The sequence below is a fragment of the Chryseobacterium mucoviscidosis genome (genome assembly GCF_002177115.1).
In the GTDB taxonomy this organism is placed as follows: Bacteria; Bacteroidota; Bacteroidia; order Flavobacteriales; family Weeksellaceae; genus Chryseobacterium; species Chryseobacterium mucoviscidosis.
This window is the reverse complement of sequence record NZ_MVAG01000117.1, coordinates 57,672-108,008: the sequence shown is the minus strand read 5'-3', so window position 1 is coordinate 108,008 and position 50,337 is coordinate 57,672. Positions and strand designations below refer to the sequence as shown.

50 protein-coding genes, 1 pseudogene and 1 riboswitch (1 of these 52 cut by a window edge) are annotated in these 50,337 nt (G+C 35.6%); of the genes and pseudogenes, 29 read left to right on the top strand and 22 right to left on the bottom strand.

The features are described 5' to 3' along the window. Positions 1 to 95: 95 nt before the first annotated feature. Both B0E34_RS11380 and B0E34_RS11375 read right to left on the bottom strand, forming a co-directional pair. Complete coding sequence (locus B0E34_RS11380; RefSeq protein WP_087709561.1) at positions 96 to 1,475, bottom strand: OmpP1/FadL family transporter; 1,380 nt, start codon at positions 1,473 to 1,475, stop codon at positions 96 to 98. Between the two features lie 54 nt (positions 1,476 to 1,529). Beyond that, positions 1,530 to 2,621, bottom strand: a complete 1,092-nt coding sequence (locus B0E34_RS11375) for a prolyl-tRNA synthetase (protein ID WP_087709554.1) — start codon at positions 2,619 to 2,621, stop codon at positions 1,530 to 1,532. A 144-nt stretch (positions 2,622 to 2,765) separates the two neighbouring features. Between B0E34_RS11375 and proS the strand changes: the two genes are divergently transcribed. The 6 genes from proS to B0E34_RS11345 all read left to right on the top strand — a co-directional run bounded on the left by proS (position 2,766) and on the right by B0E34_RS11345 (position 9,896). Beyond that, entirely contained in the window at positions 2,766 to 4,241 is a 1,476-nt protein-coding gene (gene proS, locus B0E34_RS11370) for a proline--tRNA ligase (RefSeq protein WP_087709552.1), read from the top strand. A 127-nt stretch (positions 4,242 to 4,368) separates the two neighbouring features. Then, positions 4,369 to 5,676: an OmpA family protein gene (locus B0E34_RS11365; protein ID WP_087709550.1), complete on the top strand. Its 1,308-nt coding sequence runs from the start codon at positions 4,369 to 4,371 to the stop codon at positions 5,674 to 5,676. A 110-nt stretch (positions 5,677 to 5,786) separates the two neighbouring features. Then, complete coding sequence (locus B0E34_RS11360; RefSeq protein ID WP_087709548.1) at positions 5,787 to 7,121, top strand: Nramp family divalent metal transporter; 1,335 nt, start codon at positions 5,787 to 5,789, stop codon at positions 7,119 to 7,121. 596 nt (positions 7,122 to 7,717) lie between these two features. Continuing rightward, on the top strand, positions 7,718 to 8,254 hold the full coding sequence (locus B0E34_RS11355; RefSeq protein WP_076392462.1) for a nucleotide exchange factor GrpE: 537 nt from the start codon (positions 7,718 to 7,720) through the stop codon (positions 8,252 to 8,254). A gap of 74 nt (positions 8,255 to 8,328) precedes the next feature. Beyond that, positions 8,329 to 9,447 (top strand): molecular chaperone DnaJ, encoded by a 1,119-nt coding sequence (gene dnaJ / locus B0E34_RS11350; protein WP_087709546.1) that lies wholly within the window; start codon positions 8,329 to 8,331, stop codon positions 9,445 to 9,447. A 98-nt stretch (positions 9,448 to 9,545) separates the two neighbouring features. Continuing rightward, a complete protein-coding gene (locus B0E34_RS11345) occupies positions 9,546 to 9,896 on the top strand; it encodes a prevent-host-death protein (protein ID WP_087709544.1) in 351 nt (116 codons plus the stop codon). Between the two features lie 77 nt (positions 9,897 to 9,973). Here B0E34_RS11345 and B0E34_RS11340 read toward each other — a convergent pair whose 3' ends face one another. Next, positions 9,974 to 10,873, bottom strand: a complete 900-nt coding sequence (locus B0E34_RS11340) for a DUF808 domain-containing protein (RefSeq protein WP_087709542.1) — start codon at positions 10,871 to 10,873, stop codon at positions 9,974 to 9,976. Between the two features lie 243 nt (positions 10,874 to 11,116). Here B0E34_RS11340 and B0E34_RS11335 point away from each other — a divergent pair, with 243 nt between their 5' ends. Then, entirely contained in the window at positions 11,117 to 11,554 is a 438-nt protein-coding gene (locus tag B0E34_RS11335) for a chorismate mutase family protein (protein ID WP_087709540.1), read from the top strand. 63 nt (positions 11,555 to 11,617) lie between these two features. Next, positions 11,618 to 12,490: an alpha/beta hydrolase gene (locus tag B0E34_RS11330; RefSeq protein ID WP_087709538.1), complete on the top strand. Its 873-nt coding sequence runs from the start codon at positions 11,618 to 11,620 to the stop codon at positions 12,488 to 12,490. Positions 12,491 to 12,625: 135 nt separating this feature from the next. Here the strand turns inward: B0E34_RS11330 and B0E34_RS11325 are convergent, their stop codons facing one another. Together B0E34_RS11325 and prfB are read right to left on the bottom strand one after the other, a co-directional pair. After that, complete coding sequence (locus B0E34_RS11325) at positions 12,626 to 13,333, bottom strand: DedA family protein (protein ID WP_076392450.1); 708 nt, start codon at positions 13,331 to 13,333, stop codon at positions 12,626 to 12,628. 84 nt (positions 13,334 to 13,417) lie between these two features. Further along, entirely contained in the window at positions 13,418 to 14,530 is a 1,113-nt protein-coding gene (gene prfB, locus B0E34_RS11320; protein ID WP_087709536.1) for a peptide chain release factor 2, read from the bottom strand. A 462-nt stretch (positions 14,531 to 14,992) separates the two neighbouring features. On the opposite strand from prfB, the gene B0E34_RS11315 reads away from it, so the two are divergent. After that, positions 14,993 to 15,403, top strand: coding sequence for a glyoxalase (locus tag B0E34_RS11315; RefSeq protein ID WP_087709534.1), 411 nt, complete (start codon positions 14,993 to 14,995; stop codon positions 15,401 to 15,403). A gap of 115 nt (positions 15,404 to 15,518) precedes the next feature. Continuing rightward, positions 15,519 to 16,028 (top strand): hypothetical protein, encoded by a 510-nt coding sequence (locus B0E34_RS11310; RefSeq protein ID WP_087709532.1) that lies wholly within the window; start codon positions 15,519 to 15,521, stop codon positions 16,026 to 16,028. A gap of 177 nt (positions 16,029 to 16,205) precedes the next feature. On the opposite strand, the gene B0E34_RS11305 is transcribed toward B0E34_RS11310, so the two are convergent. Next, the gene (locus B0E34_RS11305) at positions 16,206 to 16,757 is read right to left on the bottom strand and encodes a DNA-3-methyladenine glycosylase I (protein ID WP_087709530.1); all 552 of its coding nucleotides are present in this window, start codon (positions 16,755 to 16,757) and stop codon (positions 16,206 to 16,208) included. A gap of 1,160 nt (positions 16,758 to 17,917) precedes the next feature. On the opposite strand from B0E34_RS11305, the gene B0E34_RS11300 reads away from it, so the two are divergent. Beyond that, complete coding sequence (locus B0E34_RS11300; protein WP_087709528.1) at positions 17,918 to 18,763, top strand: prephenate dehydrogenase; 846 nt, start codon at positions 17,918 to 17,920, stop codon at positions 18,761 to 18,763. A gap of 58 nt (positions 18,764 to 18,821) precedes the next feature. On the opposite strand, the gene B0E34_RS11295 is transcribed toward B0E34_RS11300, so the two are convergent. The 10 genes from B0E34_RS11295 to B0E34_RS11250 all read right to left on the bottom strand — a co-directional run bounded on the left by B0E34_RS11295 (position 18,822) and on the right by B0E34_RS11250 (position 28,761). Beyond that, complete coding sequence (locus B0E34_RS11295; RefSeq protein WP_087709526.1) at positions 18,822 to 19,877, bottom strand: diphosphomevalonate decarboxylase; 1,056 nt, start codon at positions 19,875 to 19,877, stop codon at positions 18,822 to 18,824. A 77-nt stretch (positions 19,878 to 19,954) separates the two neighbouring features. Beyond that, positions 19,955 to 21,724: an AMP-dependent synthetase/ligase gene (locus B0E34_RS11290; RefSeq protein WP_087709524.1), complete on the bottom strand. Its 1,770-nt coding sequence runs from the start codon at positions 21,722 to 21,724 to the stop codon at positions 19,955 to 19,957. Continuing rightward, on the bottom strand, positions 21,721 to 22,734 hold the full coding sequence (locus tag B0E34_RS11285) for an NAD-dependent epimerase/dehydratase family protein (RefSeq protein ID WP_087709522.1): 1,014 nt from the start codon (positions 22,732 to 22,734) through the stop codon (positions 21,721 to 21,723). The genes B0E34_RS11290 and B0E34_RS11285 overlap by 4 nt, the downstream gene beginning before the upstream one ends. 470 nt (positions 22,735 to 23,204) lie before the next feature. After that, complete coding sequence (locus B0E34_RS11280; RefSeq protein ID WP_087709520.1) at positions 23,205 to 24,209, bottom strand: MvdD family ATP-grasp ribosomal peptide maturase; 1,005 nt, start codon at positions 24,207 to 24,209, stop codon at positions 23,205 to 23,207. Further along, a complete protein-coding gene (locus B0E34_RS11275) occupies positions 24,202 to 25,158 on the bottom strand; it encodes an MvdC/MvdD family ATP grasp protein (RefSeq protein ID WP_087709519.1) in 957 nt (318 codons plus the stop codon). Before B0E34_RS11275 ends, B0E34_RS11280 begins: the two co-directional genes overlap by 8 nt. Before the next feature lie 84 nt (positions 25,159 to 25,242). Then, the gene (locus B0E34_RS11270) at positions 25,243 to 25,461 is read right to left on the bottom strand and encodes a microviridin/marinostatin family tricyclic proteinase inhibitor (RefSeq protein ID WP_087709517.1); all 219 of its coding nucleotides are present in this window, start codon (positions 25,459 to 25,461) and stop codon (positions 25,243 to 25,245) included. 27 nt (positions 25,462 to 25,488) lie between these two features. Next, on the bottom strand, positions 25,489 to 25,707 hold the full coding sequence (locus B0E34_RS11265) for a microviridin/marinostatin family tricyclic proteinase inhibitor (protein ID WP_087709515.1): 219 nt from the start codon (positions 25,705 to 25,707) through the stop codon (positions 25,489 to 25,491). Between the two features lie 116 nt (positions 25,708 to 25,823). After that, positions 25,824 to 26,603: an alpha/beta fold hydrolase gene (locus B0E34_RS11260; protein WP_087709513.1), complete on the bottom strand. Its 780-nt coding sequence runs from the start codon at positions 26,601 to 26,603 to the stop codon at positions 25,824 to 25,826. Between the two features lie 92 nt (positions 26,604 to 26,695). After that, positions 26,696 to 27,415: a pyridoxine 5'-phosphate synthase gene (locus B0E34_RS11255; protein ID WP_087709511.1), complete on the bottom strand. Its 720-nt coding sequence runs from the start codon at positions 27,413 to 27,415 to the stop codon at positions 26,696 to 26,698. A gap of 77 nt (positions 27,416 to 27,492) precedes the next feature. Beyond that, on the bottom strand, positions 27,493 to 28,761 hold the full coding sequence (locus B0E34_RS11250) for a mechanosensitive ion channel family protein (protein WP_087709509.1): 1,269 nt from the start codon (positions 28,759 to 28,761) through the stop codon (positions 27,493 to 27,495). 166 nt (positions 28,762 to 28,927) lie between these two features. Between B0E34_RS11250 and B0E34_RS11245 the strand changes: the two genes are divergently transcribed. The 3 genes from B0E34_RS11245 (at position 28,928) to B0E34_RS11235 (ending at position 31,166) form a co-directional block, all read left to right on the top strand. Further along, on the top strand, positions 28,928 to 30,103 hold the full coding sequence (locus B0E34_RS11245; protein WP_087709507.1) for a carboxypeptidase-like regulatory domain-containing protein: 1,176 nt from the start codon (positions 28,928 to 28,930) through the stop codon (positions 30,101 to 30,103). Between the two features lie 72 nt (positions 30,104 to 30,175). Next, positions 30,176 to 30,667 (top strand): DUF456 domain-containing protein, encoded by a 492-nt coding sequence (locus B0E34_RS11240; RefSeq protein ID WP_076392366.1) that lies wholly within the window; start codon positions 30,176 to 30,178, stop codon positions 30,665 to 30,667. A 7-nt stretch (positions 30,668 to 30,674) separates the two neighbouring features. After that, entirely contained in the window at positions 30,675 to 31,166 is a 492-nt protein-coding gene (locus tag B0E34_RS11235) for a hypothetical protein (protein WP_087709505.1), read from the top strand. On the opposite strand, the gene B0E34_RS11230 is transcribed toward B0E34_RS11235, so the two are convergent. Next, positions 31,153 to 31,794 (bottom strand): uracil-DNA glycosylase, encoded by a 642-nt coding sequence (locus B0E34_RS11230; protein WP_087709503.1) that lies wholly within the window; start codon positions 31,792 to 31,794, stop codon positions 31,153 to 31,155. The two genes, B0E34_RS11235 and B0E34_RS11230, sit on opposite strands and share 14 nt — an antisense overlap. Positions 31,795 to 31,950: 156 nt before the next feature. After that, positions 31,951 to 32,454, bottom strand: coding sequence for a GNAT family N-acetyltransferase (locus tag B0E34_RS11225; protein WP_087709501.1), 504 nt, complete (start codon positions 32,452 to 32,454; stop codon positions 31,951 to 31,953). Between the two features lie 505 nt (positions 32,455 to 32,959). On the opposite strand from B0E34_RS11225, the gene B0E34_RS11220 reads away from it, so the two are divergent. The 4 genes from B0E34_RS11220 (at position 32,960) to B0E34_RS11200 (ending at position 37,370) form a co-directional block, all read left to right on the top strand. Then, positions 32,960 to 35,107: an endonuclease MutS2 gene (locus B0E34_RS11220; RefSeq protein ID WP_087709499.1), complete on the top strand. Its 2,148-nt coding sequence runs from the start codon at positions 32,960 to 32,962 to the stop codon at positions 35,105 to 35,107. Beyond that, the gene (locus tag B0E34_RS11215; protein WP_087709497.1) at positions 35,108 to 35,599 is read left to right on the top strand and encodes a YcxB family protein; all 492 of its coding nucleotides are present in this window, start codon (positions 35,108 to 35,110) and stop codon (positions 35,597 to 35,599) included. 85 nt (positions 35,600 to 35,684) lie between these two features. Beyond that, positions 35,685 to 36,296, top strand: coding sequence for a hypothetical protein (locus tag B0E34_RS11210; RefSeq protein WP_087709495.1), 612 nt, complete (start codon positions 35,685 to 35,687; stop codon positions 36,294 to 36,296). Positions 36,297 to 36,701: 405 nt separating this feature from the next. After that, a complete protein-coding gene (locus B0E34_RS11200; protein WP_087709491.1) occupies positions 36,702 to 37,370 on the top strand; it encodes an ATP-binding cassette domain-containing protein in 669 nt (222 codons plus the stop codon). Position 37,371: 1 nt separating this feature from the next. On the opposite strand, the gene B0E34_RS11195 is transcribed toward B0E34_RS11200, so the two are convergent. From B0E34_RS11195 to B0E34_RS11185, 3 genes are read right to left on the bottom strand one after another with little or no spacing between them, the layout of a single operon-like run. Continuing rightward, entirely contained in the window at positions 37,372 to 37,698 is a 327-nt protein-coding gene (locus B0E34_RS11195; protein ID WP_087709489.1) for a transposase, read from the bottom strand. Further along, a complete protein-coding gene (locus tag B0E34_RS11190; RefSeq protein WP_087709487.1) occupies positions 37,674 to 38,102 on the bottom strand; it encodes a transposase in 429 nt (142 codons plus the stop codon). The genes B0E34_RS11195 and B0E34_RS11190 overlap by 25 nt, the downstream gene beginning before the upstream one ends. Before the next feature lie 25 nt (positions 38,103 to 38,127). Further along, positions 38,128 to 39,513 (bottom strand): phage tail-like protein, encoded by a 1,386-nt coding sequence (locus tag B0E34_RS11185; protein WP_087709485.1) that lies wholly within the window; start codon positions 39,511 to 39,513, stop codon positions 38,128 to 38,130. 229 nt (positions 39,514 to 39,742) lie between these two features. On the opposite strand from B0E34_RS11185, the gene B0E34_RS11180 reads away from it, so the two are divergent. The 3 genes from B0E34_RS11180 to B0E34_RS11170 all read left to right on the top strand — a co-directional run bounded on the left by B0E34_RS11180 (position 39,743) and on the right by B0E34_RS11170 (position 42,333). Beyond that, positions 39,743 to 40,705 carry a helix-turn-helix domain-containing protein gene (locus tag B0E34_RS11180; protein WP_087709483.1) on the top strand — a complete coding sequence of 321 codons (963 nt, stop codon included), beginning with the start codon at positions 39,743 to 39,745 and terminating at the stop codon, positions 40,703 to 40,705. Between the two features lie 100 nt (positions 40,706 to 40,805). Continuing rightward, complete coding sequence (locus B0E34_RS11175; RefSeq protein ID WP_228423062.1) at positions 40,806 to 41,600, top strand: hypothetical protein; 795 nt, start codon at positions 40,806 to 40,808, stop codon at positions 41,598 to 41,600. A gap of 60 nt (positions 41,601 to 41,660) precedes the next feature. Continuing rightward, positions 41,661 to 41,840, top strand: a riboswitch (cobalamin riboswitch). A 109-nt stretch (positions 41,841 to 41,949) separates the two neighbouring features. Further along, the gene (locus B0E34_RS11170) at positions 41,950 to 42,333 is read left to right on the top strand and encodes an acyl-CoA thioesterase (protein WP_076392338.1); all 384 of its coding nucleotides are present in this window, start codon (positions 41,950 to 41,952) and stop codon (positions 42,331 to 42,333) included. A gap of 89 nt (positions 42,334 to 42,422) precedes the next feature. Here B0E34_RS11170 and B0E34_RS11165 read toward each other — a convergent pair whose 3' ends face one another. Further along, a complete protein-coding gene (locus tag B0E34_RS11165; RefSeq protein WP_087709479.1) occupies positions 42,423 to 43,013 on the bottom strand; it encodes an HD domain-containing protein in 591 nt (196 codons plus the stop codon). Between the two features lie 303 nt (positions 43,014 to 43,316). Between B0E34_RS11165 and B0E34_RS11160 the strand changes: the two genes are divergently transcribed. The 8 genes and pseudogenes from B0E34_RS11160 to B0E34_RS11125 all read left to right on the top strand — a co-directional run. Further along, positions 43,317 to 44,657 (top strand): cytochrome P450, encoded by a 1,341-nt coding sequence (locus tag B0E34_RS11160; RefSeq protein WP_087709477.1) that lies wholly within the window; start codon positions 43,317 to 43,319, stop codon positions 44,655 to 44,657. 213 nt (positions 44,658 to 44,870) lie between these two features. Beyond that, the gene (locus B0E34_RS11155; RefSeq protein ID WP_072952756.1) at positions 44,871 to 45,200 is read left to right on the top strand and encodes a PadR family transcriptional regulator; all 330 of its coding nucleotides are present in this window, start codon (positions 44,871 to 44,873) and stop codon (positions 45,198 to 45,200) included. A 10-nt stretch (positions 45,201 to 45,210) separates the two neighbouring features. Next, positions 45,211 to 46,932 (top strand): PspC domain-containing protein, encoded by a 1,722-nt coding sequence (locus tag B0E34_RS11150; protein ID WP_087709475.1) that lies wholly within the window; start codon positions 45,211 to 45,213, stop codon positions 46,930 to 46,932. 317 nt (positions 46,933 to 47,249) lie between these two features. Beyond that, entirely contained in the window at positions 47,250 to 47,846 is a 597-nt protein-coding gene (locus B0E34_RS11145) for a 1-acyl-sn-glycerol-3-phosphate acyltransferase (RefSeq protein ID WP_087709473.1), read from the top strand. Between the two features lie 80 nt (positions 47,847 to 47,926). Further along, positions 47,927 to 48,361 carry a PaaI family thioesterase gene (locus B0E34_RS11140; protein ID WP_076392328.1) on the top strand — a complete coding sequence of 145 codons (435 nt, stop codon included), beginning with the start codon at positions 47,927 to 47,929 and terminating at the stop codon, positions 48,359 to 48,361. A 237-nt stretch (positions 48,362 to 48,598) separates the two neighbouring features. After that, complete coding sequence (locus B0E34_RS11135; protein WP_087709471.1) at positions 48,599 to 49,714, top strand: RNA polymerase sigma factor; 1,116 nt, start codon at positions 48,599 to 48,601, stop codon at positions 49,712 to 49,714. 15 nt (positions 49,715 to 49,729) lie between these two features. Continuing rightward, positions 49,730 to 50,140, top strand: coding sequence for a hypothetical protein (locus B0E34_RS11130; RefSeq protein WP_087709469.1), 411 nt, complete (start codon positions 49,730 to 49,732; stop codon positions 50,138 to 50,140). A 27-nt stretch (positions 50,141 to 50,167) separates the two neighbouring features. Beyond that, a pseudogene (locus tag B0E34_RS11125) lies at positions 50,168 to 50,337 on the top strand (hypothetical protein) (its annotated part continues 286 nt past the right edge of the window); the annotation flags it as partial.

Here is a 50,337-nt window from a genome sequence, read left to right as displayed (position 1 = left end):
TAAAACTAAATATATTCATCTTAAACAATTGACTATACGCAAATTTACTAAATTTAGGTGAAATTACGGATATTCAAAAAGTTTTATTACTCAGATTAGAATTTCCATCCAAGTGTAATAAAGAAATTATTTCTGACGTTTTTAACATCCGACACCGCAAAGGCATCACTCGAAATTAAACGGCTTGGCGAATAATATCCTGCTTCGTAATTACCATCAGCAACACCGTACAAAAACGGGTTGGTATATTTTGAAGTGATGTTCTGATAAGAAGCATCAATATAGAATGATTTGAAATCATATCCCAAACCTACTGATAAAGCATTTCTGTCATTTAGAATTAGATTGCTGTACGATTGATTTTCATCCACTCCTCCGCTGTTGGAATATCTGTTCACCGTTAAAGCATCAAACGGGCTTGAAGCGTAAGAATACCCTCCTCTCAGTCTGAATTGCTTAACTCTGTACTCTGCACCGATCTTTACTTCAGATAAATTTTTGTAATTTTCTTTAAAGAAGTCGTTCAGCTCAGTTTCAGCGTCTCCGTACACCTTGTATTTAGGCTTTGTTAAACCTAAAGTATAATCTACATTCAGAGCAAAACTTTTACTCGCAATAAACGCAGCACTTACTGTCGCTTTTAAAGGAGTGGTTAGTTTTCTGTTTTCAATAGCAGTATCATCTCCGTAAATAGGATCATTGTAGAAATTGTAGCTTCTGTCGATATCCCAGAAAGTCGGAGTTTCTAAAGCGGCTCCCAATCTGAAATTAGGACTTAATTTTCCAATTACCCCCAATGAAGCTGAAAAACCGTTTCCTTTTTCGTAGAAAGGAGTATTCTGCTTACTGAAATATTCAGAGCTTCCATCAGCCAGAGAATTAAACATTGCTGTATCCGACTGATCTATTGACGAATTGAAAAAATTCAATCCTGCTCCTAAATACAAATTATTATTATAGTTAGCTCCTACTCCAATGCTTGTTTTAGATAAATATCCGTATCTGTCATAGGCATGTCTTCCAAATGAAGAACTTTTTCCATCGGGAAAATCATACACTAAATTACTGTTTCCCGGAGTTTCAATATAATTCTCAATTGACTGGTTAGAATAGTTTACCCCGATATTGATGAATTTCCATGCACTTTCACTTAACAACTGAAACGTCATTACAGCTCCTAAGTTTCCAAGATCACCTTTATTGATGCTGTATCCGTAAGAAGAACCTGCATAAGTAGAGGTATTCTTATTATTTGTAATAGATAATGTTCCGGAAATTTCCCCCGAAATTGCCACCCCTAACCCCGCAGGATTGGTAAGCAGCGAATTCGCATCACCTCCTAAAGCACCATTGGAACCTCCCATCGCATTAAACTTAGCGGAACCTATATTTGGAGCATTAGAATAAACATCCACCGTATTTCTAATCACAGAAACATCTTGAGCCTGCGCAAAAAATGCAGCAGAAATGCTCATTATTGCTAAAGATTTTTTTAACATTATTTTTTGAATAGTTATTACTTTTTAAAATTATCTGCCACCACGGAAACCGCCTCCGCCGCCACCGCCGGATCTGAATCCACCGCCGCCGCTGCTTCCTCCGCTAAAGCCACCGCCTCCTGATCTGAAGCCGCCACCGCTGTTGGAATTATTAAAGCCTCCGTTATTTCTGAAGCCTCCGTCATTATATCTTGGCTGAGATTGTTGTGGGTAATTGTAGCTTTGTCTAGGCTGGCTCTGATTTGGATTTCTAAAGCCTCCCTGAGGTCTTGTTCCGCTCTGGTTTGGATTTCTGAAACCTCCATTCGTATTTCCCTGTCTGAAACCTCCTGCGTTACCAGAATTTCTAAATCCTCCATTATTTAAACCTGAATCTCTGAATCCGCCCACGCTGCTGTTGCTTCTTCTGAATCCACCGGAATTTACGCCGTACTTGCTGGCAAATCCTCCGTTATAGGTATTGAAACCTCTTCCGTTAGAGCCACTTCTTCTGTACATTGGTGCGTAATATCCGCCACCCCAATATCCTCCGTAGCCCCAATAAGGATTGCCGTAATATCCGCCCCAACCCCAATATGGATTGTAGCCCCAGTATGGAGAATATCCCCATCCCATGTTCCAGCCGGAGCCCCATCCCCATGAGCCTCCCCATCCCCAGGAAAGTCCAAGATTCCAGCCGCCGTAGCCGCCCCAACCCCAATAAGGATTGTAGCCGCCATACCATCCTCCCCAACCCCAAGGAGAACCCCATCCCCATGAATTGTCGTAATAGTTGGTCTGGCTTCCTGCGTAGCTTCCCCAGTCTGAATCTGTAGCTGTAGTATTCCAGTTATAGTTATTCCAATCGCTGTATCTTCCTTCTTTAGCATTGGCCTCAGCATTTTGAATCACATTGGAATCATCCTGATAATAGTTGTAATCTTCTCCGACTCTGTTTCCTCTGTCGTTGATGATTACGCCTTCAGGTAGTGTATCTTTATTCGGGTCGTAATAAACGCCATCTGTCTCGCTGTAGCCACCCATCTGAGCGCCGCAAGACACAAGTAATAATCCGCCTGATATTGCTAGAATCCCTTTGGATTTTAACATTCCGAGCAAATTTTTATGTATATTTCTTTTCATGATAACGTAAAAATTTTTAAATTAAATTATATTTGCAATCTGTACTAAAAATGTACCAAAATACGGTTACAAAAATCTATCAAAAATAGATTTTTATTTTTAGATAACAATAACATAAAAAAGTTAAAAAAATTTTAAAAAATAATGGCAAAATTAACCTCAAGAAGCGAAGATTACAGCAAATGGTATAATGAGTTGGTGGTAAAAGCCGACTTAGCTGAAAACTCAGGAGTACGAGGATGCATGGTGATTAAACCATACGGCTATGCGATCTGGGAAAAAATGCGTGACGAAATGGACAAAAAATTCAAAGAGACAGGTCACGTTAATGCTTATTTCCCGCTTTTTGTGCCCAAAAGCTTATTTGAGGCTGAAGAAAAAAACGCAGAAGGTTTTGCTAAAGAATGTGCAGTTGTAACTCATTACAGATTGAAAACAGATCCGGACAATCCTTCAAAACTTATTGTAGATCCGGATGCTAAACTGGAAGAAGAACTTATCGTACGTCCTACTTCAGAAGCAATTATCTGGAATACTTATAAAAACTGGATTCAGTCTTACAGAGATCTACCTATATTAATTAACCAATGGGCGAATGTTGTCCGTTGGGAAATGAGAACACGTCTTTTCCTGAGAACGGCAGAATTTTTATGGCAGGAAGGGCATACTGCTCATGCTACAAAAGATGAAGCCATTGAAGAGGCCGAAAAAATGAATAAAGTGTATGCTGATTTTGCAGAAAACTTCATGGCAATCCCTGTAATTCAGGGTTTAAAGACACCTTCTGAAAGATTTGCAGGAGCAGACGAAACCTACTGTATTGAAGCATTGATGCAGGACGGAAAAGCTTTACAGGCAGGAACATCTCACTTTTTAGGACAGAATTTTGCGAAAGCATTTGATGTAAAATTCACGAATAAAGAAGGTAAAATCGAGCACGCATGGGCAACATCATGGGGAACTTCAACGCGTTTGATGGGCGCTCTGATTATGACGCACTCCGATGATTTCGGATTGGTACTTCCTCCTACTCTGGCTCCGATTCAGGTGGTGATTGTTCCGATCTTTAAAGGTGAAGAGCAATTGGCGCAGATCAGCGAAGTGGCTTTAGATATTCAGGCAAAACTTAAAGCTAAAGGAATTTCTGTGAAATTTGATAATGATACACAGAATAAACCGGGGTGGAAATTCGCAGAATATGAACTAAAAGGGGTTCCTGTAAGAATTGCAATGGGACCAAGAGATCTTGAAAACAGATCTGTGGAAATTGCCAGAAGAGACAACTTAACGAAAGAAGTCCGTTCTATTGATGGTTTAGATTCTTATATTGAAGAATTACTGAAAACCATTCAGCAGGATATTTATAATAAAGCATTTGAATTCAGAAAAAATAACATCACGAAAGTGGATACTTATGAAGAATTCAAGAAGGTTTTGGAAGAAAAAGGAGGATTCATTTATGCGCATTGGGACGGAACTGCCGAAGAAGAAGAGCAGATTAAGGACGAAACTAAGGCAACGATAAGATGTATTCCTCTGGATGATGATATTGAAGAAGGAATTTCGTTAATTTCCGGTAAACCATCAAAAAGAAGAGTTTTATTTGCAAAAGCTTATTAGAACTTAACATAAAATTATTAAATCTGCAAAAATTCCTGAAATTTTTGCAGATTTTTTTTAAAAATCAACATTTGGACTATTTTTTGTTTAAATTTATCTTAACATTAATCTTTAAAATAAATTTATTATGTCTTTAAATGTTATTGATTTAATTAAAGGACAATTAGGTCCGGCTTTAGTATCTCAGGCTGCATCACAGTTTGGGGAAAGCGAGTCCGCTATTTCAAAAGCAATCGGAGGTTTATTACCTGCTGTTGTGGGAGGTTTAGCAAACAATTCTGACAATCCTGCCGTTTTAGATGCAATTTCAGGAGCTTCTTCCAATGGAATTTTGGGCAATCTGATGGGAGGTTCTTCCAACAATTCTATCATTTCCAGTCTTTTATCATTAATTTTTGGTGATAAATTAGGTGGAATCGTAAACGGAATCGCAACCTATGCAGGAATCAGCAACAATTCGTCAAGTTCATTACTAAATCTGGTTACTGGTGCAACCATCGGTTCTGTAGGAAAATATGCTGCCGATAATAATCTTGACAGAAGTGGAATCTCAAGTTTACTTAGTGATCAGAAAGGTATTATTTCAACACTTTTACCAGCAGGACTTTCTCTGGCATCTTTAAATATGGGAGATTGGGACTGGGCTAAAGGATACAAATTCGACAATGATAAGGATACTATTAAAAATCCGGTTTCCGAAGAGCCGAAAATTGAGGTAATAAGAAGTACAGCGCCTAACGGAACTTTTCCGGAAAGAAATAATAATGACGAAGGCGGATCTATCTGGAAATGGCTGCTTCCATTATTGCTTTTAATAGCAGCAGCTTATTTCATCTGGAAACAATGCGAGAAAAAAGAAACGACTACAACGACTACTATGACGGACTCGGGTAAAGTAGTTACAGACACCGTAAATGCTAAAACATCAGATACAGCTTCAATGAAGTCTGCAAGCGCTAAAGTTGATGAGAATATCGACTTAAACGGTGTTACTTTAAAAGGATACAAAGGAGGAATGGAAGACAATATGATTGCATTCTTAAAATCCGGAGGGTATCAAAATGCTAAAGATGATGCTGCTTTAAAGAAAACGTGGTATAATTTTGACCATGTAAACTTTAAATTGGGAAGTGCTACAGAACTTGAAGCAGGATCTGAAGGACAGCTTCAGAATTTAGTGGCTATTTTAAAAGCGTATCCTGAAGCTAAAATAAAAATTGGCGGTTATACAGATAAAACCGGAGACGAAGCTAAAAACCTTAAGCTTTCTGCAGACAGAGCCAACTATATTAAGACATGGCTTGAAAAACAGGGAGTTGGACCACAGGTAACGGGAGCAGACGGATATGGAAGCGAGTTTGCAACAGTACCTGCATCTGCATCTAATGAAGAAAGAGCGGTTGACAGAAAAATGTCAGTACGATTTACAAAATAATATTTTAAAGCATAAATCATAATCCCGAAATTATTTTTCGGGATTTTTTGTTTTCTAATATTCTCCGTTTTCATTTATTTAATTATATTTGTTAGTCATTCCTAACATTTATGAATCTGAAATTAAAAGCCGCGTGGCGAAAAGATAAAACATCTCATTCACTATCCGAAGTATATTCTTCGGTAAAAGTTCCTAAAAATGCAAGTTTCTGGAGAAAATATCTTGCGTTTGCAGGTCCCGGATTAATGGTTGCCGTAGGGTATATGGATCCCGGAAACTGGGCTACAGACATTGCAGGAGGTGCACAATTTGGCTATACTCTGCTTTCTGTCATTTTAATTTCAAATATTTTCGCAATGGTTTTGCAGCATCTGTCTGTGAAATTAGGAGTGGTTGCCGAAAGAGATTTGGCACAGGCTTGCAGAGATCATTTTAGCCCAACCACAAATTTTATTCTGTGGATATTCTGTGAAATTGCCATTGCGGCGTGCGATCTTGCGGAAGTAATAGGTTCGGCGATTGCATTAAATTTACTTTTTCATATTCCTCTTACCTGGGGAATTGTCATTACGACTATTGATGTTCTTTTCATTCTTCTCCTTCAGTCGAAAGGTTTCCGATGGATCGAAAGTATTGTCGGCGGACTGATCTTTATTATTCTCGCATGTTTTGTGTATGAATTGGTTATTTCTAAACCCGCTATTAATGAACTTTTAGGTGGTCTGATTCCTCAAAAGGAAATCATTCAGAATCCTGCAATGCTCTATATTGCAATCGGAATTTTAGGCGCTACCGTGATGCCCCACAATCTGTACTTGCACAGCAGCATTGTGCAGACACGGGATTACGAGCGTACACGAGAAGGTAAAAAAGAGGCAATAAAATTTGCGACTTTAGACAGTACGGTTTCTTTAATGCTTGCGTTTTTTATTAATGCTGCAATTCTTATTCTGGCAGCAGCAACTTTCCATATTACGGGAAATAAAGGTGTTGCTGATATCCATGATGCGTATAAGATGCTGACTCCGATTTTAGGAGCTTCGATGGCAAGTATTGCCTTTGCGATTGCCTTGCTTGCTTCCGGACAAAATTCTACGCTTACCGGAACGCTTGCCGGACAGATTGTAATGGAAGGTTTTCTGAACATCAGATTAAAACCGTGGTTGAGACGATTAATCACGAGACTAATTGCTGTAATTCCCGCTCTTATTGTGGCTATTCTTTATGGCGAAGAAGGAACTACCGATCTATTGGTTTTAAGTCAGGTTATCCTTTCGATGCAGTTGAGTTTTGCAGTGGTTCCGCTTGTTATGTTTACGAGTGATAAAGGTAAAATGGGCGAATTTGTCAACAAACCTTTCATGAAAATCTGTGTCTGGATTATTTCGTTTATTATTATTATTCTGAATGTTTATCTTCTGTATCAGACTTTTTTCGGGAAATAGTTTAGGAACAAAATAATTTTCTTTTTAGATTGACATCAGTTTTGGTCAATATATTTAATTAATCATTGTGCTTAATTTTTAACGCAGAGTCTGCAAAGATTTTTAAAAACTCATATCCATTTTTAAGTTTACTAAGCCATTCTACTTAGCAAAAACTCAAAGCTTTTCAATGATGACAAATTTTGGACTATTATTATTTTTTTCAAATCTGATGTTTTTAATGATGTTAAATTTTTCAAATAACAGATTTCCCAATAATTAAAACACGACTTCAATTCTAGCCCCGATTGGAGCTTTGTCTGAGTTCATTTTCTGTATTTTGGCTGCGGCAGCTTCGCTGCCGCAGCCAAAATACAGAAAATAGCGAGTGCGGAAAGCGGGAAAAAGCTTCTTAAAAACAAGAAAAGCAACTGTACTTTAAGTAATACTTAGAGCCATCATGTAAAAAAATTTTACAAAATTTTGCCGAATCTAAAAAGAAGGGAATTTTCTTGCACTCCATATTAAATTGCAAAAAAACTCAAAATCTGACGAAATGTCACGCTTTTTTCTTTGGCAGAATGTTTGTGAATAAAAAGGAAAATAAAGATTGAATTATGGTAAATCAGGATATTAACGAAGAAAGCATCAATAATCAAGAAGATACGAATATTCAGAACGAAGCGGCAACTGAGGAAAATGTGACAGCAAAACCCACGGCAGAGGAACTTTTGGCAGAAGAAAAGGATCGTTACATCAGACTGTACGCAGAATTCGAAAATTATAAAAAAAGAACGAGCAAAGAGAAAATGGAGTTTTTCCAGTATGCGAATCAGGATATGATGATTTCTATGCTTGGCGTATTGGATGATTTTGAAAGAGCAATTAAAGAAATTGCGAAGAACGGAAATCCTGCTGATCTGCAAGGTGTTGAATTAATTTACAACAAATTCAAAAATAAACTGACAGAAAAAGGACTGAAAGCAATGGAAGTAAAAGCGGGAGACAGCTTTAATGTGGATTTCCACGAAGCGATCACTCAGATTCCTGCTCCTTCAGAAGATTTAAAAGGAAAAATCGTGGATGTTATTGAAACAGGATACACTTTAGGAGAAAAAGTGATCCGTTTTGCAAAAGTAGTTACAGGAAATTAACATAAGCAATAAGTGATGGGTAATAAGCAATTTTTGATATTACTCATTATTCATTACTAATTACTCATATAAAGATGTCAAAAAGAGATTATTACGAGGTTCTTGAGATCAGCAAATCTGCATCAGCCGACGAAATAAAGAAAGCATACCGTAAAATGGCCATAAAATATCACCCTGATAAAAATCCGGGCGATAAAGAAGCCGAAGAAAAATTTAAAGAAGCAGCAGAAGCATACGAAGTTCTGAGCGACGAACAGAAACGTGCACGATACGACCAGTTCGGACACGCAGGAATGGGCGGAAACGGAGGCTTCGGAGGAGGCGGTTTCGGTGGCGGAATGAACATGGAAGATATTTTCAGCCAGTTTGGAGATATTTTCGGTGGCGGTTTCGGAGGATTTGGCGGTGGCGGCGGTGGTCGTCAACAGGTAAAAGGTTCTAATTTAAGAATCAGAATTAAGCTGAATCTTGATGAAATGGTGAACGGAACGCAGAAAACCATTAAAGTAAAGAAAATGAAGATGGCAGAAGGTGCCACTTCAAAAACCTGCCCTACCTGTAACGGTTCCGGTGTACAGCTTAAGGTAATGAATACGATGTTCGGACAGATGCAGACCCAGACAACCTGCGGAACGTGTCAGGGAATCGGAAAAGTGGCAGATAAAATTCCTGCGGGAGCCAATGCTCAAGGATTGATTAAAGATGAAGAGGAAGTAACGATTAATATTCCGGCGGGAGCAAGAGACGGTATTCAGCTTAACGTAAGAGGAAAAGGTAATGATGCTCCTTTTGGTGGAATTCCGGGAGATTTACTGGTGATTATCGAAGAGGAAGTTGATAAAGTAATTAAAAGAGAAGGCGATAATCTTCATCAGGAATTGTATATTTCATTTGCTGAAGCGGCTTTGGGAACGAAAAAAGAGGTTCCTACCGTTGGCGGAAAAGTTAAAATTACGGTGGATGCAGGAACGCAATCGGGAAAAATTCTGAGATTAGCAGGAAAAGGTCTTCCAAGTATCGACAGTTACGGAAAAGGAGATATGTTTATCCACATCAATGTATGGACTCCGCAAAAGCTGACAAAAGATCAAAAAGACTTCTTCGAAAAACAAATGAACAGCGGAGAAATGGTAGCAGAACCATCCGGTAAAGAAAAAACTTTCTTTGATAAAGTAAAAGATCTTTTTAATTAACTATATTTATAGAGGCTTTTTTAAAGTCTCTTTTTTGAATTTTAAACTACTTTAAATTAAAAAACCTGTACATATTGTACTTATTGTAAAAATTTCTCATGAACTACAAGCTTCAACTCCATACACCAGAATCTACGGCGAATCTTATTTTCAATACGATTACTTTTGATGCATTCAAAATTAATATTGTTGAGAGATATTTCGGACCTGCTAAAAAATCATGCGAGGTTTTATTTAAAGTAAGAACGCTGGATGACAAACTCGTAGAAAGAAGAGACGGAAATATGAGGGTAAAGATCAAAAACGACGATCTGGAGACTTACAGACAACTTCTTTCCGTATTAAAATCCTATGAGTATAAAAATCATCTGATCAACAGAAAAAATGCAGATCAGGATTATGTACATTTTATCCTGCGACTGGTGATCATGAATTATGATCTGAACTAGGTAATTAAATTATCTTCGAAATAAAAAATTCGCGGCTTCTACGAAGCCGCGAATTTTTACTATTATTGATCAATTTTCTATGCGCGTTTTACTAAAGAAAACAAAGCTTTTCCAATGGTGAAAACAGCCACGGCGAGCAATCCTCCTCCAAGTCCCAGAATCAATTCTTTAAGAACCGTAAGCATTTTATCTGAAGACCATGATGGTAGAATATGGTGGAAATATTCTATTCGGTGTGCAAAAATTCCGCCTGCTACCATAATCAGGGCAATCGTTCCGATCACTCCCAAAGCTTTAATAACTATTGGTAAAGCTTTTACAAGAAAATGTCCCAGTTTTCCGATAATTCCTTTATCGTTACTTTTTCTGATCAGTTTAAAGCCTGCATCATCCATTCTTACAATTAAAGCTACAATTCCGTAAACACCTACTGTTGCAATAAAAGCAACCAACGAAGTTACCAGAATCTGGGTAATAAAAGGATGACTTTCCTCCAAAACCGTTCCCAAAGCAATAATTACAATTTCAATAGACAGAATAAAATCCGTAGTAATTGCAGACTTGATCTTTGCTTTTTCCGTTTCTTCAGAATTGATATTCTTCTCCTCCACTTCTTCTACGACTTCATGCCCTTTTTTATCCCTGTGAAAAAGAAATTCTATAATCTTTTCCACGCCTTCAAAAGCAAGATATAGACCTCCTAAAATTAAAACATAATTAATCGCAGGTGGATACAGCCAGTTCAGCAGGAAAACAATTGGAAGAATAATGAGCTTATTAATGAATGATCCTTTTGTGATTGCCCAAAGTACAGGAAGCTCTCGTGATGAAAGAAAACCAGTCGCTTTTTCAGCATTTACAGCGAGATCATCTCCTAAGATTCCAGCTGTTTTCTGAGTTGCTATTTTACTTGTAACCGCCACATCATCCATTAATGCAGCAATATCATCCAAGATCGCAAAAAAACCAGATGCCATAAAATTTTAATATTTTTTTAATGTTTGTTAAAGGGCAAAAATAATTATTTAATTCGGTTTTTCACATGACTGACCGAGCTTTATTTAAACTTATTTATCGCTTAATTAATCAAGATTAATTATTTTAAAATCTGTATATCAAATTGTATTCCTCATAATTTGTATATTCGTAATAATCATCAAAAAACACCATGAAACTTACAAGGCGAATTCTAATTTTGCCTTTTAAATCTAAACATTACCATGTTATATTATACTTTCGATGTAAAAAATAACAGCAATGAAGTTGTTTCAAAAGTGAAGATTGAAACTGAAAAGCTGATAGAAGTTTATAATGACGAAATGGAAATCTATCATAAGTATGGCAAAAAACTACCTAAAGATGCCCCAAGACATATTGAATATCAAAATATCACCCGTTTACGGAAATTACTTTCGGAAGCAAAAACAGATATTGATTTTGCAGAAAAAAATCAATATGTACAATCTTTTTCAATTAAAGTAATGATTCGTAAAGATTTTCATTCAATTTTTTGTAAAATATGCAGCAAAGAATATTCTCCCGAAGAAATCATTTACGAAAAATGGTTTCAGGGAGAAAGTTTATTTGCTTCGGGAGGAAAAACTTTATTGTGTGAAAACAACCATTTTCTTTTCGGGTATATGGAATGGAACTCATGATAAAAAAATAAAAATTTCTGCCATTATTAATTTTTAAATTCTAATTTTCTGTACATTTATTCCATGAAAAAGCTGATTCTTCGTTATCATTTCTTTGTTTTAGGGTTAATTGGCTTTATTCTGACTTCATGCAATACGAGAAAATTTAAAGTCTGGGTGGGAACGAATAACGAACAGAAAATTTACAATCTGAAATATGGCGAACATAAAAGGCAGAAAGCAGACATTTTTCTTCCTTCAGATTATCCTGAAAATTCTCCGGTTGTTTTATTAATTCATGGCGGAGCATGGACTTTGGGCAAAAAAGAACACATGATCCAGATTCAGAAAATGCTTTTTAAAAATAATATTCCGAGTATTAATATGAATTACCGGCTGGTTTCAAAATCAAAAAAAATCACGTACAGGGAACAGCTTGAAGATATCAACTCGGTGATTGCCAAATTCAACGAACTGGCGCAGAAAGCGGAGCTTCAACCCAACAATTATATCCTTTTGGGAGAAAGTGCGGGAGGTCATCTTGCTTTGCTGTATGGCTATCAAAATCCTGATAAAATTAAAAAAATCATCTCCTTAAGCGGACCGACAGATTTTTATTCTCCGGAATATCTCAATTCATTTTACTCCAAATATTCTTCACCAACCATCCAAAAAGTGGTGGGAACAAAATTCACTCGTGGAAATTTGTCTGAAGAATTTAAAAAAGCAAGTCCGATTGCCCATATTTCGAATGTTCCGACCCTTCATTTTCAGGGAAATCAGGATTTTTTAGTGAGCCCGAAACAGGGTATTGCTTTAGATTCTGCTTTAACGGCTCAAAATGTCCCTCATAAGTTTATTTTTATGGAAAATACAGGTCATGTACCGAGATTTTTTAGCAGAAAGAAAAGAGACAGCATTATTTATCCTAATATCTTAGAATGGATTAAGGATTAGTTTCTGAAATCAGAATTTGTATTTTGAGGTTGGCTTTTCGCGCTTCTGTATTTGCCAAGCAGAATGAATCTTAAACATATCGCAAAAAACAACCCGCTCAAACGAACGGGTTAGATCTATTTTAAAAGTACTTTTTTATTTTTCGTCTTCATCAAAATTATGATTCTCATACTTGGAAAAATCCTGTTTCTTTCCGAATAAAAATTTGATAATAACCGGTACTGTTGTTATTAGAACAATCACAATGATAATCAGTTCCAATTTTTTCTTAAGATCAATTCCGAACTGATCGATGAATAATTTATCCAGATAATGTCCTGCAAAAATCAATAAAAACGACCAGAGAACCGCTCCGATAACATTATCTCTTAAAAATGCCTTTTTATCCATCTTTACGATTCCTGCAACAATCGGGGTGAATGTTCTTACCACCGGTAAAAATCTTGCCATGATAATTGCCAAAGCTCCGTTTTTCTCAAAAAAATCGTGCGCCTGATAAAGGTATTTCTTTTTAAACAACCATGTATCCTGCTTTTTATACAGAGCAGAGCCTGTTTTTCTTCCGAAATAATAGCCTACTTCATTTCCAACAATTGCCGCTAAAGCTACAGAAGCCGCTAAAATAAATGTATCGAAAAAATCGCTCCCTGTGGAGCCGAAAGTCTCTCTGATGATATCAATTGAATAAATTCCCGAAACGAAAAGCAATGAATCGCCCGGTAAAAAAAATCCTACAAAAAGACCTGTTTCGGCGAAAATGATAAACAGAATGAGCCAAAATCCCCCAAGCTTGATATAAAACTCCGGATTTAATAAATCTTTCCAGCTATTGAAATCTTCCATACATTTTGATAAGTAGCAAAAATAGGATTAATAAACGTCAATCGGAAATTTATTATAAGATTTTAACGAAATTTAAACATCCTGTTACAATTCCATATCATCGTCTGAAACCGCCGTTCCATCCGCCATAAGGAAAGCTTTCAGGAACGGAGTGATGTTTCCGTTCATCACAGAATCCACATCTGAAGTTTCGTATCCGGAACGCACATCTTTTACCAGTTTATAAGGATGCATAACGTAGTTTCGGATCTGGCTTCCCCACTCGATCTTCATTTTATTGGCTTCGATCTCGTTACGGGCTTTCATACGCTCTTCCAGTTCCATTTCGTATAATCGGGAACGAAGCAACTGCATTGCTTTTTCCTTATTCTGAAGCTGGGAACGCGATTCTGAGTTTTCAATGATGATTCCTGTAGGTGCGTGACGAAGACGAACCGCAGTTTCTACCTTGTTTACGTTCTGACCTCCCGCTCCGGAAGATCTCATGGTTTCGAATGAAATATCGGCAGGATTGATGTTGATTTCAATGGTATCATCCACCAAAGGATACACATACACCGAAACGAAACTCGTATGACGCTTCGCATTGGAATCGAAAGGCGAAATTCTTACCAGTCGATGAACTCCGTTTTCTCCTCTTAAATAGCCGAATGCAAATTCTCCTTCAATTTCCAGCGTTACGGTTTTTACTCCGGCAACATCCCCTTCCTGAAAATTCAGTTCACGGATCTTATAGCCCTGTTTTTCCGACCACATCGTGTACATTCTCATCAACATCGAAGCCCAGTCGCAGCTTTCTGTTCCTCCTGCTCCGGCTGTAATCTGTAAAACGGCAGAAAGCTCATCCCCTTCATTGGAAAGCATATTTTTGAACTCAAGGTCTTCGATTTTTTCTACCAGTTGAGGGAAGGTTTCGTCCAGTTCTTTCTCAGAATCCGGATCTTCTTTGGCAAATTCTGCCAAAACCTGTAAATCTTCAAACTGGGTATTGATTTCGTCATACGCTTCCACCCACTTCTTTTTGGAACGGAGCTGTTTCAGAAATCCTTCAGCTTCTTTAGGATTGTCCCAAAACTCAGGAGCTGCTGTTTTTTCATCATCATTAGAAATTTCTATCTTCTTTTTATCGATCTGAAGATATTTATGTAAATCATCAATTCTTGACTGAATTTCTTTTATCTGGTCGCTGTTAATCACGATTGTTTATTTTTTGCAAAAATACGGATAAAATTATGAGTGCAAATTTTTGTCCCGCAGATTTCGCGAATTAGTAAAGATTCTTGTTGAAATATACTTTCAGTTTATATATTTGTATTCTTAGTTAATTTCAAATTTAAACACATAGGTCTACTAAGATTTAAAATCTTTTAGTTATGTAAAAAGGTACTTTGTTAATACGCAAACTATTTTTAATGGTTTGAGCTTTTTTGAGAAAGTAATTGTTTATGCTATTCATACGGATGAAATATTGTTTGTATTTTTATATTCTTCATAATTGATAATTTAGAAGGAGAAGCCCATGAGATATTACTGGAAAATAATGATTCCTATTTTATTTTTATCCCGAGACAAGCATTGAGAAATTCTTTAGATTAAAAGTTTAAACAATTTCACATTAAACATTCTTGGGATGTTTGAATAAACTAAGTTTTTTCAAAAATGATTATTAAATTGCGTTTCGCTAAAGAAATGAATATGCCCACCAAAAAAGACCTTCGGGAAAACCTTTCCCTTCAGACATTTGAAAACAGCAGTGAAACAGAACTATTTCAGAATAATGTGCTTCGTCCTGTTTTAAAATTACAAAATGATATTTTCATCCAGATATTCAGAGACTATGCAATGAGAAAAATGTCAGATTTTACTTCTCTGAAAAACGAGCAGAAAATAAATTTCACAGAACAAAGCCTGCAAAAAGATAGTGCCCTGAAAAACACCTACATCGGAATGACGGTCGGAATGCTCACTCCGGAAGAAATAACGGTTTATCTTTCCGACAGCAAGTCTTTTAATAAAAGAATCATCAATATGCTTTTTGAGAGAATTAAAAGTCAGATTGATGTTGTATAAAAAACAAAAGGCTTTTCCTGATCGTAATTAACAATCTCATACAATACTCTGAAAGATAGAAATTTATTCTTATGATTTCGTAACTTTAGTACTGCAAACACCAAAATATCAATTCATGAAAAAATCAACCTTTTTATGTTTACTTCTCGTAATCATCTCTTTCTATAGTACTGCCAAAGCGCAGAAAATAACGGACGGACAAACCATTGATCTCAACGGAATGAGTGTAACCTTTAATATTCTGAATAAAGAAACAATACAAAACGGAGGAAAATCTTTTGACCGCTATAAAGTTGCCGCATCTGTAAAAAACACTTCGGATAAATCCTACAACATCCGACTTTCTTCCTATCCGCAAATCGTAAGCAACACCGCAATCGTAGAACTGAACTGCATTAATGCAACCGGAGCCAAGCTTACTTCAAAAAAAATTGAACTTAAAATGAAAGCCCAGATCATTAATGTAACCTACTCTGCTTATGACAAATCCGGAAAATTTGTGAACAGTATTCTTCCTGTAATTGGAAGCTATTATTTTGATTCCGGAGATACGATAAATGATGATGCCATTTTCATTGTTCCGCAAGGCGAAAAACCAGACGTTACCGTAAGAAGCCTCCGATAAAATACTATCAGAAAAGGCTGACTCAAATCAGATAGCTACATTTTAGCCCTTTCAAGGCAGTGAAGAGTCTTTAAAACATTGAAAAGATTCTTCACTGCTTTTTTTATACAGAATGATCGATTCAAATCGATCGTTTACAATATTTGTTTCAGAGTTTTGTTGATTCTGATGATGCCATTAAATCTTATTCCACATCGGATCATGTTTTAAAACCTCATCATACACAGGACAGTTTTCAGCATGAGAACCTTTGAGGTAACCAATGCTCATCAGAAATTCATTCACGATTTCTCCGCCTGTAAATTTGAAGGTCTTCTTGAAAAGCTTCATCCATTCCGGCAATGTTTTGGGATGATGATGTTCCAGCCATTTTTCAAAAGAACCGAATTCTTTCTGCAGTTCTACAATGGTTTTTGCATTTTCTATAGCAGCATTTACTTTCAGCTTATTTCTGATGATTGCAGGATCGTTCAGCAGTCTTTCCCGGTCAGATTCAGCGTAAGAAGCCACTTTCTGAATATCAAAATCATCATACGCCTTTCTGAAGCCTTCTTCTTTCTTCAGAATGGTTTCCCAGCTCAGCCCTGCCTGATTGATTTCCATCACCAGTCTCCCAAACAGCTCATTATCATCATGAATCGGAAATCCATAATGGTTATCATGGTATCTTTTGTGCAATTCTCTCCTGCTTTCAGGCTGCATTCCTTCAATTGCCGCGCAATAACTCATTGTTGTTATTTTTTGTGGATCGTTAAATGCAAATATAAGCACCGGTAATGACAACTATATGGCAGGAGCGGTAAAAATTTATTTTCGGACACCAATCTCAATCTTCCATACTGCGATAAAAATGTTCCACAGTGCAACAAAAATTTTTAACGGTATAATAAAAATGCTTAATACTGCAGTAAAATTACTCAACACTGATTTAAAGATGGTATAAAAAGTAAAATTTATACTAAACAATACACCATTTCATATAAATACTGCATTAAAAATAACCAACAGTATTAATAATCTTCCAAACAGTTCATTAAAAGCATACAAACCTCTAAAGATGAGGGATTAAAGTGTATATTTATTTTAGATTAAATAAGAAAAAAGCATAAGATATAAATTTTGGTCAAAGAAAACTTCAAATCTTCTTTACACACCAAATCAAATAATTGATTTACAACCACATAAATATAAACTGATAGATGGTTTTACACTTAAAGGTTGTAATCTTTGATTTTAGCATTGAAAGATTTCGCAACGACATTGATATTTCTCTCCTCAAAATAATTGAAAAATATTGTTGTAATGATTTATAATGGTATCCTTTAGTGTTAAATACGATGTAAAATATAACTTTTCAACATCCTTGAACCAATGAACCGATTTGGAAATGTTCTGATTGTATATTTTTCTATGTCAGGATATTATCTAAACAATATATTTTTCTTTATACTTCGATTACTTTCCTTATTAATAAAAAAAATATGCACTTTTTGCTCATCAGCAGCAAAAGCTGGAAAAACCTCATCGATACGAAAAGCATATGGTTATCGGATATTCCGTCAACGTTGATTATCAGTAATCCTTAATTTGTAAATAATGAATTTTGCTACGCAAGCAATGGCTAATTCTTAAATTCACAATGAAATAAATTGACAGCAAAGCGAATTGGCAACGAAGTTAATTGACCTGTAAAAAATTTGACTCGCGAAACGAAATTCACAATTCACTTTTTAATCCTGATTAAAAAAAATTATTTACCTTTGTCTAGTGATTACAAACAACGGAACATATTATTACGGAATTTTTAACTCAGATCTGGGATAAGGATTTCATATAGATAAAACAAAACCTCGTCCTTGGGCGGGGTTTTTTATTTTAAAATTTAAACGATGAAAATAAGTATAATTGGTGTAGGATTAATCGGGGGCTCGATTGCATTAAAATTAAGACAAAAAGGAATTGCAGATTTCATTTACGGTATTGATAACAGCAATGACCATCTGAATGAAGCATTAGAACTCAAAATAATCGATGCAAAAGTAGATCTGGAATACGGAATTAAAAACTCTGATCTGGTCATTCTTGCCATTCCTGTAGATGCCGCAAGAAAATTACTTCCGAATATTTTAGACCTGATTTCGGAAAATCAGACAGTGATGGATGCAGGATCTACCAAAGCAGGAATTGTAAATGCGGTAAAAAATCATCCGAAAAGAGCCAGATTTGTGGCTTTCCATCCGATGTGGGGAACGGAAAACAACGGCCCGAAATCGGCAGTTTCAGAAAGTTTTTCAGGAAAAGCAGGAGTAATCTGCGATAAGGAAGAATCCGCAGAAGATGCTTTACAACTGGTTGAAAAAATTGTCGAAAGTCTTGATATGCATCTGATTTACATGAATGCAGAAGATCACGATGTTCACACCGCTTATATTTCGCATATTTCCCACATTACTTCTTACGCTTTGGCTAATACGGTTTTAGAAAAGGAGAAAGAAGAAGAAACTATTTTTCAACTGGCTAGTTCCGGTTTTTCCAGCACTGTTCGTCTGGCAAAGTCTCATCCTGAAATGTGGGTTCCGATTTTCAAGCAAAATAAAGAAAATGTTCTGGATGTTCTTAATGAGCATATTGCTCAGCTAAGAAAGTTTAAAGCAGCACTGGAAAAAGAAAATTTCGAATATCTGGAAGAGCTGATCTCCAACGCGAATAAAATAAGAGGAATTTTGGATAAATAGATAAAAATAGGGTTAAAGATTTTAAGTATGTCTTTAACCCTTATATTTTGAATTACTTCTAAAACTTCATCACATCTTTCACCACTCCATTATTCTGCGTATGCTGTAACAGTTCGGCTTCGATGAAAGATTTTATATTTCCTTCTGAGCCGTCATTCGGGAAGAGAAGATGAACGTTGGCTCCTGCGTCTAACGTAAAAAACAACGGCAAATTGGTTTCTCTTCTGAAATCCCAGATTTTATTGATGACTTCCAAAGTTCCTGTTTTCATTAAAATAAATGCAGGATCGCTCATCATCATCATGGCATGAAGTGTTAATGCTTCGTGTTCTACCAGTTTAATGAAACTCTGCAAATCTCCATTAGCTAAAAATTCCTTCATTGGACCGAAATTTTCTCTTGCTTCCTGAAATCTTCTGTCTGCGTAAGGATTGGTATTCATCAAACCATGACCGACAGTGGAAGAAACGCTTTTCTGACCTTCATGAATGAGTAAAACCCAGTCGTTAAAATCTTTAAAAATTTCATGAATTTCATCGTTTGGGTATTGTACTGCAAAAAGATCAGAACTTCCTTTTACCTGAGATTCGCCCCACACAACCAATCCGTTGTAAAGACTTCGGCAGGCGCTTCCGCTTCCTAATCTTGCTAAGAAAGAGGCTTTTCTTAATGATTCTTCATCTGAAGTTTTTCCTGAAAATGTTTCATCCAGATTCATTAAACATTTAGCTATCGCTCCGAAACCGGAAGCAGAACTTGCAATTCCTGAGCTGTGAGGAAAAGTATTTTCGGTTCTGATGACGTATTTCCCCTGTAAAATCCATGGAAGATACTGTTCGATATTTCGAAAATATTTTTCAATTTTTTCGGCAAATTTCACTTCTTCATTTCCGGCAAGAAAAGTCTGCACAGAAAAAGGTTCATTGGCAGAAAACTCCATCGAAGTATTGGTTCTGCAATGATTTAATGTAAAACTGATGCTTGGATTGGCGGGAATCTGATTGTCGTATTTTCCCCAATATTTAATTAAGGCAATATTGGAAGGACAGCTTTCCGAAACCGTCTGATTGTTTATTGTAAAATCTTTTTTTCCTAAAAATTCCTGTGTTGTCATAATTTCAATTTTTGCAAGGTGAGATCTGGCTTAATGTACAGTTGTTACAGCTCTATCTTCAACTCAGCCTTAAAAATTTAATACATCTTCTCAATAAGATCTGCATATTTTTTAAGCACTACATTTCTTTTTACCTTCAATGTCGGAGTAATTTCTCCTGTATTGATATCAAATTCCGAAGGCATCAAAGTGAATTTTTTCACTTTTTCGTAATCGGATAAATGGCTTTGCAGTTCTTTAATTTTGTCTTTGTAAAAATCGTGTATCTTTTCGTTTTTTACAATTTCCTCCCAATTGGTGAAAGGAATATTATTTTTTTTGAGATATTCTTTTAAAAATTCAAAGTTCGGAACAACCAACGCGGAAACAAACTGTTTTCCTTCCGCAATCAGGACAATCTGCTGAATGAAATTGTTGTTTGTTAAAATATTTTCAATCTGTTGCGGTGCGATGTATTTTCCGTTGGAAGTCTTCATTAAATCTTTCAATCGGTCTGTAATAGTAAGATTTCCTTTGCTGTCGATGGTTCCTGCATCTCCGGTTTTAAACCAGCCGTCTTCGGTGAAAACTTTCTGCGTTTCTTCAGGTTTTTTATAATATCCCTTCATAATTCCGTTTCCTTTTGCCTGAATTTCATCGTTCTCCCCGATTCGGATTTCCACGCCCGGAAGAGGTTTTCCGCAGCTTCCGTGTTCAAAATTCGTCAAAGGAAAAGCGGTTAAAGTTGCCGTAGTTTCGGTTAAACCATAGCCAACCGTCACATGAATTCCAACCGATTCAAAAAACTTCGTCACTTCCGGAGATAGTGAAGCTCCGCCACAAGGCATAAACCATAATCTTCCGCCCATTTTTTCTTTAATTTTACTAAAAACTAAAGATTTGGCAATATTTTCTTTTATTTTTAATCCAAACGGAATCGGCTGTTCTCTTCTTCTTAATTCTGCGGTCTGCGAACCGGTTTCCAATGCCCAGTTAAATATTTTTTTCTTCAGCGATGAACCTTCTTCTGCTTTTTCCAACACTCCGGCGTAGACTTTCTGGAAAAATCTCGGCACCGCGCACATCATGGTCGGTTTTACTTCTTCCAAAGCATTGGCAATATTTTTAGGATCTTCGAGGAAATACACTCTTGCGCCTCCGTAAAGACATAATAAACTCCAGCTTCTTTCGAAAACGTGGGTTAAAGGTAAAAATGCCAGAGAAAGCTCTTCTTCAAAGTTTTTAAACTTGAAAAATTCAAAGTGGGCATCAAAAGCTTTTACAAAATTTCCGTGCGTAAGCATAACTCCTTTTGGTGTTCCTGTTGTTCCGGAAGTGTAGATAAGCGTGGCAATATCTTCATATTCTTTCTTGCAGAATTCTAATTTGGGAGAACTTTTAGCGATGAAATCCTCCAGATAAAAACTGCTGAATTCTTTTTTGATCCAGACTGCTTTTTTAGTAATGATAATCGTTTGCAGACCTGTACTTTCTTTCTTCAAAATTTCCAGACACGCATCGTACTGAGCCTGATCTCCCACTAAAATTGCCTTCGCTTCCGAATCATTGATGATGTATTCTGCCTGTTCTGCATTATTGGTGGAATAGATTGGAACCGTGATGGCTCCGATTGCTAATACTGCGAGATCAAAAATCATCCATTCGGAAGAGTTATCCGAATAAATGGCGACTTTATCATTTTCCTGAATTCCTGCATTTTTAAGCGCATTGGCTGTTTTATACACAATTTCGCCAAATTTTTTCCAGCTCAGTTCTTTCCAGCCTGCATCTTTCTTTTTAAATCCGATGGCAGATTTTATGGGATGCTTTTCTGTATTTTTTAAGATAATTGCCTCTGCAAGATTCATTGCTTTATCTTTTTATCGTTGATGTAATTATTTAAATGAAAATCAATACTTTCCGAAAGAGGAATAAACTGATAATTCAATCTGCTTTTTATTTTTTCGTTGGAAACGGTATTCATTTCGGAAATTGATTTCACATTGGATCTTGTCGCCATTCTTAAAGCCGGAATAAACCAGCCGAATAACGTATTTGCTAAAACTCCGATATTGAGCTGAAAGTCTGAAAGAATTTTAGCTTCTTTTAAATTTAATTTAGATCTGATCTGTTTTCCTAATTCTACGTATTTTCTGTTTTCTGCAATTACAACAAAACGTTCCCCGAAAATGTTTTTTTCCATTAATTCTATGGAAATTTCTGCAACATCTCTTACATCTACATAACTAGATCCGCCAGAAAATGTAAAGCTATTTTTTTCGAAGGTAGGAAAAACATCTCCGCTGCTTTTTCCCCAGTTTCCGCTTCCGATGATGATTCCGGGATTTACAATAACAACGTTTAAACCTTCTGCTGAAGCTCTCCATACTTCCATTTCGGAAAGGTGTTTGGAAAGTGCGTATGCAGAATGATCCAGTTTAGGATTGAAATCGGAATCCTCATCCAGTTCTCCTTTTTCGTTGAAATTATCAAGGACTGCAATTGAGCTTACGTGAAGAAATTTCTTCACACCGGAGCCTTCGCAGGCGTACAGGAGATTTTCTGTACCTTTTATATTGGTACGATACATTTCTTTTTCGTCATGAGGATGAAAGCTTACTTTTGCAGCGCAGTGATATACTTCGTCCACGTCTTTCAAAGCTTCCTGAAGAGAATATATATCATTAAAATCTACATCAACCCATTCAATTCTGTTGAAGAAATCATCGGGATTTTCCGTATAAAATGTATAGGAATGCCTTACTTCGTTTAAATTGCTCGTCGGTCTTTTTGCGGCACGAACGTTTTTTCCCTTTTTCAGAAGTTCCAAAACAATTACTCTGCCTAAAATTCCGGTTGCTCCCGTTACAAAAACCATCAATTTTTTTTACTTGATTGCTTACTAAATTATGATAATATTCTACGTTATGCAAATTTGCGATTTTTAAGGGAGATTTCTGTTTTTTAAATGGATAAAAACAGCAAAAGTTTTGTGTCTCTGTTTTGAGCAATAAATAAGATGATCATTAAATTAACCTGAGTTCGGGATAAGTCTTCTTAAACGCAAGGTAAAACAAAGAGATTCAATTATCAGGAATTCATTTTTTAAGATATACAAAGGCGTAAAACTTATTAAAGTAATACCATTTTTGTGTTTTTTGAATAAACGAAGTGCCTTTATTTAGCTTACACACTTTCAATAAGTAAAAAATCTTTTGTTTTTATTTGCGGTAATTTAATATAATACTATAAATCAATTATCTAAATTTATTTCTTATCCCGAACTGAAGATAAATTAAAAAAACGGACTTTCGCCCGTTTTCTGCATTATCTGTGGTTGGAAGAATTTTAAACCAAAACCATATTGTTTCTTCTTGGAGCTTTATCGCATAAAATATCAGCAATACTCTTTGAAATAAGGTTTCCTTCGGTGAGATTATCCAGCCAGAAGAATTCTCCGGCACAGTTGATCTCAATGAAATAATATTCGTCTTCGGGTGAAACGATCATATCTATTGCTCCGTAATCGATGTTATAAACATCCAGAAGTTCCAGCAATTTTGCTTCGATGTCTGTCGGAAGATCTGTCGGAATCCATTTATCAATAAGATTTACCCCGTCTTTTCGCCAGTCTATTTTTGCAGCTTCCGACTGTTGAGAATCGATTTCGAAAGCATAAACATCTCTTCCGACAATGGTTATTCTAAGTTCTTTTTTCTTTTCAATTTTTTTCTGAAACTGCATCGGACAGTACAAAAGCGTATCCAGTTCTTCCAGTTTATCTTCCTTTACCACATTGGTGAAGACCACACTTTCTACACCGTCCTCATAAATGGCAAATCCTGTCTGCATTTTGGCAACCACATTTTTATGTTTTACAATGAATTGTTTTGCCTCTTCCGGATTATTCGTAAGGCAGGATTTCGGAATCCTGAGTCCAATTTTATGAGCTATTTTCAACTGTTCTTCCTTACTGTCTACTCTTCTGTAAACACTTGGTTTTCCGAATGCATAGACATCAATAGACTCTAAAAATCCAAATAGTGTCGTTCTGATCTCTCCCATCGCAGCTCCGTAAAATTTAGAATCCAGTTCTTCTTTCAGACCAGATCCAATATTGTAGGCTCTTCTGTACCAGACTGCGGAAATATCGTCTAAACGATGTTTTTTTTCTGGAGTTTCTAAAATACTGATCCACTTTCCGTCTTCAAAACGGGTAGATAATTTATTTTGCAAAGGGTATAAATCTACGTCGAAACGGATGACTTCACAATTGTTCTCAGCAATATATTCAGTTACTTTTTCTATAGAAAAATTATCTCCTGTATGGGTAATTATTAAAATTTTATTCATTGGTATTCATTCTTTTTATAAGGTTATCGGCAATTTTTTCCGCAATCGGGAAATTAAGTTCTTTTTGCAGCATTCCCCATTCTCCCTGCGGATTTACTTCGAGGAAATAATATTTTCCATCTCTACCTTTTATCATGTCGATTGCTCCGATGTACAATCCCATATCTTTCATCATTGAGGTAAGACCGGTCTTCATATGTTCCGGTAAATGGTATTCTGACCAAAAATAATTTTCGTTGGCTATTCTCCAGTCTGCGTTTTCGCTGTTATTGATTTTTCCGGTAAAAAATTCTCCTTCAAGATACAGTATTCTCAATTCATATTCTTTTTCGATGTAGGGCTGAAAAATCATGGGACAGTATTCTATGTCTTCTATATTTTCGAGAGAATTTTCATCGATGATGTTGGTGGAAAGGAAATTTTCGCCGCTCATTGTTTTTGAAAGCGCACCATGAAGTTTTGCCACCATTTTTCCATTGCATTTCTTATGGAAAAACTCAGTTATTTGTTCTGAATTGTTCGAAAAAATAGTTTCGGGAATAGTAAGATTGTTTTTTTGGGCGATCTTTAATTGATACATTTTGTTGCTATCAATCTTATTTTCATTCTCAAACGGATTAATCCACGGAATTTCTTCCACCAAGGTGAAAAGATTGTATCTGAGAGCAGCGTATTCTTTCAGAAAAATTTTTGTGTAGGTTTCATCCAGTTCTTCAGGAACAGAGATTCCCCACGATTTTCTGTGCCACACCGCTTTAATTTCATTTGAATTAACGGTATTTCCGAGTTCATCGGTTAATTCAAAAAAGTTTTCGCTGATGCTTATTTTCTGATAATGATTTATTTTATCAGAATTTAGTCTGAAAAAAGGAATATTTTTAGATTTTAAATATTCAAAAAAGATATCAATATTGTAAAAATCCTGAGAATGTGTAATGCAAAGAATCATCTGCCATTTTTATTAAAAAAGGAAACTTAGAGTGTAAGTTTCCTTTTAGTATGATTTTTTTAATGTGATCAAGATAAAAATACATTAAATCGATGGAGAATCATCATCCCCATCAGAAGGATATTTCATTGTCTGCGCCATATCATAGATTGGCTTTGTCACAGTATCTACAGCAGGTTTTGTAACCGTATCCTGCGAAGCAATTGTTACATTTGCTCCTCCTTTAATTTTTTCAGGATCCTGTAATTGTTTCTCTAAAAATGAAGCGAAAAATGGCTTCTTCTTTGAATCTTTGTTTTTCATAGTTGTTTTATTTTGGGTTGTTCGTTTTTAGATTTCTGTACCTCCCTCATCGCCATCGGAAGGATATTTCATGGTCACATTATCATTGGAAGGTTTTGTAATGCTGTCCTGAAGCGCTGTTGTAACATTATCTTTTAACGGAGCTGTGGCAACAGTTTCAGATCCTCCTTTGATTTTTTCCGGTTCTGCGATTTGTTTTTCTAAAAATGATGCGAAGAACGGCTTTTTGTTTTTCTTATTTTCCATGATGTTAATATTTAGTGATTTAGCTTCGACTAAAATATTAAAAAATATCACACAAAGAAGAGTAAATTTAAAATTTAAGAAAATTTTAACAATTCAGCCAAAATAAACACTTTATGTTACATAATATTCAAAAATTCTTTGACGATTTTAGCAAAATCGACAGGATTTTCAGCCTGAACCCAATGTCCTGCATTTTTAACCGTTGAAAACTGAGCTTTTGGGAACTGCTGTTTGATGGCAAATTCGTCCTGAGGAAGAATATAGTTTGACTTTTCGCCCGCAATAAACAACGTTTCACCATCAAAAACGCCAAATTTAATGGCATTCGAGACAAACTGATTGTATTTTTCAGACAGAGTTTTTAGGTTAAATCTCCAGTTGAGTTTTTTATTATCGTCCCAATACAGATTTTTTGTAAGGAATTGTATGGTTGATCTTTCAGGAATATACTGGCTCAAAACCGCTTCCACATCATTTCTGGAATTTACCGTATTAAAATCCACCGTTTCCAGAGCTTTGATAATTCCCTGATGATGTGGAGGATATGCTTTCGGAGAAATATCCACAACGATAAGCTTTTCAACTTTTTCAGGATATTTAATAGCAAACTGCATCACTGCTTTTCCGCCTAAAGAATGCCCCAGAATATGAGCTTTTTCTATGCCGTAATGATCCATATACCGAAGAATATCATCTGCTAAATCGTCGTGAGACATCTCATCGGAATGAAAACTTCTTCCGTGGTTGCGGAGATCAATAAGGTGAGTCGGTACAAATTCTCCGAAATCTTTCCCGAAGGTTCCCCAGTTATCCAGCATTCCAAATAAACCGTGAAATACCAAAAGCGGTGTAGACGAAAGATTTTCGCCAAATATTTTTGAATTTAAAATTTCCATACGTTTTGTTTTTAGATAGAAGCGGGGTGATGGAAGCAGGAAGTTTAGAAAATATTTATCAAACCTTAAGCTTCACATATAACTTGCGATTTTTACCATTTTGCCAGTCTCTTCAGATAAGCCTGAACTGTATTTTCCATTCCCATATATAACGCCTCTGAAACCAAGGCGTGACCAATGGAAACTTCAAGCAAATTCGGAATGGTATCTGCAAAATATTTTAAATTTTCTAAACTTAAATCGTGCCCTGCATTAATTCCCAACCCGAAATCTGTGGCAACAACCGCCGTATCGTAGTAAGGTTTTATAGCAGATTCTTTATTTAGAGTATAATTTTTAGCATAAGCTTCAGTGTAGAGTTCAATTCTGTCGGTTCCTGTTTTGGCAGCATATTCTACCAGTTCGGGAGTCGGGTCTAAGAAAATTGAAGTACGGATTCCTGCATTTTTAAATTCTGCGATAATTTCCGTAAGAAAATCCAGATGTTTTTTCGTGTCCCAACCCGCATTTGAAGTAATGGCATCATCTGCATCAGGAACCAACGTTACCTGTTCCGGCTTCACCTCAAGAACCATATCGATAAAGGAACGGTGGGGATTTCCTTCGATATTGAATTCCGTGGTTACCAAAGGTTTCAGATCATAAACATCTTTTCTTGTGATGTGTCTTTCATCCGGTCTTGGATGGATGGTAATGCCCTGTCCTCCAAACTCCTGAATTTTTACGGCTGCTTCCGTTACACTTGGGGTTTCTCCTCCTCTTGCATTTCTCAGCGTCGCAATTTTATTAATGTTTACACTTAGTTTTGTCATACTGCAAAAATAAAAAAACCCAACTTAAAAGTGGGTTTATTATTTCATGAAATTTTACATTCGAAGAATAAGTTTCGTTACACCTTTACACTGATCTGCATTACCTGAAGATCAAATTCTTTAGAAGCAACCAGTAAATGATCAAAAATATCCGCCTGAATCTGCTCAAAATGTTCCCAACGCGAATCATTGGCGAAACAGTAAATTTCTAAAGGCAGACCTTGCGGAGTAATATCCAACTGACGAACCATCATTGCCCCATCCTGATCTACATCGGGATCATTCTGGAGATATTTTTCTGCATAATATCTGAAAACGCCAATATTAGTAAGCTGTCTTCCGTTCACTATTTTATCACTGTGCTTCAAAGTTTCTTTTTCTTTTCTCAGCTCAATGCTTTTTCCTTCAAGATATTCTGAGATCAGATTGATATCTTTCAAACGCTCAATATCTTCTTCCGTTAAAAATTTAAAGGAATTGATGTTAAAATAAATTGATTTCTTAATTCTTCTGGTGTTGGATTCTGACATCACCTGAAGATTTTTAATTTCAGTGGTTAAAAGATCATAGGTGGGAATCGATGAAATGGTTTTATCAAAATTCATGATCTTCGTCGTTAAAAGACTGATGTCTGAAATATTTCCTTCGATATTGTATTTAGGAATACTGATCCAGTCTCCTACTTTAAGACTTTTAGAAGTTGAAACATGTATTCCGGTTACAAATCCGAGAATGGTATCGCGGAAAACCAGTACCAGAACTGCTGTAATTGCTCCTAAACTTCCAACAATGGTAGCTCCTTTAATCCCGAAAATCACACAAATCCCTACAATGGAAAAAATGAAGATTCCTAAAATTTTCATTGTTTCAGAAATCGCATTCAATGCCATGATTTTGTAATAATCCTGTTTAATGGCGAAATAATTTCTGAAAGCAGTAAGACCACGATAGAGCATTCCGGCAAGAATTAATACAAGTCCTAAATTAATGGAACGTATAATAAAGATATTGGTTCTGGGAATTGCTTTTGGCGGAAATATAGAAGTCTGAATCCCCAGTACAATTGCCAAAGCAAAAAGATGAGCTACGGAATTTGTTATTCTTGACTGATAAATTGATTTTATCACCGGATATTTTTCTTCATTATGAAAAAAACGGAAGATAAGATTGATTAGCGGTTTTACAAGAAAGTCTATCAGCAAAAATACAATAACAAGAATCGCAAGTTTTGTAAAGGCATGAAAAACCCAATCCAGACCTGCCGGAGAAATTTTGGTAATGTATAAATAAAGCTGTTCGCTTAAATCCTGTATGAAATTTTTGGTTTCCTGTAACTGATCATTCATTCTAACAAATTTAGTAAAAAAATTAAATTCACTCAATATCGATTAAATAAGGATTTTTCATAAAATATTTCAATTTCAATTAACGATTATTTAAAATTATTCTAAAATTAAGATATTTATAATAATAAAATTGTTAATTTAGTGATGTAATTAAACGCTAAAACTTATGAAAAAACTAAACCTCATTTTTATTTTTATTATCTTATTGTCTGTGGGTTCCTGTCGCTCGGATGCTCCATCTACAGAAGCTACGGCTGATAATACAGTAAAAACCGGAAAAATCTCCGGAAAAGTAATGTCACAGAACGGAGCCAAAGCCATTGGTGGCGCATCCGTTTTTACTTTCGATGACAAATATAAGATCTACTACACTACTTCCGATGCAGATGGTAATTTTACACTGGACGCTCCGGTCGGTAATCATACCATTCATATTCAGACCGGGAATGGAAGCAATTTCCGTACAGAAGTTGCGGCAAATGTAAAAAATAACGAAACTTTAACGCTGGATCTGTCTCAGACCAAACTGAATCAGGTAGCTAAAATTGCTTATGTAAAAGGTTCGTATGATAAAATTGAAGATATTATTCTTTCTTTGGGATATACCGCTACGGAAATCACGAATAATGATCTTGCAAATTTAACGGCTATAGCGCAGTATGATATTATTTTTCTGAACTGCGGCTCCAGAAAATATTCCACCAATCAGGCTCTTTTCCCTGCAATTGATGCTAATCTTGCAATCTTCGTTGCCAATGGCGGAAGTATATATGCTTCAGATTGGGATGTTTCTTATCTGGTGGGTGGAACAGAAAATACTTCAGGCTGTGCTCCTGCGGGAGGATTTGTTCCCGATTCAAAACTATGTTCTGTGAACAACGGAAACTCGGGAATTGTTCCGGCTGTGGTAAGCAACGCAGGATTGTCTAGTGCTCTTGGTTTCAGCAATCTTAATATTGATTTTGATATGGGAGCATGGCAAAAAATTACAAATTACGATCCTTCTTACTGGGAAGTTTTAGTAAAAGACGGTTCTAATCAGGCTTTAATGCTGAGAACGAATCATTTTACAGCTACAGGAATTCCGGTAACGCCTATTGGAAATGCTCCGAACACAACTTTTGTTCCGGTTTGCATTACGATTCCGGGAAGCAGTATTCAGATCACGATTTCGGTTCCGCAGACTTTGGTTCCTTATCTTGTTGCATTGGGCGCAACTGTAGGTCCTTGCTCCGGTTCTTCAAACAGCGGTTATATTTATTATACAAGTTTCCACAATCATGCTGCAGGAAACATCGGAAATGCGGGTGTTATTTTACAGTACGTGATCCTGAATCTTTAACAGAATTTTTTTATCAATATAAAGTGGCTCTTTGGAGTCACTTTTGTTATATACTGCAAATAAATTTAAATTATGGACTCTACACTGATTAATATTCTTTGTCTTATTCTTTTGTTTCTGGGAATTTTAGGGACGTTTCTTCCTGTTTTGCCGGGCTTATTGCTGAGCATCTGCGGACTTTTAATTTATAAATTCGGAACAGATGCAGATCTTCCTATGATTTATGTTTGGGCATTCGGAATTCTGACGGTAGCTTCTGTAGTTTTGAATTATGTAATTCCGGCAAAAACCAATCAGAAATACGGGGGAACGCGTTGGGGAAGCATCGGTTCGATTATCGGAACCATTGTCGGAATATTTTTACCTATTCCTTTGGGTTTTCTGGTGGGAATGTTTGCGGGAGTGTTTATCGGAGAACTTCTTCACGACAGCAAGGATGTGAATAAAGCCCTGAAATCGACAAAAGGGGCTTTTATAGGATTTATTTACGGAACAGGTTTCAGTCTTGTGGTAGGCGTGGCAATGTTTTTGGTAGTATTATTAGATATGCTTAATATTATATAAAAAAATTATGCTACATAAAATGCTTATCCTGAGTTTAGGCTCATTGTTTTTAATGAACTGTAATGCTCAAAAAGAAAATAAATTAAAAGTGAACACGGATAAAACAGGCGTTACCAAAGTAACCAGCAAAGATGGCGGAATGATCTATTTCAACGAGGGTGAAAACAAATTCCTTGAAGAATATCAGATGAATGTAACTTTCAAAGGAATTTCTGAAGACAGCCGTTGCCCAAAAGATGTAAACTGTATTTGGGCAGGTGTTGCCGTGGCACAGGTTGAAGTGATGGGAACCGCAACCCGACCAATGGTTCTGAATTTAGCTACTATGGATAATGAAGGCAGAAACTATCATCAGTCGGCTGCATTTAACGGATATACTATTTCTTTAACGGATGTTCAGCCTTATCCTGCTTCTGCAGACGGAGCGAAGGCTTTGAACGGAAAGTACAAAATAGGAATCACCATTAAAAAAGGAGGAGAAAATCCTACCATGAAATAGGCTTCTTCCCTTTTGAAACCAGATATTCATTAATTTTTGAAAAAGGTTTGCTTCCAAAAAATCCCCTGTAAACAGAAAACGGAGAAGGATGCGCAGATTTTAAGATAAAATGTTTAGCCGGATCGATGAGTTCGGCTTTTTTTTGTGCAAAAGCGCCCCAAAGAACAAAAACAACGTTTTCTTTTTTATCTGAAATTTCTTTGATGATGAAATCTGTAAATTTTTCCCATCCCAAATCTTTGTGTGAATTCGGAGAATGCGCACGAACAGTTAATGTTGCATTCAACAGTAAAACGCCTTGTTTTCCCCAATCGTCCAATTCTTTTGAAGTTCTTTCAACCCCCAAATCATCTTTTAATTCAATAAAAATATTTTTCAGAGAAGGCGGTGCAGCAACCTGTTCGGAAACGGAAAAGCACAAACCATTCGCCTGATAATCATTATGATAAGGATCCTGCCCTATGATCACTACTTCGATATCTTCAAAAGGCGTAATTTCCAACGCTCTGAAAATCTGATTTTTTGGTGGAAAAACTTTGGTTGTCGCATATTCCTGCTTTACTTTTTCCCATAAATTGGTAAAGTATTCTGTGTTTTTTATCGGGGCTAATATTTCTGTCCAGCTCATTTTTTAAATTTGAAAATTTGAGAATGAATTAATTTGAAAATTCAATTTTTACGCCAACCTTTCATTCTGAATGAAGCAAAGCGCAATGAAGAATCTAACGCAAATTTAACGATTAAAATAAAAAAGATTTCTCCTTCGTCGAAATGACAAAGAAAATTATTTCTTCAAGCTAAAAACCAGATTCTCCGGAAAATCTTCATCCTTTCTATCTTCCTGCAATACAAAATCATGTTTTAAAAGAAGTCCTTTTGAATTTTCATTGAGTTTATGCGTCATCGCAACAATTTCCTGCAAATGTAAATTTTTAAATGCAAAATCCACGACTGCAGCCAAAGCTTCCGACATGATTCCTTTTCTATGATATTCCGGTAATAATTCATAACCGACTTCTGCTTCTTTTCGGTCTTCTGAAAAATTCCAGAGACAAATGGTTCCAATCAGATTTGGTTGGTCTTTTAAAGAAATTCCCCAGTAAAAAGATTTCTGATTTCGGGTATTTTCTTTAATGGTTAAAATAAACTGAAGCGCATCATAATTGTTTTTAGGAGGATTTCGGTGTACGAACTGGTTGATGGTTTCATTGCTTCTGATCTTTAGAATGTCTTCCGTATAACTTTCGTCGATAGGTTTCAGAATTAATCTTTCGGTTTTTAGCTTCATAGTTCAAACTTACATAAATTTAGTAAATTAACTTATTAGTTTCGACCAAAAAAACACGAAAATTTTATTCGAAAAGTCAACCCAAAGTCCAAAAATTAAATCTAATTGTTAAATAGAGGTAAACCTCACAGGTTTTTGAAACCTGTGAGGTTTTAAAAGAAATTTAGTAATTAAACTCATTAATTTCTGACTCAAAAATCACAAAAAATTTTATTAAAAGAAGTCAACTCAAAGTTCAAAAATTAAATCTAATTGTTAAACAGTGGCAAACCTCACAGGTTTTTGAAACCTGTGAGGTTTTAAAATTAAATTCAGCCATTACTTAATTATACAGCACATTAATGATTTCAAAAAAACTTTACAAAAGGTAACATCCCGAATACAAACGAAGCTTTAAAAGTATAGACTGCACTTGCCGAAGCTTATATTAACAAAAGAGATCAAATCAATAAATCATTTTCAAATTCTCAAATTATTTCATTTTCAAATTAATTATCTTTGCAGTGTGTATATAAATAAAGAAGATTTAAACGAATTAGAGTTTCCGCAATTGCTCGCGGAAATTTCTCCCTTTGCGTATTCTCCGAAAACAAGAGAAAAAATTCTTCAACTTCGTCCGATGGAAATAGACGAGGCAGAACTTTCATTGAAAAAAACTTCCGAGTATCTTTCGAGTTTTGAAAGTTCAAATGCAATTCCGTTTGATGAATATGAAGATATCGAAAGTGAGCTGAAGCTAATGCTGATCGAAAATTACCGACTGGAAAACAGCGCTTTCATCAAAATCAAAACCATCACGGAGCAAATCGGGAAACTGCAGAAGTTCTTCCCGACCATGCCGGAAACCTTCCCTACTCTCATGGAAGATGTTTCTGTTCTGGAATTCAGAAAAGAGATTATTGATAAAGTTGATAAGGTGTTCAACCGTTTCGGTGAGGTAAAAAGTGAAGCTTCTCCTGTTTTAAAAGGATTAAGAAGTGAAATTCAGCACGCGAAAAAAGCGATTCAGGAAAATTTCAACCGTGCGTTAACGACTTACGGACAGAGTGATTTTCTGGATGATATCCGCGAAACGATTATTGATGACCAAAGAGTTTTAGCGGTAAAATCGGGATTCAAAAGAAGAGTTCCAGGAAGGGTTTTGGGACTTTCGAAAACGGGTTCCATCACTTATATTCAGCCGGATTCCGTCGTAAAGCATTATTTCAAGCTTCGTGAAAGTGAGGAGGAAGAGAAAAAGGAAATTGATAAGATTTTAAGACAGCTTACCGCAGAACTGGCGGAATTTCAACCTCAGCTGTGGAGATATCAGAAGTATATTTTCGATCTTGATTTAACGAGAGCGAAGGCTAAATTTGCAGAACTCATCAATGGTGTTTTACCAAAAATCAACCGCCATAAAACGTTAAGATTAAGAGAAGCATTCCATCCTTTGCTGTTTTTAAGAAATAAAGCGGAAAATAAAACGATCTATCCTCAAACGCTGAGTTTAACGGAACACAACAGAATCATCTGTATTTCCGGACCGAATGCGGGAGGAAAATCCATTACGCTGAAAACAGTTGGTTTGCTTCAATTGATGATCCAGAGCGGAATTCTGGTTCCAACCCATCCAAAATCGGAAATGTTTTTCTTTGATAAGATCATGACCGATATTGGGGATAATCAGTCGATTGAAAACCATCTTTCGACGTATTCATCAAGATTGAAGAAAATGTCGGGAATCATCCGTGAAGCTGAAGCGAATACGCTTTTACTGATTGATGAATTCGGTACAGGTTCCGATCCTGAACTGGGAGGTGCTTTAGCAGAAAGTTTCCTTGAGTTTTTCTATGACAAAAAAAGTTTTGCGATCATTACAACGCACTACACCAACATTAAACTTGTTGTAGAGCAGCTTCCGAATGCCCAGAATGCCGCAATGTTATTCAATGAAGAAACGCTGGAACCGATGTATAAACTGGAAGTGGGACAAGCGGGAAGTTCATTTACTTTTGAGGTGGCGGAAAAGAATAAAATACCGAGATTCATTATTCATTCTGCCAAGAAAAAGGTGGAACATGATATTGTAAATCTGGATAAAACGATTGTAAAACTTCAGCAGGAAAAATATGAAGTGGAAAAGCTTAAAACCGATCTTGCCGAAAGAAAAGAATCTGTAGAAGATAAACGCGATAACCTTCAGAAACTGAATGAACAGCTTCAGCAGAAGCTATTCAATTTCCAGAAATTATATGAAGAAGAGCACCGTAAACTGCAGTTCGGAAACAAGATTGAGGCTTTTATCGACAGCTACGTAAAAGGAAAGTCCAGAAAAGATGTTGTAAAAGATTTTGTAAAAATTCTTGAGCAGGAAAAATTCAGAAAACTGGGTGCAGATAAAGATGAATCTAAACGTCTTCAGGTTGTGAAAAGGAAGATTACCCAACAGCTTAAAAAGGAAGAAGTAATTGAAAAAATTACGGAAACCAATGAAAAACTGGAGGAAAAACGCAAAACCGACCGCGCTCTTTGGATGAAAGTCGGGCAACGTGTCCGTATTTCCGGCAGCACGAGTGTGGGAACGATTGAAAAGATTTCGCGAAATAAAGTGATCGTGAATTACGGAACATTCAAAACTACGATTGACGCAGACGAACTGGAAAGAATTTAAATGATAACGGTAAAAACTCATATCAGTTTTAAGGATTTTCTGATGTTTCATCTCAAAAGTTCTTTAATAAGACTTATTGCTTTTCCTTTGCTGATTGTGCTTTTCTTTATTGTAAAACTGTTTGCAGATGGCAATTCTGAACAGGAAATTTTGCTTTCAGCTTCAATGTGGCTTGGAATTATGTTTCTGTTTATCGTGATCCGGTCTTTTTTACGGCTGAAATTTGCTTTCAGCTCCAATAAAAAGATTCAGGAAAATATTACATATATTTTTACGGAAGAGAAAATCCGTACAGAAGGAGAAACTTTTGATGCAGAATTTGCATGGAATACGGTTTATAAAGTGAAGGAAAATAAAGAATGGTTTCTGATCTACCAAAGCGCACAGACGATGAATATGGTTCCGAAAAAGTATTTTACGAAGGATGAGATTACCGGATTGCGAAGAATGATTACAGAAAATAATGTAAAAGCAAAGCTCAGAAAAGAGTAATGTACTTACAAAATATCTCATGAGAGCGTCTGTTCAGGACGCTCTTTTATTTTAAATTTTATATTTTTACCCCAAACAATAATTTATGAAGACCTTAAAAATGCTGTCCGACTTTCTGCCGATACCGAGCTATACTGTAATTATCCTTTGTTTTTTATTTCCCTTTTTCCTTGTGAAATGCGGTAACGTTACTTTGATGTCTGTAAAGGGAACTGATCTGATAACGGGAGTTTCTAAGCAAAAAATGGACGAAAGAATGAGAGAAAGCATTAAAAAAAGTTCTCCTTATACATCTTCCGTAAGCAATCAGGAAGATCATCCGTCTTCATACGATGATTCTCAAGAAGAAAGTGACAAAGGTGATATTTCGCCAAATCCGTTTGTTATTCTTTCTTTTCTAATGGCGATTGCGGGAATTGCTGTGCAACTGATGAAAACCATACGAAACAAGTATCTTTATCATCTTGGGTTTTCTGTAACCGGACTTCTTGGGTTTTTAGGATTTTATCTGAGTTTTAAAGCTAAAATGGAAGATATGGAACATACCACAGGAATGGGAATGGATGGAAAAATAAATATTGCGTACAGTTTCGGAGATGCTTTTTATATTGCTGCCGCTGTATTTTCAGTTGTTTTTGTTTTCTTTGGAATCTATTCTTATCTGTTTTTGTCAAAAAAAGATCTGGAGAAAATTTAACGATATTTGGTTATCAGTTTCTAAAAAATTTCAGATTTTTATTCTTTTGAGAGCTTAAGATATTTTAGTAGAAGCTTTATAATCAATTGATGTAACTTTGGTTGAATTCAAAATTAGTTTAAACAGATATATGGTTAAAAATATAAGGATTCTATGGATTTTCTATGTAAAATTATTGATTCCTGCTGTTCTATTTTCTTTGTTGATGAATGCCCTACTTGGTTTTACGGCTGACAATTTCGGATTGTGTTTTTTGGTATTTTTTCCGGCTTTTCATTATCTGATTTATGAATTAAGATTGAAGAATGAATATTTTTTCTTTGCCAATTTCGGGTTTTCAAGAGTTTTTCTTTGGATTTTCACTTTTTCAGCAGGGGTAATTATTAATGTGATTACAAAATTAATATGAGCAAATTGCATATTGACAGTGTTACAAAATCTTTTAACGAAAAGAAAATTCTGAGAGATATCTACATGGGTTGTGAAACAGGAAAGATTATCGGATTGCTGGGAAGAAACGGTACGGGAAAATCTACTCTTTTAAAAATTATTTTCGGAACAGAGAAAGGCGATTCTCAGTTTGTAAGAGTGGATGATAAAATTTTACAAAACCAAATGGACAGGAAAGGAAGGATTGCTTATTTACCTCAGCATTCTTTTCTTCCGAGGGGTGTAAAAATTAAAAAACTGATCTCACTTTTCTGTAATAAAGAAAATGCAGATCAGCTCATTGGATCAGATTTGTTAAAACCTTTTTTAAATGAAACTTCAGGAAGTCTTTCCGGCGGCGAAAAAAAAATTGTTGAGGTTCTTTTAATTTTATATTCCGATTCAAAGTTTATTCTTCTGGATGAACCTTTTAACGCTTTATCTCCAAAAATGATTGTTGAAATTCAGAGAATGATTAAAGATCAATCACAACAGAAAGGAATTATCCTCTCAGATCATCGCTATAAGGAAGTGTTGGAAGTTTCAGACGAAATTTATCTTCTTTCTGATTCTTATTTAAGGCAGATTAAAGATTCAAAAGAATTACAACGGCACGGTTATCTTCCGATCTCTTATTCAGATTAATTCAGAAGAATATTTTTTTCCATTTTCCCACCGTATTTCTGCTCATTTTAAACTTAATAGCCAGTTCAGTATTGTTTAAATTATATTTTTTCTGATAATCCAGAATTTTTAAAATAGTAGATTTATCATATGATTTTAAATTCTGATCTGCCTTATTGGGTTTTAAAATATTATTAACTTCTAAAACATCCAGAAAACCCAGCTCTTTTTTTCTAAGTATATGTTCGCACTGCTGAAGTTTTTCAGGATATTTCATTGTAATAAGATCCTGATATATCTGTTTATAGTCCGGAGTTGTTTTCTTTATTTTTTTCTCTTTGATATCCATTTATATAGTGTTGTGCTTGGAATTTTATATTTTTCGTAGATTTCATGTCTTGACAGTTTTTTTTCTTCCATCAATTCGAGAATAAAATCAATAATTTCCTGAGTATAAATATTTTTTCTGAAGTTTGATTTCAATACTTTATGTTTAGTTTGTGACTGCGGTTTCAGATTTGAAGACGGAGGTGCGTAAAATATTAAATGCTGAGTATAAAGTCTAAAGAAGTCATAATTAAGAAGTTTACTCCAGTTCAGCAGAACAGTACAGTCTATATGCGACGAGCTGAACATTTTGTATATATCTTCTTCTTTCAAATTAAAATAATTACAGATGTGGGAAATTTCCATCCCACATTCTGTAACCTTAATTTCAATAAACTTACCAATATGGATGTCCTTGAAATTCATTTTTCATCAATGTGTATTATATTTACTATTGTCCTGTAATCTGTTCGATTTTAATAAAAACTTTTTGTTTGGTTACCTCTGTTGCAGTAGCCGAAGGATCCATCCCTGCCATTACAGTTGCAGTGTAAGCTACTTTGGAGGTTGTGGAAGTATCAATCCAGGAATAGTATCGATATTCCGGTCCGCTATTAAATGCGTTATAAATCCCCGGATTTCCCCAAGCGCCTGCATTAGAAGTGGATAATGATCTCCATGTATTTCCGTCTCCACCACCCGGAGTTTGTGACGGAACTACTAAACTTCCTCCGGCATCAGTAATCTGTCCTCCATAAAATGTAGAGTAATTCCACATAATGGTTTTGGATGTACTGGAGTTATTTCGCAACAGTACGTTGTTTTCTGCTCCACTTGCAGTAGAAGTTGTGTTATTGGTAGCAGTAGCGGTAGCATTCTGAATAGAGTGTCTCATAAAAACTTTTACTGTGTAAAGACCATCCGGTGTCTTTGCTTCTACTACAAATCCTTTTACTCCCGTGTCCGGATCTGTTACAAATTTCATATAATCCATAACCGCTACTGTTTTAATATCAGCATTCACCTGAGTTCCTACAGTAACAGAGCTACAGCCTGTAAGTCCGGAATTTGCGGTAATAAAAGGAGTCAGATCAAATGTAATTCCCACCGGTGACGTTTGCGAAGCAATAGGAGTTCCCTGTACTGCAAATGCTAAAGAACCGGATCCAACCTCAAGCTTTCCGCCGGTAATGGTTGCCGTAACTCCCGGATTTCCTACTGAATATAATGTAATTCCACTATACTGACCGCCGTTTGCTCCGGAGTATGGAATTTTCATCACGGTTCCTGAAGTAATTGCAGTAGGCGTATTTCCATCAATTAACTGCGATGGATCCAATGCAGCAGCATTACAGTTTAAAACAGCAACTGCTCCTACCGGAGAAGTGTCTTCCATAAGACGCCACTCGCTTCCGTTCCAGTAAACATACCCGGAATAGCTAAATCCTGAATTTGTTCCTAAATTATACACCAATAATCCTGTTGCCGGATTCGGAATTGTTGTAATATCCGTTCTGGATGTTAAAGCCATTCTTGGAATAAGAAGACCTTTTTTGCTTCCTGAAGAAAGCTGATCCACATTCATATCCAGTATAGCGGAACCATCTGGAGTTACTGTACCAATACCTACACTTCCATTGCTCTTAACAACAAAGTCGTCGGAAGACTGTAAAGCTGTTGGTGCGTTATCCGGATCATTGGTTGTGGCAGAAGAAGATTTTCCGTCTACATGGAATACACCTTGCGGTTTTGTGGTATTAATACCAACCTGAGCGAAAGATTTAAATCCCAAAACAGAAATCGCAATGAGAAGAAATAATTTTTTTTTGTTCGTCATAATATATGTTTTTAAAGGGGGTTATCAGATATTTATATTATCAATATTTAAAGATTAAATTTTTATTGTAATTTTGCTAACTGAAAAACACATTGCAAATATAGAGTCACATTTTTGAGTAGAAAACAAGAGATAAATGATAAATGACTTTTCATTGCAACTAATATAAAAAACTGATAATCAATATATTTTATAAATGATTTTCTGAATTATATTATATTAGAATATTATGGGGAAAAAAAATACTGAAATTGAAGTGCTGGATCTGAAAAGAGAACTCGCTAACCGATATATTTATGTACTGGCTGTAACTTTTATTACATGCATCCTGATTTTTTCATTTTACATGAAAGATCCGATAATGGTTTACTACCTCATCGGAGGTTTTTTTTCATTACTCCTTCCTTTTTACATATTGGGAAATCATTACGACCTTCTTAAAGTCGTGAAGGTTTTCATTCTTGTAATGCCGCTTTACAACTTGTTTATAGTATTCAGGTTCTGGAATATTTCAGTCTGCAGTTTAATATGGATTGTAGCTCTTCCCTTTTGGGCAAATATCTTTTTTTCGAAAAAAGAAGTGGTTATCTTCACGGTATATGCTATTTTTCTCATAAGTTTTTGCTGCATATTTGCCGGAAACGACTATTTCGGGTATCCTTTTAATGATCTTAAGAAGGGAAACCTTACAGACGCTTTTATATTTACTGTTAACCTTATACAGATATTTTTAGGAACATATTATAAAAGCCTGATTCAAAATATAAAGAGTAAAGAGGTAATTATTGAGAAAAAGGTTTCTCAGACTGCTGCTCCTGTTGCTGATAAAGATTTGCAACTTGCTGAAAATATTTTTGAGAAAATAGACAATGAGGTAATTGGCAATAAACTCTTCAGAAATGCAGATTTAACGATTTCCGAGCTCAGCAGTACAATTAAAGTGAATAACAATTATATTTCCAAAGCCATAAAAATCAACGGATTCGATAATTTTAATCATTACATCAACACACATCGTGTGATATACGTAAAGAATAAACTTCATAGTGATGAACTGAAAACGATGACTTTGATGCATATCTACTCTGAAGCAGGATTTAAGAATCAGTCAACTTTTAATAAAGTATTTAAAAAAATAGAAGGGGTAACTCCAAGTGAATATATACAGAAAACCAGTACAAAGGTTTCATGACGGCTTTTTAAGTTTAAATTAATCAGTTTACTTTTATATTTTTGAAAAGTTTAAACAAATTTTAATTTATATATTTGAACCGTCAAAAAATTTCATGATGATGTCTCTACGTAAAGCATTTTATCTTTCAGTTTTCAGTGTTTTTTCTTTTGCATTGGCGAAAGGTCAGAATAAAGTTCCTTTTGGTGTTGTAAAAGCTGAGGAAGGTTATGCCATGGTGCGTGTTCATAAAGACGATTACCGAAAAATCGTTGATAAGATACGTATGAAAACAGGAGATGTTTTTATTTATGAAAAACCTGCTCCGGGAGAAACAGAATGGATCTGGATAAAATATCCTGAAAAAGAGGATACAGAAAAACCTTTCGTACGATACGACAGCATCACCAAAGAAGGAATGGTAAATAAAAACCGCGTGGTTTTTGTTGATAATTTACCAAAATTTACCCCTTCAAAATCGAAAAACGGAAAATCTCTGATCTTTACAGACGACACCAATCCTAAAATTCCCGGAAACCAAAGAACAAAGGTTATTATTGACGTTTACCCTTCTTATGCACACATTAAGAAACAGGAAAAAGACACCAATGGAAACATTACTAAAGTTGACAAAGTAAAAGCCTGGGGCGTAGGAAAGGAATTGCCTGAAGGTTTAACCGAAATAAAATCTGTACGCGTTCAGCAACCGGGAAGAGGTTCTGTTTTTGTAAGAGATGCTATTAAAAATATGTTTCAGCCAACGATGGATTTCAATAACGTGGGTGTAACTGCAATTGATAACGATCATATTTTTCTTTATATGATAAATGGCTCCGGTGAAAACCGCTATACAACAATCTGGACGATCAAACAGGGAAAAGCTGAAAGCCAGATCATTTATAAAACTCCCGAATAATTCATTAATTATCATTATTTTTGTACCCGAAAAGCATAAGTATGGGCTCTTTTCCAGGCTGTGACTTTTCAGGAAACTGGTTTTGCTTAACTGCAGATTAAAAGGGAATCGTGTGAAAATCACGAACTGTCGCGCAACTGTAAGTAACTAAAGTCTTTATAAAAAAATCCACTGTGTAATTCATGGGAAGGGAATAAAGATGTTACAAGTCAGGAGACCTGCCTTTTTCTTCATAACAAAAAACTTTCGCGATTTGAAGTTTGTTGATCTAATGGATACTCAGAGATTTCTGTCTCTGCTTTTTCTATTGTTCTTCTATTTTTCATTTCGCTTTAATTAATAATGATATATGACTACAGAAGAAAGAATTGAAGCATCTGAAACCCGAATTTTCAAAGCGGTTTTCCCGAACACAACCAATCATTACGATACGCTTTTCGGAGGTACAGCAATGCAACTGATGGATGAAGTGGCTTTTATTGCTGCCACCAGATTTGCAAGAAAACGCGTGGTAACCGTAAGCAGCGATAAAATTGATTTTAAAAGGTCTATTCCTGCCGGAACCATTGTAGAGCTAATCGGAAAAGTGGTTCATGTCGGAAAAACGAGTATGAAAGTAAATGTGGAAATTTTCACAGAACAGATGTATTCGTATGAAAGAGAAAGAGCAATCGTAGGAGATTTTACTTTTGTAGCGATTGATGAATTCAAGAAGCCAATTCAAATATTATAAAAAGGTTCCGGCGACCTTCGGTCGCCGGAATCCAATATTTTCAATGTTCTTTAAAGCGGTTTCGGCGGGCAAAGCCCGCCGAAACCTTTCTATTTCAATACCTTTTCAGTTTCCAGATTTTTCAGCAGCAACAACTGAAATGCCTCTCCCAGTTCATCGGAAGCTCTTACAATGGCATTTTCCAACATATTTCTTATTTGCTTTTCTGTAACGCCGGCTTCTGTCCAGCTCTTTCCTGAAGTGTGGGAATTTAAGATAAAAGGCATAATGCGGTCGATCGCGCAGGCGAAAATTGCATCAGGAGTCTGCTCTTCCTCAAATTCCAGCCAAAGATTAAAAAATTCAGAACGCAGCGGCTCATCTAAAATTCCGAAGATTTTCTGAGCTGAAACTTTTTCTCTTTCAAATTTACCTGCCATTGCTGCTTCATCAAATAAGAAAGTATCTCCTGCTTCAATTTCTACCAGATCATGGATAGACAACATTCTGATTACTCTTAATAAATCGATATCTGCTCTGTTTTTCGCATACGGAAAAAGAATCTGCGCCAGAATAATAATCTGCCATGAATGTTCCGCCGTATTTTCTCTTCGTGAATCGTCTGCATTGTAATTTCTTCTTTGTACGTTTTTCAGGGCATCAACAGCCAGAATAAAATCGATTTCTTTTTGTATTTTCATTGTATATAATTATTTTGAGACCATCTATTTCTCAATCACTTAAAAAAAGCTTTGACAATTTTTCATTTAAAAGATTCACATTTCTAAAAAAATATCAATTAAAAAGATCCCAGACTTTTATGCTTATTAGAATACTATTTATTTTGATAATGAGTTTATGATAAATCTTTCGGCTGCTTTATGGTTAAAATTTAAAAAAGCATAAAATTAAAGCGAGTAAAATGGCAATACAAAAATAAGACTTTTAGCTTTAAACCTATTCTAATTCACAGATTAGTATTACTTTTATTATAAATATTCAACATGACCCCAAATTACAATTATCCTACAGAAATTAAAGGAAAAAGAAAACTGTACTCTCTTTTTTATGGTGTAAATAATCCCTTAAAAGTCATCAGCGGAAATCATAACATTGCCGGAGACACTTTCCATCTAAAAGCCAGTGTAACAAATACTGATTTTATCTTTTCTCAGGATAAGGAATTTATTGAATATGTTCTAAAACAAAACCATAAAAACTATTCTAAATCTGATATACAATCGGTTGTGTTAGGAAAATATCTCGGGAAAGGACTTCTTACCAATAACGGAAAAGACTGGCTGAAACAGAGACGCCTCATCCAGCCGGGATTCAGTAAGATCAAAATCTCCGGTTTAATCGGCATTATGGAGAATGAAATTGAAAAAGCATTTCAGAATTTTCCTCAGGAGCCGGAAATTGATTTATATGATTTTTTCCACACACTGGCTTTCAACATTGTTGCGAAAACACTTTTCAGTTCGGATATTGATGAGGAAAGTGTGAAAGAGCTGGGAAAAATCATTACCGAAGTTCAGGAGGTCTTTGCCAAAGAAGTAAGAATACCTTTGTATACGCAAATGATAAAAAGTCTTGGAATAATGGATAAAATAATGAAAAAAAATAATGAAGGGAAAAATATCATTAAAAATGTTCTGGATAAAAGAAGAAACTCTGGCGAAGAAAAAAATGATTTGCTGGATATGCTTATTCAGGCACGTTATGAAGACACACAGCTTCCAATGTCTGATGAACAGCTAATTGATGAAATGCTCATTCTTTTCATTGCAGGACACGAAACCACCGCCAATGCTTTAAGTTTTATCTTTTTCGAGATCAGCCAAAATCCTGAGGCCGAAGAAAAACTAAGAGCTGAAATTGCAGCAGAAGGTGAAAATGCTTTTGGTACAGAAAGCTTAATGAAAAAATCTTACACCACAAATATCATTAAAGAAGCAATGAGACTGCATTCTCCGGCATGGGCAATCGACCGGCAGGCTCTGGAAGACGACAGTTTTAAAAAATATTCATGGAAAAAAGGAACTTTAATAATCCTTTATATTACGGGTCTGCACAGAAATCCGAAGTACTGGAGCAATCCCAATTCTTTTATTCCTGAACGTTTTGATCATGAAAATGCCAAGAACTTCCCTTACTACCCTTTCGGAGCTGGCTCCAGACTTTGCATCGGAGAACACTTTGCTATGATGGAAATGGCACTTATCGTCCGAAGATTCTATAAAAACTACAGGTTTGTATCATATCAGAAAGAATTAAAGAAAAAAGCTTTGGTTACTTTAAGAACATTGAGCCTAAAAGGTAAAATTGTTAAAAATATGATCTGATTTTCATAAAATTCTCATTATATAAAATTTCTCATTAAAAATAATTAAACTGATTATCAATTAGTTAAACTATTTATTTGTATTTTTTCACTACTTTGTATTGCATAATACCATTTTAATTACATATCTTTGTAATGTAAAATCGAAACAGGTACAACTAGCTAGGTTCCGGGTTTCGAAAATTATGTAACTAATTAACAAAACTTATTAAAGATGAATACTGAAAATACCAAAGCGCAAATGCGAAAAGGGATTCTGGAATTCTGTATTTTAAGTCTCATCAATCATCGCGAAATGTACGTTTCCGACTTAATCGATGAACTGAAAAAAGGAAAACTGGATGTTGTAGAAGGAACACTCTACCCTCTTTTAACTAGATTAAAAAACGGCGAGTTTCTTTCATACAGATGGGAAGAATCTACAGGAGGACCTCCGAGAAAATATTACCAGATTACCGAAAAAGGTAAATTATTTTTAGATGAACTTCAAAACACCTGGAACGAATTAACCAATTCAGTCAACCAAATCACTCAAAAAAATTAAAAACAAAGCTATGAACAAGACACTCTCAATAGGACTCGCAGGTTTTTCTTTTACCATAGAAGAACACGCATACATAAAACTTAGCGATTACCTGAATGCTCTGAGAAGCTCTCTGGATGCTTCGGAAGCAGATGAGGTAATGCATGACATAGAAATCAGAATGGTAGAAATCTTCAAAGATTCTATGGCAAAACGTGAGGTAATTAACGACTCGGATGTAGAAAGAGTAATTGCACAGATCGGAAGCCCTGAAAAAATCGAAGAACAGGAAGAAGCTTATTATTCTGAAAAAAATACCAAAAGAACAAACACTTCAGGAACCGAATATTCTGATAAAAAGCAACTGTTCCGTGATCCTGAAAGACAAAAAATCGCCGGTGTTTGTGCAGGTTTAGCGCATTACGTAGGAATGGACATTACTGCCATGAGAGCGATCTGGCTTGGCGTTTTCATCCTTGGAATCTTTACGGCGGCCGTTTCTTCAACATTGGTTTTCTTACTTTATATTATTCTTTGGGCAGTTTTGCCAAAAGCAGAAACCGCAGCAGATTTCCTGAAAATGAAGGGAAAGCCTATGAACTTCGACAATCTTAAGAATGAGTCTAATAAATTGGTACAGTTTGCCAATGAATCTACTCAGAGGGTCGGAGAAATCTATATCGAAAACAAACCTTACATCAACAACGCAGGAAGCGGACTTTGGAATGTACTACGATATATTTTAGGAGGTATTTTTGGGTTTATGTCTTTGTCTTGTCTCATCGGAGTATTTGTAGTATTCGGTTTTATGGGAGCAGACAGCGATTTCCCTCCGGTAAGCCAGATGAATTTCTATTTCGATAATGATAATATGAAATACATTCTTATGGCACTGATTACTTTAGGAAGTTTATTGCCTGCGATGTTATTCGGATTATTAAGCATCAAATTAATTTCTCCTAAAACAAAACTGAGAAATACAGGTTGGGTAATCGGAGCTTTATTCCTTGCACTCATCACTTTAGGTACTTATTTCGGATTCAGCATGGCGAAAAGAGAAATGTTCCTGAAAGGTCATAAGGAAGATACAGAAGAAATTGCAATCAACACTCAATCAGACAGTATTTATGTAGATTTCAAACAAGTTTCCATTCCTCAGAACTTTAAAGGATACGATGATGATCTTTATTCAGACAAAGTTTCCGTATACGAAAGAGACTGGATGCATGTGGATGTAACGAGAAAAGCAGACATCAAAACGCCTTATTTAATTATTAAAAAAGAAGCTAAAGGATATAATCTTCCGTTAAATGTAAGCGTTCCTGTAGAAGTGGTAAACAATAAAATTGTTCTTCCGAACTACATCAAATATCCATACGAACACCGTTTCAGAGATTACAGCATTGATTATGAAGTGGTACTTCCTTTGAAAACCGTAGTGATTCCTGTAAAAAAAGACGGAATCAGCTTCGACGGAGATCTTAACGCAGATGGAATTAATGATGACGATCAGGAAAGAGACGAAGACGGAAACATCAAAATCGAAAAAAATAAAATCACGGTAAACGGTTCTACGATTGAATACAACTCTGATGATGAAGACAGCATTATCGTTAACGGAAAAAAAGTTCCGAGCAATAAGGCAGATCAGGTAATCGACTCCATGAAAAGCAGCATCAAAAAGATGAAAGGAGCAAATATCGATTTCAAGGTAGACGAAGGTAAAAACGAAATTTCCATACAAACCAAATAACTAAACTGCAGAGAGTGGCAGAAGGTGTGAATGAATAACACAACCGTTTGAAATTCACACTCTTCTTCTCTCACTGAAAACAAAAAAATATAAAGATTTTGTTCGCTGTTTCAATAAAAATCTTTACATTTGTGTAGTAAAAAATTAAAACCAAAACACTCAATAAAAATTCAATAATCATGGTACAACTGGCACTAGAAATTGTAATGAAAATTGTTGATTTAATCAGCAGTCTGTTTTAAGAGCGATAATATTTCAATATATTTGTAAAGTATAACCACTTTGGTTATACTTTTTTGTTTTTAATCTAAAACTATATGAGAAAGCTGATCGGCAAACTGCTGCTAAAATTAATGGGCTGGAAAGTCGTTCTTCAGGGCGACGAAAACGTTCTGAACAGATGTATTCTTGTAGTCGCGCCACACACGCACAACATGGAATATATTTTAGGAAATCTTTCCTACTGGTCTCTGAAAAAACCATTAAAAATCATCATCAAAGATGCACATACCAAAGCTTGGTACGGAAGCGTTGTAAAAGGTCTGGGCGGAATCGGGATCGACAGAAGCCAGAAGAATGATCTGGTGAATTTCGTAGCCAAACAGTTTGAAAAAGACGATTTTAGTCTGGTCATCACTCCCGAAGGAACAAGAAGCTGGGTTCCGAAATGGAGAAAAGGTTTTTATCACATGGCTTTAGCGGCTAAAGTTCCTATCGTTCTCGCGGCCGGAGATTTTAAAAGAAAAATCATTTATCTTGGCTATACCATTCCCTACGAAAGAATTGCATCTGCACCGTTTACAGAAATTATGCAGGAAATTCAGGATTACTATGTAAAAAATGATATTGTTCCTAAAATCCCGGAAAACTGGAACCCGAATATCATGGGGAATGATACTCAGGCTGGAAGTTAGAAGATGGAGGCTAGAAGCTAGAAGTTAGAAGCTATCAAAATTACTCATTACCAATTACTTATTATTCATTATTAAAAAATATGTTCATAAAAGATAAAAGCAAGGAAGAAATATTAGAATTCATCAACAACTGGGGCGGAGAAACGTTTGCAAAAACTCTGGATATCAAATTCACGGATATTGATGTTGACAATGAAACATTAACGGCAACCATGCCTGTTTCACCAAAAATTCATCAGCCTTTCGGAATTATGCACGGTGGCGCAAGCTGTGTTTTAGCAGAAACCATGGGTTCAAGCCTGTCTAATATTTTTATTGATGGTACAAAATATTTCGGAGTGGGAACCAACATCAATTCCAACCATTTAAGAAGCAAAAAAGACGGAATCGTAACAGCCGTTGCAAGATTTATCCGAAAAGGAAAAACGATGCATGTTTCAGAAATTGAGATCCGCGATGAAAAAGGTCAGCTCATCAATCATACCACGATGACGAACAATATCATCAACCGATAAGATTTAATTTTCACTAAAAAATACCAAGCTCAAAAAAAATTTGAGCTTTTTTTATTTTCCTGCTGCAACCTTTTATTTTCTCTGCATCTTATAAGAAAATAATAACCATGAAAACTTTAAATTTATTTTTTATCGGCACTGTTCATTTATATAAAGATTTAACTTTATCTTGAAAAGGTCAAAATTTTAATAAAACTTCCGGTAAATAAAAACCTACTATTTGCCGCGAATTAAATTATGAAGCAAAACAGCAACTTCAACTGGCAGAAAATCTATCTCGATTATTCCCCGAAACTTCTGGGAATATGCAGAAGATATATTGATGATATTTACACGGCAGAAGACATCGTGCAGGACAGCTTTATTACCGCAATCCAGAAAAACGATCAGTTGAATGACGAAAAGGCTCTCTTTGCCTGGCTGAAAAAAATTGTGGTAAATAATGCACTGCAACACATCCGCAAACACAGCAAAGATACTTTTGTAACTACAGAACCTTCGGAAATCCCAGATACCTATTCAGAAATGGACCATCATTTATTAGAAGAGAAAAATGTATTCGTTTACGACTTTACCAGTGAAGAACTGCTGTCTTCCATCGACAGTCTTCCATCCCATCATAAATCCGTTTTCAATCTGTATTTTATTGAAAATCATTCTCATGCAGAAATTTCCGGTTTATTGGGAATTACCATAAACACCTCAAAATCTCACCTTTTGAGAGCGAAAAAAGCGGTTCAGAATTATCTGATGAAGAATTTTGTCAATCAAAATACTCCGAAGAAAAAAATGGCTCAACTGCTTGTTATTTTCGGACTTGGCGGATTGCTTTGGGCGCAGACATTCAAAAGCAAATTTGCTGATTTTACCATTCCGCCATCAAAAAAATTGCAGATTCCTTCCGATCTTAAAATTGATAATGTTGCATTTTCATCATCCGGTAAAAGCCTGAAAAAGAAAATAATAATTGGAGGAACGTTTTTAATCATCATCGTTCTGTCCGTTTTTTTTATAAATCCGAAAAATTCGTTTTTCACAACCGATCATGATTCAGTTTCATCAACTTTTAAAAACAAAGGTGAAATAAAAAATAAAGAGATTAAAGAATATTTAGAAACTATCAATTTCGATAAAAAAGAAAAATCAGACAATGATGCTGTAAATCAGTCAGCAACAAATATAATTGAAGAGAAAAACACTTCAAAAACAAAAATAAATGACGATGAAACAGGATTGAAAAGCAGACCGGTTTTAAAAAAAACGGCTGCAAACGACACCATTGAAGAAACTCAGCAGAAAATAATTGTCGTTAAAAAAATCATTAAAAGAGACACCGTATTTATTGAAAAATAAATTGAAAAGCAGAATATGTCCTTCCAAAAAATAATACTTCTTTTTCTCATCGCCTGTGTTAACTTTTCGTTTGCACAGAAAATCAGGAAAAAGAAAATTGATACGGTTTACGTCTACGAAAAAGTAGTCGTTTATGATACCGTATATCTTATGAAGCCTTTAAAATTCAGGTTGAATGATGTTGTGATGAAAACACCAACCGTTCAGGAAACGAAATTTGTTACGGATGCTTACAAACAGGAAATCGACAAACAGAGGGCTTCAAGAAGAGCAAGATTGCGAAAACCGGCGACCTTTCAGTACGGAATTGAAGGTGGATTTGGCATAAAAAGTGCAAACTGGTCTTTAGAAAATAAACCACAGTTCGGGGAAAATCTCGGAATCTGGGCTTCCAAAAGTTTCTTTGATTCTCAGTTTTTAGTATGAGTTTCAGCAAATGCGTATCATTGGAATTCATCCTTCGATCTCGATGCCAACAAAGAAGACACCTTTCTGAACGGATATTATTTTACCGAAGATAATCAGCCGCTTCAATTTCAGAAGTTTAATAATGAACATTTTGAGTTTGCACTTCAGCTTAAACTGATGTATAACTGGAAAAACTTCCGTCCGTTTGCAGGAAT

What these genes read in the sequence shown, in the direction of transcription:
- B0E34_RS11295 (WP_087709526.1), bottom strand. Translation starts at nt 19,877, where the DNA reads ATGACAACACAGGAATTTTTAGGAAAAAAAGATTTTACAATAAACAAT.
- B0E34_RS11235 (WP_087709505.1), top strand. Translation starts at nt 30,675, where the DNA reads ATGCTACATAAAATGCTTATCCTGAGTTTAGGCTCATTGTTTTTAATG.
- B0E34_RS11230 (WP_087709503.1), bottom strand. Translation starts at nt 31,794, where the DNA reads ATGAGCTGGACAGAAATATTAGCCCCGATAAAAAACACAGAATACTTT.
- B0E34_RS11365 (WP_087709550.1), top strand. Translation starts at nt 4,369, where the DNA reads ATGTCTTTAAATGTTATTGATTTAATTAAAGGACAATTAGGTCCGGCT.
- B0E34_RS11135 (WP_087709471.1), top strand. Translation starts at nt 48,599, where the DNA reads ATGAAGCAAAACAGCAACTTCAACTGGCAGAAAATCTATCTCGATTAT.
- B0E34_RS11170 (WP_076392338.1), top strand. Translation starts at nt 41,950, where the DNA reads ATGACTACAGAAGAAAGAATTGAAGCATCTGAAACCCGAATTTTCAAA.
- B0E34_RS11285 (WP_087709522.1), bottom strand. Translation starts at nt 22,734, where the DNA reads ATGGTTTTTGTAACGGGAGCAACCGGAATTTTAGGCAGAGTAATTGTT.
- B0E34_RS11355 (WP_076392462.1), top strand. Translation starts at nt 7,718, where the DNA reads ATGGTAAATCAGGATATTAACGAAGAAAGCATCAATAATCAAGAAGAT.
- B0E34_RS11225 (WP_087709501.1), bottom strand. Translation starts at nt 32,454, where the DNA reads ATGAAGCTAAAAACCGAAAGATTAATTCTGAAACCTATCGACGAAAGT.
- dnaJ (WP_087709546.1), top strand. Translation starts at nt 8,329, where the DNA reads ATGTCAAAAAGAGATTATTACGAGGTTCTTGAGATCAGCAAATCTGCA.
- B0E34_RS11200 (WP_087709491.1), top strand. Translation starts at nt 36,702, where the DNA reads ATGAGCAAATTGCATATTGACAGTGTTACAAAATCTTTTAACGAAAAG.
- B0E34_RS11215 (WP_087709497.1), top strand. Translation starts at nt 35,108, where the DNA reads ATGATAACGGTAAAAACTCATATCAGTTTTAAGGATTTTCTGATGTTT.
- B0E34_RS11345 (WP_087709544.1), top strand. Translation starts at nt 9,546, where the DNA reads ATGAACTACAAGCTTCAACTCCATACACCAGAATCTACGGCGAATCTT.
- B0E34_RS11175 (WP_228423062.1), top strand. Translation starts at nt 40,806, where the DNA reads ATGTCTCTACGTAAAGCATTTTATCTTTCAGTTTTCAGTGTTTTTTCT.
- B0E34_RS11315 (WP_087709534.1), top strand. Translation starts at nt 14,993, where the DNA reads ATGATTATTAAATTGCGTTTCGCTAAAGAAATGAATATGCCCACCAAA.
- B0E34_RS11210 (WP_087709495.1), top strand. Translation starts at nt 35,685, where the DNA reads ATGAAGACCTTAAAAATGCTGTCCGACTTTCTGCCGATACCGAGCTAT.
- B0E34_RS11340 (WP_087709542.1), bottom strand. Translation starts at nt 10,873, where the DNA reads ATGGCATCTGGTTTTTTTGCGATCTTGGATGATATTGCTGCATTAATG.
- B0E34_RS11185 (WP_087709485.1), bottom strand. Translation starts at nt 39,513, where the DNA reads ATGACGAACAAAAAAAAATTATTTCTTCTCATTGCGATTTCTGTTTTG.
- B0E34_RS11300 (WP_087709528.1), top strand. Translation starts at nt 17,918, where the DNA reads ATGAAAATAAGTATAATTGGTGTAGGATTAATCGGGGGCTCGATTGCA.
- B0E34_RS11335 (WP_087709540.1), top strand. Translation starts at nt 11,117, where the DNA reads ATGTTATATTATACTTTCGATGTAAAAAATAACAGCAATGAAGTTGTT.
- B0E34_RS11130 (WP_087709469.1), top strand. Translation starts at nt 49,730, where the DNA reads ATGTCCTTCCAAAAAATAATACTTCTTTTTCTCATCGCCTGTGTTAAC.
- B0E34_RS11250 (WP_087709509.1), bottom strand. Translation starts at nt 28,761, where the DNA reads ATGAATGATCAGTTACAGGAAACCAAAAATTTCATACAGGATTTAAGC.
- B0E34_RS11305 (WP_087709530.1), bottom strand. Translation starts at nt 16,757, where the DNA reads ATGAGTTATTGCGCGGCAATTGAAGGAATGCAGCCTGAAAGCAGGAGA.
- B0E34_RS11140 (WP_076392328.1), top strand. Translation starts at nt 47,927, where the DNA reads ATGTTCATAAAAGATAAAAGCAAGGAAGAAATATTAGAATTCATCAAC.
- B0E34_RS11275 (WP_087709519.1), bottom strand. Translation starts at nt 25,158, where the DNA reads ATGATTCTTTGCATTACACATTCTCAGGATTTTTACAATATTGATATC.
- B0E34_RS11260 (WP_087709513.1), bottom strand. Translation starts at nt 26,603, where the DNA reads ATGGAAATTTTAAATTCAAAAATATTTGGCGAAAATCTTTCGTCTACA.
- B0E34_RS11360 (WP_087709548.1), top strand. Translation starts at nt 5,787, where the DNA reads ATGAATCTGAAATTAAAAGCCGCGTGGCGAAAAGATAAAACATCTCAT.
- B0E34_RS11270 (WP_087709517.1), bottom strand. Translation starts at nt 25,461, where the DNA reads ATGAAAAACAAAGATTCAAAGAAGAAGCCATTTTTCGCTTCATTTTTA.
- B0E34_RS11330 (WP_087709538.1), top strand. Translation starts at nt 11,618, where the DNA reads ATGAAAAAGCTGATTCTTCGTTATCATTTCTTTGTTTTAGGGTTAATT.
- B0E34_RS11375 (WP_087709554.1), bottom strand. Translation starts at nt 2,621, where the DNA reads ATGAAAAGAAATATACATAAAAATTTGCTCGGAATGTTAAAATCCAAA.
- B0E34_RS11380 (WP_087709561.1), bottom strand. Translation starts at nt 1,475, where the DNA reads ATGAGCATTTCTGCTGCATTTTTTGCGCAGGCTCAAGATGTTTCTGTG.
- B0E34_RS11255 (WP_087709511.1), bottom strand. Translation starts at nt 27,415, where the DNA reads ATGACAAAACTAAGTGTAAACATTAATAAAATTGCGACGCTGAGAAAT.
- B0E34_RS11325 (WP_076392450.1), bottom strand. Translation starts at nt 13,333, where the DNA reads ATGGAAGATTTCAATAGCTGGAAAGATTTATTAAATCCGGAGTTTTAT.
- B0E34_RS11290 (WP_087709524.1), bottom strand. Translation starts at nt 21,724, where the DNA reads ATGAATCTTGCAGAGGCAATTATCTTAAAAAATACAGAAAAGCATCCC.
- B0E34_RS11145 (WP_087709473.1), top strand. Translation starts at nt 47,250, where the DNA reads ATGAGAAAGCTGATCGGCAAACTGCTGCTAAAATTAATGGGCTGGAAA.
- B0E34_RS11150 (WP_087709475.1), top strand. Translation starts at nt 45,211, where the DNA reads ATGAACAAGACACTCTCAATAGGACTCGCAGGTTTTTCTTTTACCATA.
- B0E34_RS11240 (WP_076392366.1), top strand. Translation starts at nt 30,176, where the DNA reads ATGGACTCTACACTGATTAATATTCTTTGTCTTATTCTTTTGTTTCTG.
- B0E34_RS11190 (WP_087709487.1), bottom strand. Translation starts at nt 38,102, where the DNA reads ATGAATTTCAAGGACATCCATATTGGTAAGTTTATTGAAATTAAGGTT.
- B0E34_RS11165 (WP_087709479.1), bottom strand. Translation starts at nt 43,013, where the DNA reads ATGAAAATACAAAAAGAAATCGATTTTATTCTGGCTGTTGATGCCCTG.
- B0E34_RS11265 (WP_087709515.1), bottom strand. Translation starts at nt 25,707, where the DNA reads ATGGAAAATAAGAAAAACAAAAAGCCGTTCTTCGCATCATTTTTAGAA.
- B0E34_RS11180 (WP_087709483.1), top strand. Translation starts at nt 39,743, where the DNA reads ATGGGGAAAAAAAATACTGAAATTGAAGTGCTGGATCTGAAAAGAGAA.
- B0E34_RS11245 (WP_087709507.1), top strand. Translation starts at nt 28,928, where the DNA reads ATGAAAAAACTAAACCTCATTTTTATTTTTATTATCTTATTGTCTGTG.
- B0E34_RS11155 (WP_072952756.1), top strand. Translation starts at nt 44,871, where the DNA reads ATGAATACTGAAAATACCAAAGCGCAAATGCGAAAAGGGATTCTGGAA.
- B0E34_RS11160 (WP_087709477.1), top strand. Translation starts at nt 43,317, where the DNA reads ATGACCCCAAATTACAATTATCCTACAGAAATTAAAGGAAAAAGAAAA.
- B0E34_RS11195 (WP_087709489.1), bottom strand. Translation starts at nt 37,698, where the DNA reads ATGGATATCAAAGAGAAAAAAATAAAGAAAACAACTCCGGACTATAAA.
- proS (WP_087709552.1), top strand. Translation starts at nt 2,766, where the DNA reads ATGGCAAAATTAACCTCAAGAAGCGAAGATTACAGCAAATGGTATAAT.
- B0E34_RS11310 (WP_087709532.1), top strand. Translation starts at nt 15,519, where the DNA reads ATGAAAAAATCAACCTTTTTATGTTTACTTCTCGTAATCATCTCTTTC.
- B0E34_RS11280 (WP_087709520.1), bottom strand. Translation starts at nt 24,209, where the DNA reads ATGAATAAAATTTTAATAATTACCCATACAGGAGATAATTTTTCTATA.